This window comes from Streptomyces venetus, from assembly GCF_039540295.1.
GTDB classification, from domain to species: Bacteria; Actinomycetota; Actinomycetes; order Streptomycetales; family Streptomycetaceae; genus Streptomyces; species Streptomyces venetus.
The window spans coordinates 971,341-1,026,457 of sequence record NZ_BAABET010000001.1; the positions used below are offsets into that span (position 1 = coordinate 971,341).

55 protein-coding genes, 2 tRNA genes, 1 pseudogene and 1 riboswitch (2 of these 59 running past the window's edge) are annotated in these 55,117 nt (G+C 70.3%); of the genes and pseudogenes, 19 read left to right on the plus strand and 39 right to left on the minus strand.

Features of this window, described 5'->3' with window-relative positions:
* Both ABEA82_RS04200 and ABEA82_RS04205 read right to left on the minus strand, forming a co-directional pair.
* Positions 1 to 1,011, minus strand: partial view of an MFS transporter gene (locus tag ABEA82_RS04200; RefSeq protein ID WP_345659967.1) — the 5' portion only. The gene continues 519 nt to the left of window position 1, outside the view; the window shows 1,011 of its 1,530 coding nt (coding positions 1-1,011); it begins with the start codon at positions 1,009 to 1,011; its stop codon lies off the left edge, out of view.
* A 75-nt stretch (positions 1,012 to 1,086) separates the two neighbouring features.
* Positions 1,087 to 2,457, minus strand: coding sequence for a DUF445 domain-containing protein (locus tag ABEA82_RS04205; protein ID WP_345659969.1), 1,371 nt, complete (start codon positions 2,455 to 2,457; stop codon positions 1,087 to 1,089).
* 164 nt (positions 2,458 to 2,621) lie between these two features.
* Here ABEA82_RS04205 and ABEA82_RS04210 point away from each other — a divergent pair, with 164 nt between their 5' ends.
* Positions 2,622 to 3,986 (plus strand): SGNH/GDSL hydrolase family protein, encoded by a 1,365-nt coding sequence (locus tag ABEA82_RS04210; protein ID WP_345659970.1) that lies wholly within the window; start codon positions 2,622 to 2,624, stop codon positions 3,984 to 3,986.
* A gap of 152 nt (positions 3,987 to 4,138) precedes the next feature.
* On the opposite strand, the pseudogene ABEA82_RS04215 reads toward ABEA82_RS04210, so the two are convergent.
* From ABEA82_RS04215 to ABEA82_RS04235, 5 genes and pseudogenes are all read right to left on the minus strand, one after another.
* Positions 4,139 to 4,837 (minus strand): annotated as a pseudogene (locus ABEA82_RS04215) (DUF1707 SHOCT-like domain-containing protein); the annotation flags it as partial.
* A gap of 33 nt (positions 4,838 to 4,870) precedes the next feature.
* The gene (locus ABEA82_RS04220; RefSeq protein ID WP_345659971.1) at positions 4,871 to 5,839 is read right to left on the minus strand and encodes an ABC transporter ATP-binding protein; all 969 of its coding nucleotides are present in this window, start codon (positions 5,837 to 5,839) and stop codon (positions 4,871 to 4,873) included.
* A 5-nt stretch (positions 5,840 to 5,844) separates the two neighbouring features.
* Complete coding sequence (locus ABEA82_RS04225; RefSeq protein WP_345659972.1) at positions 5,845 to 6,666, minus strand: ABC transporter permease; 822 nt, start codon at positions 6,664 to 6,666, stop codon at positions 5,845 to 5,847.
* Positions 6,659 to 7,459 (minus strand): ABC transporter permease, encoded by an 801-nt coding sequence (locus tag ABEA82_RS04230; protein ID WP_345659973.1) that lies wholly within the window; start codon positions 7,457 to 7,459, stop codon positions 6,659 to 6,661. Before ABEA82_RS04230 ends, ABEA82_RS04225 begins: the two co-directional genes overlap by 8 nt.
* Positions 7,460 to 7,626: 167 nt before the next feature.
* Complete coding sequence (locus tag ABEA82_RS04235) at positions 7,627 to 8,049, minus strand: hypothetical protein (RefSeq protein ID WP_345659974.1); 423 nt, start codon at positions 8,047 to 8,049, stop codon at positions 7,627 to 7,629.
* A gap of 246 nt (positions 8,050 to 8,295) precedes the next feature.
* Here ABEA82_RS04235 and ABEA82_RS04240 point away from each other — a divergent pair, with 246 nt between their 5' ends.
* A complete protein-coding gene (locus tag ABEA82_RS04240; protein WP_425588473.1) occupies positions 8,296 to 11,208 on the plus strand; it encodes a transglycosylase domain-containing protein in 2,913 nt (970 codons plus the stop codon).
* Positions 11,209 to 11,257: 49 nt separating this feature from the next.
* Here ABEA82_RS04240 and ABEA82_RS04245 read toward each other — a convergent pair whose 3' ends face one another.
* The 3 genes from ABEA82_RS04245 to ABEA82_RS04255 all read right to left on the minus strand — a co-directional run bounded on the left by ABEA82_RS04245 (position 11,258) and on the right by ABEA82_RS04255 (position 12,464).
* A complete protein-coding gene (locus tag ABEA82_RS04245; RefSeq protein ID WP_345659975.1) occupies positions 11,258 to 11,578 on the minus strand; it encodes a DMT family transporter in 321 nt (106 codons plus the stop codon).
* A 34-nt stretch (positions 11,579 to 11,612) separates the two neighbouring features.
* A riboswitch (guanidine-III (ykkC-III) riboswitch) is annotated at positions 11,613 to 11,684 on the minus strand.
* 49 nt (positions 11,685 to 11,733) lie between these two features.
* Positions 11,734 to 12,090, minus strand: a complete 357-nt coding sequence (locus ABEA82_RS04250; protein ID WP_003990537.1) for a GroES family chaperonin — start codon at positions 12,088 to 12,090, stop codon at positions 11,734 to 11,736.
* Positions 12,091 to 12,134: 44 nt separating this feature from the next.
* Positions 12,135 to 12,464 (minus strand): DUF3618 domain-containing protein, encoded by a 330-nt coding sequence (locus ABEA82_RS04255; RefSeq protein ID WP_345659976.1) that lies wholly within the window; start codon positions 12,462 to 12,464, stop codon positions 12,135 to 12,137.
* Between the two features lie 95 nt (positions 12,465 to 12,559).
* Here ABEA82_RS04255 and bcp point away from each other — a divergent pair, with 95 nt between their 5' ends.
* On the plus strand, positions 12,560 to 13,027 hold the full coding sequence (gene bcp / locus ABEA82_RS04260; protein ID WP_345659977.1) for a thioredoxin-dependent thiol peroxidase: 468 nt from the start codon (positions 12,560 to 12,562) through the stop codon (positions 13,025 to 13,027).
* A gap of 72 nt (positions 13,028 to 13,099) precedes the next feature.
* Here bcp and ABEA82_RS04265 read toward each other — a convergent pair whose 3' ends face one another.
* The 4 genes from ABEA82_RS04265 to ABEA82_RS04280 form a co-directional block, all read right to left on the minus strand.
* On the minus strand, positions 13,100 to 13,831 hold the full coding sequence (locus tag ABEA82_RS04265) for an ATP-binding cassette domain-containing protein (protein WP_345659978.1): 732 nt from the start codon (positions 13,829 to 13,831) through the stop codon (positions 13,100 to 13,102).
* Positions 13,828 to 14,451: a hypothetical protein gene (locus ABEA82_RS04270; protein WP_345659979.1), complete on the minus strand. Its 624-nt coding sequence runs from the start codon at positions 14,449 to 14,451 to the stop codon at positions 13,828 to 13,830. The genes ABEA82_RS04265 and ABEA82_RS04270 overlap by 4 nt, the downstream gene beginning before the upstream one ends.
* On the minus strand, positions 14,424 to 15,707 hold the full coding sequence (locus ABEA82_RS04275) for a hypothetical protein (protein ID WP_345659980.1): 1,284 nt from the start codon (positions 15,705 to 15,707) through the stop codon (positions 14,424 to 14,426). Before ABEA82_RS04275 ends, ABEA82_RS04270 begins: the two co-directional genes overlap by 28 nt.
* A gap of 78 nt (positions 15,708 to 15,785) precedes the next feature.
* Positions 15,786 to 16,235, minus strand: coding sequence for a hypothetical protein (locus ABEA82_RS04280; RefSeq protein WP_345659981.1), 450 nt, complete (start codon positions 16,233 to 16,235; stop codon positions 15,786 to 15,788).
* Between the two features lie 505 nt (positions 16,236 to 16,740).
* Between ABEA82_RS04280 and ABEA82_RS04285 the strand changes: the two genes are divergently transcribed.
* Positions 16,741 to 16,824: transfer RNA gene (locus tag ABEA82_RS04285), tRNA-Leu, on the plus strand.
* A 42-nt stretch (positions 16,825 to 16,866) separates the two neighbouring features.
* Here ABEA82_RS04285 and rdgB read toward each other — a convergent pair.
* The 4 genes from rdgB to ABEA82_RS04305 form a co-directional block, all read right to left on the minus strand.
* Positions 16,867 to 17,469: an RdgB/HAM1 family non-canonical purine NTP pyrophosphatase gene (gene rdgB, locus ABEA82_RS04290; RefSeq protein ID WP_345659982.1), complete on the minus strand. Its 603-nt coding sequence runs from the start codon at positions 17,467 to 17,469 to the stop codon at positions 16,867 to 16,869.
* Between the two features lie 127 nt (positions 17,470 to 17,596).
* Entirely contained in the window at positions 17,597 to 17,995 is a 399-nt protein-coding gene (locus tag ABEA82_RS04295; RefSeq protein ID WP_345659983.1) for a hypothetical protein, read from the minus strand.
* Positions 17,996 to 18,140: 145 nt separating this feature from the next.
* Positions 18,141 to 18,878 carry a ribonuclease PH gene (rph, locus tag ABEA82_RS04300; protein WP_345659984.1) on the minus strand — a complete coding sequence of 246 codons (738 nt, stop codon included), beginning with the start codon at positions 18,876 to 18,878 and terminating at the stop codon, positions 18,141 to 18,143.
* 92 nt (positions 18,879 to 18,970) lie between these two features.
* A complete protein-coding gene (locus ABEA82_RS04305; RefSeq protein WP_215121112.1) occupies positions 18,971 to 19,204 on the minus strand; it encodes a PTS sugar transporter subunit IIB in 234 nt (77 codons plus the stop codon).
* A 283-nt stretch (positions 19,205 to 19,487) separates the two neighbouring features.
* Between ABEA82_RS04305 and ABEA82_RS04310 the strand changes: the two genes are divergently transcribed.
* Positions 19,488 to 20,750, plus strand: a complete 1,263-nt coding sequence (locus tag ABEA82_RS04310) for a PTS transporter subunit EIIC (RefSeq protein WP_345659985.1) — start codon at positions 19,488 to 19,490, stop codon at positions 20,748 to 20,750.
* A gap of 91 nt (positions 20,751 to 20,841) precedes the next feature.
* On the opposite strand, the gene ABEA82_RS04315 is transcribed toward ABEA82_RS04310, so the two are convergent.
* Complete coding sequence (locus tag ABEA82_RS04315) at positions 20,842 to 21,594, minus strand: MBL fold metallo-hydrolase (protein ID WP_345659986.1); 753 nt, start codon at positions 21,592 to 21,594, stop codon at positions 20,842 to 20,844.
* A gap of 213 nt (positions 21,595 to 21,807) precedes the next feature.
* Between ABEA82_RS04315 and ABEA82_RS04320 the strand changes: the two genes are divergently transcribed.
* Positions 21,808 to 22,251, plus strand: coding sequence for a type II toxin-antitoxin system PemK/MazF family toxin (locus tag ABEA82_RS04320; RefSeq protein ID WP_345659987.1), 444 nt, complete (start codon positions 21,808 to 21,810; stop codon positions 22,249 to 22,251).
* Positions 22,252 to 22,357: 106 nt separating this feature from the next.
* On the opposite strand, the gene ABEA82_RS04325 is transcribed toward ABEA82_RS04320, so the two are convergent.
* The 7 genes from ABEA82_RS04325 to clpS all read right to left on the minus strand — a co-directional run bounded on the left by ABEA82_RS04325 (position 22,358) and on the right by clpS (position 27,230).
* A complete protein-coding gene (locus ABEA82_RS04325; protein ID WP_345659988.1) occupies positions 22,358 to 23,308 on the minus strand; it encodes a PLP-dependent cysteine synthase family protein in 951 nt (316 codons plus the stop codon).
* Positions 23,309 to 23,314: 6 nt separating this feature from the next.
* Positions 23,315 to 23,593 carry a MoaD/ThiS family protein gene (locus ABEA82_RS04330; protein WP_345659989.1) on the minus strand — a complete coding sequence of 93 codons (279 nt, stop codon included), beginning with the start codon at positions 23,591 to 23,593 and terminating at the stop codon, positions 23,315 to 23,317.
* A gap of 116 nt (positions 23,594 to 23,709) precedes the next feature.
* Positions 23,710 to 23,805, minus strand: a complete 96-nt coding sequence (locus ABEA82_RS04335; RefSeq protein ID WP_345659990.1) for a putative leader peptide — start codon at positions 23,803 to 23,805, stop codon at positions 23,710 to 23,712.
* A 110-nt stretch (positions 23,806 to 23,915) separates the two neighbouring features.
* Positions 23,916 to 24,338, minus strand: coding sequence for a M67 family metallopeptidase (locus tag ABEA82_RS04340; protein WP_345659991.1), 423 nt, complete (start codon positions 24,336 to 24,338; stop codon positions 23,916 to 23,918).
* A 143-nt stretch (positions 24,339 to 24,481) separates the two neighbouring features.
* Positions 24,482 to 25,906 (minus strand): amino acid permease, encoded by a 1,425-nt coding sequence (locus tag ABEA82_RS04345; protein WP_345659992.1) that lies wholly within the window; start codon positions 25,904 to 25,906, stop codon positions 24,482 to 24,484.
* Between the two features lie 365 nt (positions 25,907 to 26,271).
* The gene (locus ABEA82_RS04350) at positions 26,272 to 26,880 is read right to left on the minus strand and encodes a DUF2017 domain-containing protein (RefSeq protein WP_345659993.1); all 609 of its coding nucleotides are present in this window, start codon (positions 26,878 to 26,880) and stop codon (positions 26,272 to 26,274) included.
* Between the two features lie 32 nt (positions 26,881 to 26,912).
* A complete protein-coding gene (clpS, locus tag ABEA82_RS04355) occupies positions 26,913 to 27,230 on the minus strand; it encodes an ATP-dependent Clp protease adapter ClpS (protein ID WP_003990557.1) in 318 nt (105 codons plus the stop codon).
* 108 nt (positions 27,231 to 27,338) lie between these two features.
* Here clpS and ABEA82_RS04360 point away from each other — a divergent pair, with 108 nt between their 5' ends.
* Both ABEA82_RS04360 and ABEA82_RS04365 read left to right on the plus strand, forming a co-directional pair.
* A complete protein-coding gene (locus ABEA82_RS04360) occupies positions 27,339 to 28,685 on the plus strand; it encodes a nicotinate phosphoribosyltransferase (protein WP_345659994.1) in 1,347 nt (448 codons plus the stop codon).
* 115 nt (positions 28,686 to 28,800) lie between these two features.
* Positions 28,801 to 29,391, plus strand: coding sequence for a nicotinamidase (locus ABEA82_RS04365; RefSeq protein WP_345659995.1), 591 nt, complete (start codon positions 28,801 to 28,803; stop codon positions 29,389 to 29,391).
* 23 nt (positions 29,392 to 29,414) lie between these two features.
* Here ABEA82_RS04365 and ABEA82_RS04370 read toward each other — a convergent pair whose 3' ends face one another.
* Both ABEA82_RS04370 and ABEA82_RS04375 read right to left on the minus strand, forming a co-directional pair.
* Complete coding sequence (locus tag ABEA82_RS04370) at positions 29,415 to 29,756, minus strand: hypothetical protein (protein WP_345659996.1); 342 nt, start codon at positions 29,754 to 29,756, stop codon at positions 29,415 to 29,417.
* Positions 29,757 to 29,890: 134 nt separating this feature from the next.
* Positions 29,891 to 32,248, minus strand: coding sequence for an immune inhibitor A domain-containing protein (locus ABEA82_RS04375; protein ID WP_345659997.1), 2,358 nt, complete (start codon positions 32,246 to 32,248; stop codon positions 29,891 to 29,893).
* 446 nt (positions 32,249 to 32,694) lie between these two features.
* Here ABEA82_RS04375 and ABEA82_RS04380 point away from each other — a divergent pair, with 446 nt between their 5' ends.
* Complete coding sequence (locus ABEA82_RS04380; protein ID WP_345660122.1) at positions 32,695 to 32,973, plus strand: hypothetical protein; 279 nt, start codon at positions 32,695 to 32,697, stop codon at positions 32,971 to 32,973.
* A 23-nt stretch (positions 32,974 to 32,996) separates the two neighbouring features.
* Here the strand turns inward: ABEA82_RS04380 and ABEA82_RS04385 are convergent, their stop codons facing one another.
* Together ABEA82_RS04385 and ABEA82_RS04390 are read right to left on the minus strand one after the other, a co-directional pair.
* Positions 32,997 to 33,686, minus strand: a complete 690-nt coding sequence (locus ABEA82_RS04385) for an RDD family protein (RefSeq protein ID WP_345659998.1) — start codon at positions 33,684 to 33,686, stop codon at positions 32,997 to 32,999.
* A gap of 76 nt (positions 33,687 to 33,762) precedes the next feature.
* On the minus strand, positions 33,763 to 35,436 hold the full coding sequence (locus ABEA82_RS04390) for an RDD family protein (protein WP_345659999.1): 1,674 nt from the start codon (positions 35,434 to 35,436) through the stop codon (positions 33,763 to 33,765).
* A gap of 247 nt (positions 35,437 to 35,683) precedes the next feature.
* On the opposite strand from ABEA82_RS04390, the gene ABEA82_RS04395 reads away from it, so the two are divergent.
* Positions 35,684 to 36,094, plus strand: coding sequence for an SsgA family sporulation/cell division regulator (locus ABEA82_RS04395; protein ID WP_345660000.1), 411 nt, complete (start codon positions 35,684 to 35,686; stop codon positions 36,092 to 36,094).
* A gap of 11 nt (positions 36,095 to 36,105) precedes the next feature.
* On the opposite strand, the gene ABEA82_RS04400 is transcribed toward ABEA82_RS04395, so the two are convergent.
* Complete coding sequence (locus ABEA82_RS04400; protein WP_345660001.1) at positions 36,106 to 37,521, minus strand: FAD-binding oxidoreductase; 1,416 nt, start codon at positions 37,519 to 37,521, stop codon at positions 36,106 to 36,108.
* A gap of 92 nt (positions 37,522 to 37,613) precedes the next feature.
* Between ABEA82_RS04400 and ABEA82_RS04405 the strand changes: the two genes are divergently transcribed.
* Positions 37,614 to 39,053, plus strand: a complete 1,440-nt coding sequence (locus ABEA82_RS04405) for a tetratricopeptide repeat protein (RefSeq protein ID WP_345660002.1) — start codon at positions 37,614 to 37,616, stop codon at positions 39,051 to 39,053.
* A 579-nt stretch (positions 39,054 to 39,632) separates the two neighbouring features.
* Here ABEA82_RS04405 and hppD read toward each other — a convergent pair.
* A complete protein-coding gene (hppD, locus tag ABEA82_RS04410) occupies positions 39,633 to 40,778 on the minus strand; it encodes a 4-hydroxyphenylpyruvate dioxygenase (protein WP_345660003.1) in 1,146 nt (381 codons plus the stop codon).
* Between the two features lie 123 nt (positions 40,779 to 40,901).
* Between hppD and ABEA82_RS04415 the strand changes: the two genes are divergently transcribed.
* From ABEA82_RS04415 to ABEA82_RS04445, 7 genes are read left to right on the plus strand one after another with little or no spacing between them, the layout of a single operon-like run.
* Positions 40,902 to 41,372, plus strand: coding sequence for an Lrp/AsnC family transcriptional regulator (locus ABEA82_RS04415; protein ID WP_003990570.1), 471 nt, complete (start codon positions 40,902 to 40,904; stop codon positions 41,370 to 41,372).
* A gap of 19 nt (positions 41,373 to 41,391) precedes the next feature.
* Positions 41,392 to 42,039, plus strand: a complete 648-nt coding sequence (locus ABEA82_RS04420) for an ABC transporter permease (protein ID WP_345660004.1) — start codon at positions 41,392 to 41,394, stop codon at positions 42,037 to 42,039.
* Complete coding sequence (locus ABEA82_RS04425; RefSeq protein ID WP_345660005.1) at positions 42,032 to 43,282, plus strand: betaine/proline/choline family ABC transporter ATP-binding protein; 1,251 nt, start codon at positions 42,032 to 42,034, stop codon at positions 43,280 to 43,282. The genes ABEA82_RS04420 and ABEA82_RS04425 overlap by 8 nt, the downstream gene beginning before the upstream one ends.
* A complete protein-coding gene (locus tag ABEA82_RS04430) occupies positions 43,279 to 44,094 on the plus strand; it encodes an ABC transporter permease (RefSeq protein ID WP_345660006.1) in 816 nt (271 codons plus the stop codon). Before ABEA82_RS04425 ends, ABEA82_RS04430 begins: the two co-directional genes overlap by 4 nt.
* Entirely contained in the window at positions 44,091 to 45,056 is a 966-nt protein-coding gene (locus ABEA82_RS04435) for a glycine betaine ABC transporter substrate-binding protein (RefSeq protein WP_345660007.1), read from the plus strand. The genes ABEA82_RS04430 and ABEA82_RS04435 overlap by 4 nt, the downstream gene beginning before the upstream one ends.
* Positions 45,057 to 45,107: 51 nt before the next feature.
* A complete protein-coding gene (locus ABEA82_RS04440) occupies positions 45,108 to 45,683 on the plus strand; it encodes an ArsR/SmtB family transcription factor (protein WP_345660008.1) in 576 nt (191 codons plus the stop codon).
* 14 nt (positions 45,684 to 45,697) lie between these two features.
* Positions 45,698 to 45,874, plus strand: coding sequence for a hypothetical protein (locus ABEA82_RS04445; protein ID WP_345660009.1), 177 nt, complete (start codon positions 45,698 to 45,700; stop codon positions 45,872 to 45,874).
* Here the strand turns inward: ABEA82_RS04445 and ABEA82_RS04450 are convergent.
* The 4 genes from ABEA82_RS04450 to ABEA82_RS04465 all read right to left on the minus strand — a co-directional run bounded on the left by ABEA82_RS04450 (position 45,871) and on the right by ABEA82_RS04465 (position 51,324).
* Positions 45,871 to 46,662, minus strand: a complete 792-nt coding sequence (locus tag ABEA82_RS04450) for a S16 family serine protease (RefSeq protein ID WP_345660010.1) — start codon at positions 46,660 to 46,662, stop codon at positions 45,871 to 45,873. The genes ABEA82_RS04445 and ABEA82_RS04450 overlap by 4 nt on opposite strands.
* Before the next feature lie 98 nt (positions 46,663 to 46,760).
* Positions 46,761 to 47,402 carry an IclR family transcriptional regulator gene (locus tag ABEA82_RS04455; protein WP_003990578.1) on the minus strand — a complete coding sequence of 214 codons (642 nt, stop codon included), beginning with the start codon at positions 47,400 to 47,402 and terminating at the stop codon, positions 46,761 to 46,763.
* Positions 47,403 to 47,764: 362 nt separating this feature from the next.
* Entirely contained in the window at positions 47,765 to 49,564 is a 1,800-nt protein-coding gene (locus ABEA82_RS04460) for a DEAD/DEAH box helicase (protein WP_345660011.1), read from the minus strand.
* A 173-nt stretch (positions 49,565 to 49,737) separates the two neighbouring features.
* On the minus strand, positions 49,738 to 51,324 hold the full coding sequence (locus ABEA82_RS04465) for an MFS transporter (protein ID WP_345660012.1): 1,587 nt from the start codon (positions 51,322 to 51,324) through the stop codon (positions 49,738 to 49,740).
* 226 nt (positions 51,325 to 51,550) lie between these two features.
* On the opposite strand from ABEA82_RS04465, the gene ABEA82_RS04470 reads away from it, so the two are divergent.
* Positions 51,551 to 51,625, plus strand: a tRNA-Cys gene (locus ABEA82_RS04470).
* 17 nt (positions 51,626 to 51,642) lie between these two features.
* On the opposite strand, the gene ABEA82_RS04475 is transcribed toward ABEA82_RS04470, so the two are convergent.
* The 3 genes from ABEA82_RS04475 to ABEA82_RS04485 all read right to left on the minus strand — a co-directional run.
* Positions 51,643 to 52,350 carry a peptidoglycan-binding domain-containing protein gene (locus tag ABEA82_RS04475; protein WP_345660013.1) on the minus strand — a complete coding sequence of 236 codons (708 nt, stop codon included), beginning with the start codon at positions 52,348 to 52,350 and terminating at the stop codon, positions 51,643 to 51,645.
* Between the two features lie 239 nt (positions 52,351 to 52,589).
* Entirely contained in the window at positions 52,590 to 53,759 is a 1,170-nt protein-coding gene (locus ABEA82_RS04480; RefSeq protein WP_345660014.1) for an SUKH-4 family immunity protein, read from the minus strand.
* Between the two features lie 269 nt (positions 53,760 to 54,028).
* On the minus strand, positions 54,029 to 55,117 hold the 3' portion of the coding sequence (locus ABEA82_RS04485; RefSeq protein ID WP_345660015.1) for a xanthine dehydrogenase family protein molybdopterin-binding subunit. It continues 1,221 nt past the right edge of the window; 1,089 of the gene's 2,310 nt are visible here — the last part of the coding sequence; the start codon falls outside the window, past its right edge; the stop codon is at positions 54,029 to 54,031.

Sequence of the window (55,117 nt, forward strand, 5' to 3'; positions counted from 1 at the left end):
GCCCAGCAGGAGCGGGCCGAAGAAGTTGCCGATGGCGATGACGGCGAAGTAGTAGCCGGTGTTGCCGCTCGGGACGTCGAAGAACGTCGTCAGGATCGCGCCGAAGCCGAAGGTGATGGCGTTGTAGAGGAAGGCCTGGCCGATGAAGAGGGCGAAGCCGAGGATCGCGCGGCGGCGGTAGTCGGAGAAGACGGTGCGGCCGATCTCCAGGAAGGAGACGCTGCGGCGCTGGTGGATGGTGATCTCGCCCTCAGGGCGCGGCAGCGGTTCGGACCGCTCCTCGTCGATCTTCTGCTCGATGGAGGAGACGATGCGTTCCGCCTCGTCGTCACGGCCGTGGATCAGGAGCCAGCGGGGGCTCTCCGGGACGTGCCGGCGGACCAGGAGGATCACCAGGGCCAGGACCGCGCCGAGGGCGAAGGTCAGGCGCCAGCCCACGTTCGCCGCGAAGATGTCGGTGTCCAGGGCGACGATCGAGAGGAGGGAGCCGAAGACCGCGCCCAGCCAGAAACTGCCGTTGATCATCAGGTCGACGCGGCCCCGGTACTCCTTGGGGATCAGTTCGTCGATCGCGGAGTTGATGGCCGCGTACTCGCCGCCGATGCCGAAGCCGGTGAGGAAGCGGAAGAGGAAGAACCACCAGGTGTCGAAGGAGATGGCGGTGAGGGCGGTGGCCGCGAGGTAGACCGCCAGGGTGATCATGAAGAGCTTCTTGCGGCCCCATCTGTCGGTGAGGCGGCCCCAGAACAGGGCGCCCGAGCAGGCTCCGGCCACGTACAGGGCGGCCGCCATGCCGGTGACCTCGCCGGAGGTGATGGGCAGGCCGCTGCCGGGCTCCGAGAGGCGGCTGGCGATGTTGCCCACGACGGTGACCTCGAGGCCGTCGAGGATCCACACGGTGCCGAGGCCGATGACGATCGTCCAGTGCCAGCGCGACCACGGGAGGCGGTCGAGGCGGGCGGGGATGTCGGTGGTGATGGTGCGGCCGGTCCCGGCCTGTGCGGTGGTCATGGGCTCCCTCCTCGTCGAGCGGAAACCCGGGCCGAGTGCCCTGAGCGCTTTCCCTTACGCCTTGGGGCAGCTCGCTCACGCCCCGAGGGCGTGCGACACCGTGTAGATCAGCAGGCCGGCCAGGGAGCCCACCACTGTGCCGTTGATCCGGATGAACTGAAGGTCACGGCCGATGTTCGCCTCGATCTTCCGGGTGGTGTGCTCGGCGTCCCAGCTCGCGACCGTGTCCGTGATCAGGGAGGTGATCTCCTTGCGGTAGGTGGTGACGACGTACACCGCCGCGCCCTCCACCCACCCGTCGACCTTGTCCTGCACCTTGCGCTCGCCCGCCATCCGGGAGCCCAGGGACAGCAGCGACGCCCGGACCCGCAGCCGCAGCTCGCTGCGCTCGTCCTCCGCCGCCGCGACGATCATGGATCGTACGGCCGTCCAGGCGCTGGCGATGAGGTCCTGGACCTCGCCGCGGCCGAGCACCTCGCCCTTCAGCCGCTCGACGCGGGCCCGGGTGTCGGTGTCGGACTGGAGGTCGGAGGCGAAGTCGGTGAGGAAGCGGTCGAGGGCGCCGCGCGCGGGGTGGGCGGGCATGTCGCGCATCTCGGTGGCGAAGCGCAGCAGCTCCTTGTAGACCCGCTCGCCGACCTTCTTGTCGACGAACTTCGGCGTCCAGCCGGGGGCGCCGCCCTCCACGGCATCCATCACCTCGTCGCGGTGCAGCACCAGCCAGTCGTGCGCACGGTTGACGACGAGGTCCACGACCCGTTTGTGGCCGCCGTCCGCGACGACCTTCTCCAGCATCTTGCCGATGCCGGGACCGATCTCCTGGGCATTGGCGCGGCGGGTGATCGCCTCGCCGACCACGGCTTGGACGTCGGAGTCGCGCAGGACCGTCAGGGCGCCGCGCAGGGCGGTGGACAGCTCCGCGGTGACCCGGTCGGCGTGTTCGGGGACCGCGAGCCAGGAGCCGAGGCGGCTGCCGATGCCGACGGCGCGCAGCCGCTGCCGTACGACGTCCTCGGAGAGGAAGTTCTCGCCGACGAACTCGCCGAGGGAGACGCCGAGCTGGTCCTTCTTGGTGGGGATGATCGCGGTGTGCGGGATGGGGATGCCGAGGGGGTGGCGGAAAAGGGCGGTGACGGCGAACCAGTCGGCGAGGGCACCGACCATGCCCGCCTCGGCGGCGGCGGCGACATAGCCCGCCCAGGGGCCGGCGCCGGAGTTCTGGGCCCACTTGGCCAGTATGTAGACCACGGCCACGAAGATCAGCAGTGCGGTGGCGGTGAGCTTCATACGGCGTACGCCGCGCTGTTTCTCCTCGTCCGCCGGGCTGAAGGTCGTCATCGCACGGTTCACGGTCGCGCCGGTTCGGGCATGCTGCCCTGCGACGCCACCCTTTTCTTCCACTTTCATCCGTTCCATCCGCTCCACCCGCTCGGTGATCCCGCACACATTGTCCCTTCCTGACCGACTCCTGGAACGGAACAGGAGTTCCCGGCGTCTGTCGGGAGGGGGTTTGCCACGGGGTCCCTGTGAGCCTCCCCCGGCCCATGCCGCATCATGGGCACATCAGATCGGAGCCTTGGGCTCCCATCGCCTGAGGAGAACTGAAGAGCATGACCCGAGGACGTGCCGGGGGTGTCGGGGAAGCCCCGGCCAAGTACCGCGCCCTCTTGGCCCTGGTCGTCGCAGCGATCGTGGCCCTTTCCACCGCCATATACGTCGGAGTGGCGTCCGACGACGGCACGCAGGGCCGGGGCGCCCTCACCGACGGCCGTCTCCCGCACAACTCCGCCGCTCCCGCCTCCACCGGCAACTGGGTCGGCACCTGGTCCACCTCCCCGGCAGCGGCCGAGCCGGGCACCGAGACCACCGGCATGGCGGACCGTTCGGTGCGCAACGTCGTCCACACCAGCGTCGGCGGTACGAGTGCCCGCGTCACGCTGTCCAATCTCTACGGCCAGTCGCCGCTGAGCATCACGCGCGCCTCGATCGCCGTGGCCGCCGCGAGCAATACGGCCGCGGCACTCCCGGACACCCTGCGGCAGCTGACCTTCAACGGCGGCCCCGCGGTCGTCATCCCGCCCGGCCGGCAGGTGATGAGCGACGCGGTGCGCGTCGTCATCCCGCACGACGCGGACGTCCTCATCACGACGTACACGCCGACCAGCTCCGGGCCGGTGACGTACCACCCGCACGCCCGGCAGATCTCCTACGTCGCCCAGGGCGACCACACGGACGACGCCACGGGCACGCCGTACACCGAGCAGACCAAGTACTGGCGCTACCTGACCGCGCTGGACGTGCTGAGCAACGAGTCCGAGGGGACGGTCGTCGTCCTCGGGGACTCGATCACCGACGGGATCACCTCCACCGCGGGCGCCAACAGGCGGTGGACCGACGTCCTGTACGACAAGCTACGCGCGGAGATCGCGGCCGGGCGGGACCTGCCCCGCTACAGCGTGGTCAACCAGGGCATCAGCGGGAACCGGGTCCTCACCGACGGGCTGGGCCGGCCGGCGGACAACCCCAGCGGGCTGAACCGCTTCGGGCGGGACGTGCTGGAGCGGACGAACGCCAAGGTCGTCGTCATCGACCTCGGGGTCAACGACATCCTGCGCAACCCCCGGCTGGCCGATCCGAACGCGGTGCTCGCGGGGCTGCGGACGATGGTCGGGCAGGCCCATGCGCGGGGGCTGAAGGTCGTGGGGGCGACGCTGATGCCGTTCTACGGGCACCGGGGGTACACCGAGGCCCGGGAGGGCGTGCGGCAGGCCATCAACGCGGAGATTCGCTCCGGGCGGGTGTTCGACGCGGTGGCGGACTTCGACAAGGCGTTGCGGGATCCGTACGACCCTCGGCGGCTGACGGCGGAGTACGACTCCGGGGATCATCTGCATCCCAGTGATGCGGGGTACGCGCGGATGGCGGACTCCTTCGACCTGGAGAGCCTGAAGGGGTCGGCTCCGGCGGAGCTGTAGGAGTCGAACCGCGGGGTGGGTGCACGGCCCGGCGCTGCGGGGTGCCGCCTGCGCCCACCCGCCCCCAAGCTCTCGACTTCGCTCGAGCAGGGGGGACCCCCATCGCCCCAGCGGCACGACTGCCCGCCGCTCGGGTGAAGCCGGGCTTAGTCCAGCTCGCGCCTGCCCGCTCTCCGGTCCAGCTTCTCCTGGCGGCGCTCCTCCTTGAGCCGGAGCTTCTCCGCCCGGGTCAGCTTGCGCTGGACTCCGACTCCGCCCCAGAAGGCGAAGCCGGTGATGACGACGCGCGGGGCGCCCGGCTCGCCGGGTACCCCCTCCTCCTGGTGGTCGAAGCCGCCCATGACGCCGATGCCGCGCACGACGACCTCGACACCGGGCGGGACGATGACGTCCACGCCCCCCATGATCGCGATCGCGTTGATCTCGACCTCGCGGTCCGCGAAGTTCGCCTCGCGCAGATCGATCTCCCCGCCGCCCCAGAAGGCGAAGCAGGTGAACTTCCGGGGCATAGTCCAGCGCCCCTTGCGCTGGAAACCGGACATCACGGCGACGGCCCAGGTGGAGGAGCCCTCCCCGCCGACGATCCGCCCGGGCCAGCCCGCTCCCCCGGCTGTCGTCGTGGCCGGCTCCTTGGTCAGTGACACGGAGGCCGCCGTGACGCCCGCGGCCGGCAGGTCCCGGGTGATCGGTGCCAGTTCCCCGTACGTCCGAGCCCGGTACGTCGCGTCCAGCCGCTCCTCGAACTCCGCCATGTCGAGACGGCCCTCCGCGAGGGCGTCCCGCAGGATCTCGGCGACTCGTTCACGGTCGGCGTCGGAGGCGCGGAGGTCCGGGACTGCGTCGTCGGTCATGTACAGCAGCCTACGAGTTACCGGTGCCGGGCACTATGCGGTCGCACGCTCCGCGTACATTTTGGCGATCACCGCCTCGATGTCCGGCTCCCGCACCGACAGGTCCACCAGCGGGTACTCGGCCGCGATCCGCGCCACCAGCGGTGCCGCCGACTCCGTCGCCGGGAACGCCAGCCACTGCCGGGGCCCGTCCACCCGGACGACCCGCGCGGGCGCCGGTGCCTCGATGGGCGGCAGTTCCCGCTCCAGGTCGACCACCAGGGTCCGCTCGCTGTCGCCCGCCTCGTGCAGCCCGGTGAGCGGGCCGTCGTACATCAGGCGGCCGTGGTCGATGACCATCACCCGCTTGCACAACTGCTCGATGTCCTGGAGGTCGTGCGTGGTCAGCAGCACCGTCGTACCGCGCTCGGCGTTCAGCTCCCGCAGGAACTCCCGCACCCTCGACTTGGAGACGACGTCGAGGCCGATGGTCGGCTCGTCGAGGTACAGCACCTCCGGGTCGTGCAGCAGCGCCGCCACGATGTCGCCGCGCATCCGCTGGCCGAGGCTGAGTTGCCGCACCGGGACGTCCAGCAGGTCGCCCAGGTCGAGGAGTTCGACCAGGCGGTCCAGGTTCTCGCGGTAACGGGCGTCCGGGATGCGGTACATGCGGTGCATCAGCCGGTAGGAGTCGACCAGGGGCAGGTCCCACCACAGGGTCGTGCGCTGTCCGAACACCACGCCGATGCGGTGCGCGAGCCGGGTCCGTTCACGCGAGGGATCGATGCCGGCGACCCGCAGCCGGCCGGCGCTGGGTGTGAGGATGCCGGTGAGCATCTTGATGGTGGTCGACTTGCCGGCGCCGTTCGGGCCGATGTAGCCGACCATCTCGCCGCGTTCCACACGGAAGGAGATCGAGTCGACGGCCCGCACCTGCCGCCGCTCCCGTTTCATGAAGCCGGTCTTCTTGCGGACGTCGAAGACCTTCTCGACGCCGTCCAGTTCGATGAATCCGCTGTCCACCCCGGTCAACTCCCTGTACTCCGGTACGAACGAAGCCCCACCCGCCACGCCGCCCCGGCCAGGACGCAGCAGGCCACCGCCACCAGCGGCGACGCGAAGGCAGCCCAGGGCGGCAGACCGATCGGGTACGGCCGCCCCAGCACGTGGGCGGCGGGCACCCAGTTGACGAAGGCGAGCGGCACCATGAAGGTCACACCGCGCACCAGGTCCTTCCCGAACACGGCCGGCGGATACTGCAGCAGCGTGGTCCCGCCGTACGTGAACGCGTTCTGCACCTCGGCCGCGTCCTGCGCGAAGATCTGGAAGGCCGCGCCCGCCACGAACACCGCCGAGAAGATCGCCGCGCCGCTGACCACCATCACCGGCACCAGCAGCACCTTCGGCACGGTCCAGTCGACGTCCACCGAGACCAGCGCCCAGCCCAGCACCACCGTGCCCTGGGTGATCCGGCCCAGGCGGCGCAGGGCGAAACGGTCGGCGCCGACCTGGGCGAGCACCGGCACGGGACGCACCAGCAGCGTGTCGAACGAGCCGTCTCGCATCCGCGCGCCCAGCACGTCCATCGAGCCGAGCACCAGGTCGGCGATCCCGAACGACGTCACCGACAGCCCGTACAGGAAGGCGACTTCGGGCAGCGACCAGCCGCCCAGCGAGTCGACCTGCGAGAACATCAGCAAGATTCCGACGAAGTCCAGACCGGTCACGGTCAGGTTGCCGAGCACCGTGACCGCGAAGGAGGCGCGGTAGGTCATGCTGGACCGCACCCACATCCCGGCGATCAGCCGGTAGGCCCGCAGCCCCTCGACCAGGACACCGCGCTCAGCCACCCTGCACCACCACCCGACGTGTCGCGGCCGACTGAAGCAGCCGTCCCGCCGCCAGCAGGGCCACCGCCCACGCCGCCTGGAAGGCGAACGCCCGCAGCGGGTCGGTCTCCCCCATCAGCACGTCCGCGGGCATCTGGATCTGTGCTGCCCACGGCAGCACCCGTACGACCTCTCCGAAGATCCCCGGGAAGGCGTTCAGCGGCAGGACCATGCCCGAGAAGAAGATCCCCGTGACCATCAGGACCTGGTTGACGCCCATGGCGTCCATGAGCCAGAACACACTCAGGGCCGCCAGATAGCGGAGGGCGAAACTGACGACCGTCGCCAGCAGGAGCGTGACCACGAAGGCCACCCAGGGGGTGACCGAGGTCGGCAACGCCATGGGGAAGAAGACCGCGCCGAACGCGAACGGGACGACGCCCCGCCCCAGCATCTGGAACAGCGCCCGCCCCACGTCGCCCGCCAGCCACCACAGTTGGAGATCGGCCGGCCGGTACAGGTCGACGGCGATCTCACCGGTGCGGATGCGCCCCATCAGGTCCTTCTCGGCGCCGCCGCCCTGGATGGCCAGGGTCGCGTAGAGGCACTGCCCCAGCCATACATAGGTCACGGCCTGCGCCTGGTCGTACCCCCCGAGATGCGGCTTCTCGTCCCACAGCGCCAGATACGTGTAGACGAGGATGACGCCGAAGACCGTGTTGGTGAACACCCCGGCCACCGTGGCCGCCCGATACGTCGCGTACCGCCTGAAGCCGCCCGCCGCGACGGCCGCGTACAACCGTCCCGAGCCCACATCCACAGCCCTCCTCGCCGCCCGGCACCGAAGCGCAGGAGCCTAGTGCGAGGGGAATCACGCACGCCACGGATTTTCCGTTCCGGACACGCACGCCGTGGGCGCAGACGCCGTGGGGCGCCCCGGCTCGTGTCCGGGGCGCCCCACGAGAAGTTCGACGAATTCGATCACGCGTCGGTCTGCGCCCAGCTGCTGCACTTGTCCCACATGATCCCGGCGGTGGGAGAACCGCTCCAGTCACCGATGCACGCCTTGATGTTGACCGGCGTGCCCTCCTTGATGTCCAGGTTGAGCGTGCGAGTGGTGTCCACGCCGTCACGGTTCCAGTAGTAGTAGGTGTTGCCCTCGCCGCCGATCGAGATGATCCCGATGGTCGAGTGCCCGTCCTTGGCGAGGTCGGTGATCGTGAAGATCTCGCCGTAGGTCTGGATGTGAGCCTTGCCGCCCCACTCCTCCTTGGGCGTGACGTTCCAGTCGGCACTGGCCCAGACGGTACGATCCGTTCCGTCCGCGTGGGCCGAGGCGCCCGTGGTAAGGGCGAGCAGAGTGGCGGCGGTGCCGGCCAGGGCGGAGCGTACGAGCAGTCGCATCTTCGGCGTGTCCCCCTTCGGGCGAATCTCGCGCTTGCAAGATCGCTATTCGAACAGACGTGCAGGATAACGCAGTTCACCCTGCCCCTCGCCCGTCGGTCCGCCCGCCCCCGCCCGCCTCGTCACACGGCTCAGGACACGGCCCTCGGTCAGGGAACTGATCGCCGGATGGGACAGTCTTCATCACAGGGGCGCAAGAGCGAGCAGAGACGTACGGGAACGACGTACGACGCGAAACAGGAGTCCGTGCACGACATGAGTGACGAGCCTCAGCCGCAGCAGCCGAAACCGGGCCGCGCACCGAGAGAGCCGCAGCCGGACGGCGACCCGGGGACGCCACCGGCCAAGGCGAGCGACGACCCGGGCACGCCACCGGACCAGGGCGGCCAGGGCGACACCGACCCGGGCACGGTACAGATGCGCGCGGTCAGCGACCCGGGCACGGCCAGGAACAAGAAGCAGGCTGAGGGAGGCCCGGACAAGACACCGGCGCAGGCGCAGCCGCCGAAGCAGCCGAAGCAGACGGAGTCGGAGTCGGACACTGACCCGGGCACCGTACAGATGCGGGCGGTCAAGGGCACGGCACGGACGCCGGGCGCCGGCACCCCGGACCGGGAACAGCCGCGGACCCAGCCGGACAGCGACCCGGGCACCATGCAGATGCGGGCGGTCAAGGGCACGGCAGGGACGCCGGGCGCGGCACGGACGCCGGGCGCCGGCACCCCGGGCCCGACGCATGCGCCGGCATCGGCATCGGCATCGGCATCGGCATCAGCACAAGCTGACAACGATCCGGGCACGGCGCAGCTGCCGACCGTCAGCGACCAGGGCGGGACGCAGGCGGCCGCTCCGGCCGGGAAACGGAAGCGGACCGGCTGGCGCCGGGCGATCCCGACCTGGCGCATGACGCTCGGCGCCGCCATCGTCGTCGTCCTGCTGCTCGCCGGCGGCTTCTTCCTCGGCTACTCACTGGTGCAGATCCCCCCGGCCAACGCGCTCGCCACCAAGCAGGCCAACGTCTACCTGTACGCCGACGGCTCCGTGATCGCCCGCGACGGCGAGGTCAACCGGGAGAACGTCACCCTCGCGCAGATCTCCAAGGACGCCCAGCACGCGATCCTGGCCGCCGAGGACCGCGACTTCTACACCGAGTCCGCCGTCGACCCCAAGGCCATGCTCCGCGCGGCCTGGAACACCGCCCTCGGCAAGGGCAAGCAGTCCGGCTCCACCATCACGCAGCAGTACGTGAAGAACTACTACCTGCGCCAGGAGCAGACCGTCACCCGCAAGGCCAAGGAGTTCTTCATCGCGATCAAGCTGGACCGCGAGGTGAGCAAGGACCACATCCTGGAGGGCTACCTCAACACCAGCTACTTCGGCCGCAACGCCTACGGCATCCAGGCCGCCGCCCAGGCCTACTACGGCATGGACGCCAAGGACCTCGACCCGGCCCGCGCCGCCTACCTCTCCGCGCTCGTCAACGCACCCAGCCAGTACGACGTCGTCGCCCACCCCGAGAACCGCAAGGCCGCCGAGTCCCGCTGGAACTACGTCCTCGACGGCATGGTCAAGAAGGGCTGGCTCAGCGCGTCCGAGCGGGCCGGCATGAAGTTCCCCGTGCCGAAGGAGTCCACCCGCTCCACCGGCCTGTCCGGCCAGCGCGGCTACATCACACGGATCGTCAGGGAATACCTCACCCAGAACAAGATCATCGACGAGAACCAGCTCGACGCCGGCGGCTACCGCATCACCACCACCCTGCAGAAGCCCCGGCAGGACGCCTTCGTGAAGGCCGTCGAGGACAAGCTGATGTCCAAGCTGGACAAGAAGAACAACAAGGTCGACACCTACGTCCGCGCCGGTGGCGCCTCCGTCGACCCCAAGACCGGCAAGGTCGTCGCGATGTACAACGGCGTCGACTACGTCAAGCAGTACACCCCGAACGCCACCCGCCGGGACTTCCAGGTCGGCTCCACCTTCAAGCCCTTCGTGTTCACCTCGGCCGTCGAGAACGGCTCACAGACCCAGGACGGCCGGGTGATCACGCCGAACACGATCTACGACGGCACCAACAAGCGCCCCGTCCAGGGCTGGGACGGCGACCCCTACGCCCCCGAGAACGAGGACCAGCACTCCTACGGCGACATCACCGTCACCGAGGCCACCGACAGCTCCGTCAACTCGGTGTACGCGCAGATGGCCGCCGACGTCGGCCCCCAGAAGGTCAAGCAGACCGCCATCGACCTCGGCGTCCCGGAGGCCACCCCCGACCTCGCCGACGGCCCCGCCATCGCACTCGGCACCGCCACCGCCAGCGTCCTCGACATGGCGCAGGCGTACGCCACGCTCGCCAACCACGGCCGCCACGGCACGTACACGATGGTCGAGAAGGTCACCAAGGCGGGCACGCCGATCGAACTGCCCGAGCGGCGCACCCGGCAGGCCGTGAGCCGCGAGGCCGCCGACACCACCACCTCCATGCTGCAGAGCGTCGTCCAGAACGGCACGGCCTCCGCCGCCCAGGTCGCCGGACGCCCCGTCGCCGGCAAGACCGGCACCGCCGAGGAGGACACCGCGGCCTGGTTCGCGGGCTACACCCCCGAGCTCGCCACCGTCGTCTCCGTCATGGGTCAGGACCCGGTCACCGCCGCCCACAAGTCGCTGTACGGGGCGATGGGCCTGGAGCGCATCAACGGTGGTGGGGCGCCCACGGAGATCTGGACGCAGTTCACCCAGGACGCCCTCAAGGGCAAGCCGGTCACCGACTTCGACCTCGAACTCCAGCCGGGCTCCGACGTCTCCGAGGCCCCGGCCGAACCGACCACCACCGACCCGACCGCGGGGGACACCCCCGACGAGAGCGGCACGCCCACCGGCCAGGAGACCGGCACCGAGACCCCGGGCCAGACCCCCAGCACACCCGCCGGGCAGACCCAGGGCCAGACCGACGGCGGCACCACCGACGGCAGCACCGGAGGCGAGTCCCCGACCGGCGGCGGCACCGCGGACGGCGGCACGACCGACGGCGGCACCACCACCGAGGGCGGCACGGCCGACGGCGGCACGACGGAGGGCGGCGACGCGTCCGACGGCGGCGCGACGGGCGGCCCGACCGGCCCCGGCTGGGGCTTCGCACCGCAGGGCGCCCGCCGCGAATGACTCGGTGACCGCTGGGCTCAGTGACCGCTGGGCTCAGTGACTGCTTGACTCAGTGCCCGCTGGTCGCCTTCAGCCCCACCACGGCGACCAGCAGCAGGCACACGAAGAAGATCCGGGCGGCGGTGGCCGGCTCCCCCAGCACCGCCATGCCGACCACCGCCGCCCCGGCCGCACCGATCCCCACCCACACGCCGTAGGCGGTACCGATGGGCAGGGTCTTGGCGGCCTGGGACAGCAGCAGCATGCTGGCGACGATGCCGACGCCGGTGAGAACACTGGGGAGCGGGCGCGTGAAGCCGTCGGTGTACTTCATGCCGATCGACCACCCGACCTCGAGCAGACCGGCGACGACGAGCAGAACCCAGGCCATGACGGGCACCTCCGGGAGACAGGCTGACGGTCCAGGTGCGTCGTCTTTGCCTTCGTCCCGGTACGGCGCGTCTCGTCGGGTCCCTCCAAGCTAGCAAAGGGAACGCCGAAGGGGCCGGTGACGATCGTCACCGGCCCCTCCAGCAACACGGGTACCTACAGGTACAGGCCCGTCGAGTCCTCCGAGCCCTCGAACCGGTCCGCCGCCACGGCGTGCAGATCGCGCTCGCGCATCAGCACGTACGCCACCCCGCGCACCTCGACCTCGGCCCGGTCCTCCGGGTCGAACAGAACCCGGTCGCCCGGCTCCACGGTCCGGACGTTCTGCCCCACCGCGACGACCTCGGCCCAGGCCAGCCGCCGGCCGACCGCGGCCGTGGCGGGGATCAGGATGCCGCCGCCGGAACGCCGCTCGCCCTCGCTGGTGTCCTGCCGCACGAGTACGCGGTCGTGCAGCATCCGGATGGGCAGCTTGTCCGGGTGGGTGCTGTGCTCGTTTCTCTTGGCGCTCACGCCCTGAAACCTACCTGTCTTCCCGGCGAACGTGCGCAGTCGGGTCAGCCCTTGCGCCGCCGCGTGCTGAAGGCGAGCAGCCCGACCACTCCGACGACCACGAGGGCGACGGGCACGACCCGCTCCAGCCGGGGCGCCCCGTCCTCGTCGACGAACCGGGCCCGCACGTCGGTGACGGCCCGGTTGACCTCCACGTAGGCCCGCCCGAGGGTGTGATCGATATTGGACGCCACCCTGGCCTTGGCGTCCCCGACGATCGTCTTCGGGTGCACCCGCACCCCGATCTCGTCGAGGGTCTCGGCCAGGGTCTCGCGGCGGCGCCTGATGTCCGCCTCGATCTGCGCCGGGGTCCTGGTGTCCGCCGATTCCGCCACCGTGTCGCCTCCGAAGTCGGTGTGAAGCCTGTGCTGGACAGTCTGTCAGCTCCACGGCTCATAGCACTGTCCCGACCCCCGGTTAGGCTGGTCCGATGAGCGAGCGACTCCAGCCGGGGGACGTGGCCCCCGCCTTCACCCTGCCCGACGCCGACGGCACCGAGGTGTCCCTGTCGGACCACAAGGGCCGCAAGGTCATCGTGTACTTCTACCCGGCCGCCCTCACCCCCGGCTGCACCAAGCAGGCCTGCGACTTCACGGACAACCTGGAGCTGCTGGCGGGCGCGGGCTACGACGTCATCGGCATCTCCCCCGACAAGCCGGAGAAGCTGGCCAAGTTCCGCGACAAGGAGTCCCTCCAGGTCACCCTCCTGGCCGACCCGGACAAGCAGGTCCTGGAGTCCTACGGCGCCTTCGGCGAGAAGAAGCTCTACGGCAAGACGGTCGTCGGCGTCATCCGCTCCACGATCGTCGTGGACGAGCAGGGCAAGGTCGAGCGCGCCCTCTACAACGTCAAGGCGACGGGCCACGTAGCCAAGATCATCAAGGATCTGGGGATCTGATCCGGTCGAGCGGGGCGCGGAACGACCGACGCGGGCCGAGACGATCTCGGCCCGCGTCGGAGACCGAGCGGGTCAGGCCGACTCGAGCAAGGTCGTATAAGCCCCTTCGGCAGCCCGGCCCTGCGCCGTACCCGGCGGAGTGTGGGCGAGGAACTCACTGGTCGAACCGCTCTGCACGAGACGTCCGCCCACCAGGACGGACACGTGATCGGCCTCTTCGGCGAGGTCGGTCACGTCGTGCGTGGACAGCAGGACGCGAACCTCGCCCTTGACCGACGCGAGGAGATCGCGGAAGACCCGTCGCTGACGTGGGTCCATGCCGGCCGTGGGTTCGTCCAGGAGGAGCACCCGTGCGTCGTGGACCAGGGCACAGGCGACACCCACGCGCCTCAGCTGGCCGCCCGAGAGCCGACCGGTGCGGGTGTCGGCGTGCTCCGTCATCTCGACGCGGGCCAGCGCTCGCGGAGCGTTGGCCCAGGCATCGCCCTTGCTCATCCCCTTCAGCCAGCCGACATAAGCGACGTACTCGCGTGCCGTGAGCGAGGGCAGGGGTGTGATGTTCTGCGGCATCCAGGCCACCGTCCGCCGGTAGTCCTTGCTCTTCGCGTCGCGTCCGTCCCACGTCACGGTTCCCCGCTGGGGCGTGGTGACGGCAGCGGCCAGCTGTAGCATCGTGGACTTTCCGGCCCCGTTCGGTCCGAGCAGGATGGTCAGTCCGTCCGGAAGGCGGTAGGTGAAGTCCTTCAGCACGGCAGCCCGCCGTCGGCCGTAGGCGAAGGTGCAGGAATCGAGAACAAGCGTCATGCGGCTCTCCGTGCGAAGCGGTTCGGTGGAAGGAGGTGGGCACCGACGCCGACGGTGAGCATCAAGAGGGCTCCCGTGGAGGCGTACCAGGTGTCAGGCGGTTCGAGGAGTACGGTCCACGGGTAGGCGTCGCCGGGCGCTCTCATGCCGAAGAGCACGCCGAGTAGCGGCCACAGTGCGGGAACGAGGATCGCGGATCTCCCGAAGAGAGCCCCGCACAGCAGGGTGAGGCCGACGAGGAAGGCCGTGTTGCGGCCCAGTGTCTCGGCCGATGCGGCCCCGGTGATCATGGCGATCAGTTCACCCGCGGCACTTGCGAGTGCCACCACGCCGAGCGCGAGCAGGACGTCGAAGAACCTGACGGGTCGGATTCCGGTGGTCTCGGCGGCGTCCAGCCGGGTGTGCAGACAGTCGAAGAGGACCGAGGTCAGCACGAGCGGGACGAGCGTGGCGGCCTGCACGAGCTCGGAGCCGCCGGACCAGATGGAGGGCAGGAAGAGGGGGGTGTCCTGAACAGTCGCCGCGAGAAGCGCGAACATCAGGAAACCCAGGGGCAGCCGGGTGTGGGCGCGGCGGGCACGCAGCCACCACATCACGTCGTCGACCCGTCTTCCTGGCACGCCTCCGCCACGGTCGTCTCGTACCAGTCCATTTGCTGGGCCTCGCTCAACCGCAGGACCTTCGCCACCCCGTCCTGGATACGGCTGCGTTCCTGAGGGGTGAAATCGGGTTCGGAGCTGAGCCGTCTCAAGTAGGTGTCCGTCTGCCCGACTTTGGAGGACACCCAGTAGTACACGAGGCGGGCGGGGCCGGTGGCCGGAGGGGCGCATTCGAAACGCACCACTTCGCGGGCGACCTGGTAGCGGACGGTGCCCGTCGCCTCGCCGACCCCGAGTGGGACGGTCCAGTCGTCCTTCGTGGACGGCTCGGGGTACCGGAGGTTGAGAGAGGTGTCCTTGATGGAGGTCGGCTCGGCGGGCAGACCGGCTCGACGCAGGGATTCCAGCGTCGCCTCCGCTTCCTCGGTGAGAGCGGAGATGTGCTCGGCGCGCGCCTCGGGCAGACAGATGCGGGGGGACTGTCCGGCACAGGCGATCGCTCCGTGCCCGGTGCTCCGTGGGCCTATGTAGCTCCAGTCGCTGACCAGGGAGAACGATCCGAACGCGCAGGAGACGACGAGTGCTCCCGCGACGGCTCCGCGCAGCCGGCGGGAAACAGGTGCCCAGAGCAGAGCCATGGCGACGGCGGAGCCGACGGCGAGCAGGAGGGGAGCCGCGAGGGCGGCGGCGGTGGGCAGTTCACCGAACATCATCTTTCCGGCGAAGAGGCCGGTGAGGTGCCGGGGCCACGGTGTCTCCAGTCCCGTGGACCAGCCGACGGCCAGGAAGTCGGTGACCGCGATGATCGGCACTACGGCGATGTGCCGAACGGTGGCTCCGACGGCGAATCCGACGATGCCGTGGGCGACGCAGAGCACCAGTGCGAAGGCCAGCAGCGTGAGGCCGGGCAGGTCGGGCGCGACCTGCTCTTGGACGAGGGCGCACAGCGTGGGGAGGATGAGGAGCGACCAGGCCAGTGCGACCACGGGCGACAGGTGCTGGGCGGCGATGGTGTAGCGGGATCGCACCGCCCCCAGCCTCCAGATTCCTGAGGCACCCAGCTTCCGCGCCTCCCAGGCGGCGAGGCCCGAGGCAACCGCGAAGGCCACGGGCAGCAGGTTGCGCAGCACCGCGTCGACCACGGTGGCGGAGTAGCCCAGCGGATCGATACGGAGGTCGTCACCGAGATCGGTGGCGTAGTAGGCGAACACGAGAAGCAGGGCGACAGGCGCGACCCGCAGCGCACTGCTGGACCTGATGAGTGTGAGGGGTTTCACTTCTTGGCTTCCTGGAGCGGTCCGAAAAGGGGGCGTGGTGCCTCGCCGTCGGCGAGGCACCACGCTGCAGAACACTGATCAGGAATCGGCGAGAGTGGTGTCGACTCCCGCGTAGGTCGCCCACAGCAGGCAGCAGGCGTTGCTTCCGCCGCCGACGTTGTCGAGCTGGAAGAAGTAGTCCGACTCCTGCGGCAGGCCGTTGTACTCGCCCCGGCTCGCGTAGGTCGAGCCGTTGAAGCAGTTGGTGAAGGTCTTCTCACCGTAGAAGTCGTTGGACGACAGCGCGTCGTAGTCCCACAGCTCGACCCCGGTGGTCTTGCTGCCGCCCTGCACGCTGCAACCCTTGAAGATGATCTCCGAGTAGCTCTCGTCCGCCCAGTAGCGGGACTGCCCGTTGCTCCCGCCGCCGTCCGTCCACCCGCTGATGCTGCTCGACCAGTTGGCCCAGGCACCAGAGGACAACGCGAGGGTGAAAGCTGACGCCATCGCGACCACGGCGGATACGCGCTTGGAGGATCTGCCCGACATGCGGGAACTCCGAATCTCCCACCCGATGCGGCCCCCCCATGAGGCCTGTCCACATCAGGCGAGGCGTGGAAGCTATCGAACAGATGATCTTTAAGTCAATGTAACGTGAACATTGCGTGCCGCTGATCGCCGATCTGAGCTGACCAGGTGCAGGGTGTGAACGGCCTTCACAAGGGCGGTGATCGGGCTGGTCGGGCACTGCGGTCGCGAAGGAAACTCCAGGCCACGCGGGTGGTGACGGCCTGCTCGACGAGCGGGCGAATCTTCGCGGAGGAGCGACCGTGGCAGGCGGCCCAGATCTCCTGCCGCACCGCCTCCGGCGACAGCGACCGAAGCATTTCGGCCGACCCGCCTTGCAAGAGCTTTCAACTGCTGGTACAAGCCCGACTCTGACCCAACTGCCCGTCGGAGATGGGCAGTTACCGCAGGGCGGGCACGGCGGTCGATCACATCAATGGGGACGCCGAAGCCGGCGAGCGGCTCCCGGTACGATGACAGGCGGCTGGCGGCGGTGGCGCAACGGCGACGCAGCAGGTTTAGGTCCTGTGGCCCCTGACCGGGCTTGAGGGTTCGAATCCCTTCCGCCGCACACAGAGGGGCCGCCCTGCTCGGGCGGCCCCTCCCTCGGTCCTCAGCCCAGCAGCTCCCGCACCGCCGGCACCAACGCCCGAAACGCCTTCCCCCGATGGCTGATCGCGTTCTTCTCGTCGGGGGTCAGTTCCGCACAGGTCCGGGTCTCGCCCTCCGGCTGGAGGATCGGGTCGTAGCCGAAGCCGCCGGTGCCGGCCGGCTCGTGGCGCAGCACTCCCCGAAGCTGACCCTCGACCACGCGCTCCGTGCCGTCGGGCAGGGCGAGGGCCGCCGCGCAGGCGAAGTGGGCGCCGCGGTGGTCGTCGGCGATGTCGGAGAGCTGGGCGAGGAGCAGGTCCAGGTTGGCCTTGTCGTCACCATGCCGGCCCGACCAGCGGGCGGAGAAGATGCCGGGGGCGCCGTTCAGGACGTCCACGCAGAGGCCCGAGTCGTCGGCGACGGCGGGCAGGCCCGTCGCCCGGGCCAGGGCGTGGGCCTTCAGCAAGGCGTTCTCCGCGAAGGTGACGCCCGTTTCCTTGACGTCGGGGATCTCCGGGTAGGCGTCGGCACCGACCAGGTCATGGGGCAGCCCGGCTTCGGCCAGGATCGCCCTGAGTTCAGTGATCTTTCCGGTATTGCGAGTGGCGAGGATCAGGCGGGTCATGGCCCCCAGTATCGCCGTAGCGTGCCCCGTCAGGGGCGCGGGGAACTGCGCGATCAACCACGACGAACCCGCGGTCGACCACCGGCAGCACCCCTCAGACGAGAAGCCCTGCCCAGCCAGCGCAGCGCTACGGCGTGCAGACCTTCGTCAGTTCGCCCGCCGCGTCCGTGACCGGGCTGATGTCGGGCGTCTCGTCGCCGTTCTTGATCGACGTACGGATGTTGTCCACGGCCTTGTCGAGGTCGTCCACGGCCTTGTTGACGTCCGTGTTGTCGGTCTTGTCGCCGATCTCGCCGAGGTTCTTGTCGATGGAGTCGAGGGACTCGTCGAGCTGCGTCGGGTCGTCGGCGGCGCTGTCCACGGCCTGCTGGAGTTCCGTGACGCTGTCGGCGATGGCGTCGGCGGTCTGGACGCAGTCCAGCGCCTTGTCGACGGCGGCGCAGCCGGTGGTCAGTCCGGCGGTGAGCGCGACGGCCGCCAGGGTGGCGGCGACGGCTGCGGTGCGGCGTCGGCGGCTCGCGGCCATGGAGCGGTCCCTCTCGTTCGGCGGGCCGGTCGGGCCCGTGCGGCTGGCCGGACGCACAGGGATGAGCCCGTGCGCCCGTACTCCTTCAGACGCGGGCGTGCTCGGCGCGGTTGCCCGTGCCGAGCACCTGTTTTTGGTGCGCCCTTTACTTTTCGAGGACGGTGTCAAGCGCGGTGCGCTGGTGGGCGGCGAGTTCGGAGCAGCCGGCGACGGCGAGGTCGAGGAGGGCGTTCAGTTCGTCGCGGGCGAAGGGTTCGGCCTCGGCGGTGCCCTGGACCTCGACGAAGCGGCCGTCGCCGGTGCAGACGACGTTCATGTCGGTGTCGGCCTTGACGTCTTCCTCGTAGCAGAGGTCGAGGAGGGGGACGCCGCCGACGATGCCGACGGAGACGGCCGAGACCGTGCCGGTGAGGGGCTGGCGGCCGGCCTTGATGAGCTTCTTGCGCTGGGCCCAGGCGACGGCGTCCGCGAGTGCCACGTAGGCGCCGGTGATGGCGGCGGTGCGGGTGCCGCCGTCGGCCTGGAGGACGTCGCAGTCGAGGACGATGGTGTTCTCACCGAGTGCCTTGTAGTCGATGACGGCGCGCAGCGAACGGCCGATGAGGCGGCTGATCTCGTGGGTGCGGCCACCGATGCGGCCCTTGACGGATTCGCGGTCGCCGCGGGTGTTGGTGGAGCGGGGCAGCATGGAGTACTCGGCGGTGACCCAGCCTTCGCCGCTGCCCTTGCGCCAGCGCGGGACGCCTTCGGTGACGGAGGCGGTGCAGAAGACCTTGGTGTCGCCGAAGGAGACGAGGACGGAGCCTTCGGCGTGCTTGCTCCAGCCGCGTTCGATGGTGATCGGGCGGAGTTGCTGGGGGGTGCGGCCGTCGATTCGAGACATGGCGCTGAGCCTATCCGTACTCGCGGAAGGGGCCCCTCCCGTGGTGCGGAGGGGCCCGTTCAGGGTGTGAAGCCGGGGACGATGCCGGCTCTTCACATGAGGTCTTCGATCTCCGCGGCGATGGGGTCGGCGTCGGTGCCGATGACGACCTGGATCGCGGTGCCCATCTTGACGACGCCGTGGGCGCCGGCGGCCTTCAGGGCGGCCTCGTCGACCTTGCCGGGGTCGACGACCTCGGTGCGCAGGCGGGTGATGCAGCCTTCGACCTCTTCGATGTTGTCGATGCCGCCGAGCCCGGCAACGATCTTCTCAGCCTTGCTGGCCATGTTCGTTCTCCCTGATCCAAAGCGCTGTGTCGTTCGCGCCAGCGGGACCGTCCCGTTCGCGACTGGTCTACACCAGGACTCCACCCTTCGACAAAGCGCCGTGGCTTGATCGTCGAAGCGGGCGGAATTGGCGGGTTCCACTCGTTCGGCCTACCGTGCTACAACTGGTCTACACCACTCACCGGTGGAGGTCGCGCGGCGGAGTCCGCGGTCCTTTTCTGAGACGCCGCCGTCCCCCTGTCGAACCCTTCCTGGGCGGCGCCGTGCCCCATGGAGGAAGTTCATGTCCACAGCCACTGCCGCGCCCGCGGGCCCGAAGAAGGGCACCGCGGTGATGGCGGTCCTGCAGCGTATCGGCCGCAGCCTCATGCTGCCCGTCGCCGTCCTGCCGGCCGCCGCCCTGCTGGTCCGTCTCGGCAACACCGACATGCTCGGGCGCGAGTCGTTCCCCGCCTTCATCACCAAGATCGCGGGCTTCATGGCGGCCGGCGGCAACGCGATCCTCGACAACATGGCGCTGCTGTTCGCCGTGGGCATCGCGATCGGCTTCGCCAAGAAGTCGGACGGGTCCACCGCCCTGGCGGCCGTGGTCGGCTACCTGGTCTTCAAGAACGTGCTCGCCACGTTCACCGACAAGAACCTGCCTCAGGTGGCGAAGGTCGTGGACGGCAAGATCGTCATGACGGACGCGCCGGTGGACGCGAAGGTGCTCGGCGGTGTGGTGATGGGCCTCGTGGTGGCCCTGCTGTACCAGCGCTTCTACCGCACCAAGCTGCCCGACTGGGCCGGCTTCTTCGGCGGTCGCCGTCTCGTGCCGATCCTGTCCGCCTTCGCCGGGCTGGTCATCGGTATCGTCTTCGGCTACATCTGGCCGGTCCTCGGCACGGCTCTGCACAACTTCGGTGAGTGGCTGGTCGGCTCCGGGGCCGTGGGCGCGGGCATCTTCGGCGTCGCCAACCGGGCGCTGATCCCCATCGGCATGCACCACCTGCTGAACTCCTTCCCCTGGTTCCAGGCAGGCACCTACGAGGGCAAGAGCGGCGACATCGCCCGGTTCCTGGCGGGCGACCCGAGCGCCGGGCAGTTCATGACCGGCTTCTTCCCGATCATGATGTTCGCCCTTCCCGCCGCGTGCCTGGCGATCGTGCACTGCGCCCGTCCCGAGCGCCGCAAGGTCGTCGGCGGCATGATGTTCTCGCTCGCGCTGACCTCGTTCGTCACCGGTGTCACCGAGCCGATCGAGTTCACCTTCATGTTCATCGCCCCGGTGCTGTACGCGATCCACGCCGTGCTCACCGGCGTCTCGATGGCACTGACCTGGGCCCTGGGGATGAAGGACGGCTTCGGCTTCTCGGCCGGCGCGGTGGACTACTTCCTGAACCTGGGCATCGCGACCAACCCGTGGGGTCTGGCCCTGGTCGGCTTGTGCTTCGCGGCGGTCTACTACGTGGTGTTCCGCTTCGCGATCACGAGGTTCAACCTGCCGACGCCGGGCCGTGAGTCCGACGAGGAACTCGCCGAGCTGCAGAAGGCGGAGGCGAAGTAGCCCGCCCGCGAAAACATGCCCGCACACGGTGAAGGCCCCGGAACCGCGCTCGGTTCCGGGGCCCTTCGCGTGCGCGGACCGCACCCGGTCCTCAGATCTCGTACACCTGCCCCGGCGCGGCCAGGTGCACCGCCCCGTCGTACACCTCGCGGGCGTCGGCCAGGTTGACCTGGGGGTCCGTCCACGGCGGGACGTGGGTGAGGACCAGGCCGCGGGCACCTGCCCGGGCGGCCGTCTCACCCGCCTCACGGCCGTTGAGGTGCAGGTCGGGGATGTTCTCCTTGCCGTGCGTGAACGCCGCCTCACACAGGAACAGGTCGGCGCCGCGCGCGAGTTCGTCCAGGGCGGGGCTCACGCCGGTGTCGCCGGAGTACGTCAGGACCTTGCCGCCGTGTTCGACGCGGATGCCGTACGCCTCCACGGGGTGGGCGACTCGCTCGGTGTGCACCGTGAAGGGGCCGATGTCGAAGGTGGACGGCTTGACCGTGTGGAAGTCGAAGACCTCGCTCATGGAGGAGGCGGAGGGGGTGTCCGCGTAGGCGGTGGTCAGCCGGTGTTCCGTGCCTTCGGGTCCGTAGACGGGGAGCGGATCGCAGCGGCCGCCGTCGTGGCGGTAGTAGCGCGCGACGAAGTAGGCGCACATGTCGATGCAGTGGTCGGCGTGCAGATGGCTGAGGAAGATCGCGTCGAGGTCGTAGAGACCGCAGTGGCGCTGCAACTCGCCTAGGGCACCGTTGCCCATGTCGAGAAGCAGCCGGAAGCCGTCGGCCTCGACGAGGTAGCTCGAGCAGGCCGATTCCGCGGACGGGAACGACCCCGAGCAGCCGACGACGGTGAGCTTCATGAAGCAGAAACCTCCGCTGGCGGGAAATGTCTGAGAGGGGCGTCGGGGGTCGTGCGGTCCGTCGAGCGTAAGGCGCAAAACCTCCGTTAGCTCCTCCGCCAAGGCCTGTTGTGGGCGAACTCACCTGTGGTGTCACCGGTTCGGCTGGCAGGGCCGGGGGGTGATCCGCGTGAGGGGGGCGCGTGGCAGGGGTGGCGCCGGTAACGTCTCAGTATGGACACGTCCTGGTGGCTGGCGCTCGCCGCGGTGGTACTGCTCGCGCTCATCGCCACGCTCGTCGACGGTTGGGGGCGGCGGTCGAGCGGGCGGCGGGGCCGGGCCGCGGCACCGGCCGTCGCGCTGGTGGGCCGGCCGCAGCCGGCGGAGATCTGGTGGGCCGACGTGCCGTTCGAGGACGAGGCCCGCACGAAGGACCGGCCGTGTCTGGTGCTGGCGGTGCGCGGGGAGCGGGCGACGGTCGCCAAGATCACCACCCGGTTCCGGCACGAGCGCACCGGTGTGATTCCCCTTCCCCCGGGGTCGGTCGGTGACGCCCGGGGCCGCGCGAGCTTCCTGGAGACGGACGAGCTGCGGGAGGTTCCGGTGTGGGGTTTCCGGCGGCGGGTCGGGGTGGTGGATCCGGCGTTGTGGGACCAGGTGCGGTATCTGGCGGGCTGATGATCTGGCGGGAGAGCCGGGGAGAAGAAGGAGCCGGGAGAGCCGGGGGGAAGAAAGAAGGGCTGGAGTCGCGACTCCAGCCCTTGGGTGTGCTCTTGGTGTGCGGCTATGCCCAGAGCTGGCCCTGGAGCGTCTCGATGGCCTCTTCGGTCGTGGCGGCCGTGTAGACGCCCGTCGACAGGTACTTCCAGCCGCCGTCGGCGACGACGAAGGCGATGTCGGCCGGCTCACCGGCCTTGACGGCCTTCTTGCCCACGCCGATCGCGGCGTGCAGCGCGGCACCGGTCGAGACACCGGCGAAGATGCCCTCCTGCTGGAGCAGCTCGCGGGTGCGGGTGACCGCGTCAGCGGAGCCGACCGAGAAGCGGCTGGTGAGGACGGACTCGTCGTAGAGCTCGGGGACGAAGCCCTCGTCGAGGTTGCGCAGGCCGTAGACCAGGTCGTCGTAGCGCGGCTCGGCCGCGACGATCTGCACGTCCGGCTTGTGCTCGCGCAGGTAGCGGCCCACGCCCATGAGGGTGCCGGTGGTGCCGAGGCCCGCCACGAAGTGGGTGACGGAGGGCAGGTCGGCGAGGATCTCGGGGCCGGTGGTCGCGTAGTGGGCGCCCGCGTTGTCCGGATTGCCGTACTGGTAGAGCATCACCCAGTCCGGGTGTTCGGCCGAGAGCTCCTTGGCCACGCGCACGGCGGTGTTGGAGCCGCCCGCGGCCGGTGAGGAGATGATCTCCGCGCCCCACATGCCCAGCAGGTCCCGGCGCTCCTGCGAGGTGTTCTCCGGCATCACGCACACGATGCGGTAGCCCTTGAGCTTCGCCGCCATGGCGAGGGAGATGCCGGTGTTGCCCGACGTGGGCTCCAGGATGGTGCAGCCCGGGGTCAGGCGGCCGTCCTTCTCCGCCTGCTCGATCATGTGCAGGGCGGGCCGGTCCTTGACCGACCCCGTCGGGTTGCGGTCCTCCAGCTTCGCCCAGAGGCGGACGTCGGGGGACGGCGAGAGCCGCGGCAGGCGCACCAGGGGGGTGTTGCCGACCGCGGCCAGGGGGGAGTCGTAGCGCATCGTTGATCAGACCATGCCGCCGGCCACGGCCGGCAGGATCGTGACGTTGTCGCCGTCGGACAGCTTGGTGTTGATGCCGTCGAGGAAGCGGACGTCCTCGTCGTTCAGGTACACGTTGACGAAGCGGCGCAGCTGGTCGCCGTCGACGATGCGGGCCTGGATGCCCGCGTGCCGGCTCTCGAGGTCGGTGAACAGCTCGGCGAGGGTGTCACCGCTGCCCTCCACCGCCTTCTGACCGTCGGTGTACGTGCGGAGGATGGTCGGGATGCGGACCTCGATGGCCATGGCTTCAGGGCTCCTGTCGGGAGTAGTCAGTCGGGGCGCGCGGCAGCGCAGGAACAGCGGGGTGGTGCGTGTGTGCAGCGCCGCGGCTCACGGCCGTACGGCGGCAGGTTTCGGCGTCAACAGATGGCGCTGGCGAGCCTGCACAGGTCGACGTGCAGCCGCGCAACGAGCATCTCGCCCGGCGTCTTGTCGCTCACGTCGTGGACAACCATGGGGTCATCGTATCGATTCCCGGTCCGGGTTCTGGAATGTGATCCCACATCGCGGACGATTCCGGGCCGGGGAGTGAGACCGTGCTGTTCAGACCGGATCGGCGGGCGTCTCAGTAGGCCTCGACGACCTCGACTTCTTCCTCTGTGACCTCGCCCTCGACGATCCGGAACGAGCGGAACTGGAACTCGCCGGCCCCGTCGGTGTCGGCGGTGGAGACGAGGACGTAGTGGGCGCCCGGCTCGTTCGCGTAGGAGATGTCGGTGCGGGAGGGGTAGGCCTCGGTCGCGGTGTGGGAGTGGTAGATGACCACCGGCTCCTCGTCGCGGTCGTCCATCTCGCGGTAGAGCTTGAGCAGGTCGCCGGAGTCGAACTCGTAGAACGTGGGCGACATGGCGGCGTTCAGCATCGGGATGAAGCGCTCGGGACGGTCCGAGCCCGCCGGGCCCGCCACGACGCCGCACGCCTCGTCGGGGTGGTCCTTGCGCGCGTGGGCGACGATCTGGTCGACGAGGGCCTGGGTGATGGTCAGCATGCCTGCCAGGATAAGCAGAAGGGCCGTTCCGTACCGATGGCTGGTACGGAACGGCCCACATGCCGGACGCCCTGAGCGGCAGCCTCAGGGGGTGCCACGAGTCCCCCCTGCGACTGGGCGTCCTGGGAGAGGCCGCGAAGCGGTCAGCCGACCTTCTGGAACTCCGCGTCGCGGCGCTCGGCGATCTGCGGGTTGCGGCTCTTGAGGATCGCCCAGCCGACGCCCAGGGCGACGGCCCAGCCGGCCGCGACGTACAGGCAGACCCGCGCATCCTTGTCGTACGCGATCATGCCGGTCACGCCGATGAGGAAGAGCAGTGCGACCCAGCTGAAGAGCGCGCCGCCGGGAGCGGGGAAGGACGAGGCGCGCAGCCGGCCCGCGTCGACCGCGGAGCGGTAGCGGATGTGGCTGACGAGGATCATCATCCAGGTCCAGATGCCGGCCGCGGTGGCGACGGAGGTGACGTAGAGGAACGCCTTCTCCGGGACGACGTAGTTCAGGACGACGCCGATGCCCATGAGCGCCACGGAGACCGTGATGCCGACGGCGGGCGTCTTGCGGGCGTTGAGCTTGCCGAAGACCTGCGGGGCCTCGCTGTTGGCGGCGAGGTCGCGCAGCATCCGGCCGGTCGAGTACATGCCCGAGTTGCAGGACGACAGGGCCGCGGTGAGCACCACGAAGTTGACGATGCCCGCGGCGAGCGGGATGCCGATCTCGCCGAACGCGTGGACGAAGGGGCTCTCGCCGGCGGAGAAGTCGGTCCACTTGACGACGGAGAGGATCACCAGCAGCGCGCCGACGTAGAAGACGATGATGCGCCAGGGCAGGGTGTTGATGGCCTTGGGCAGGGTCTTCTCGGGGTTCTCGGACTCGCCCGCGGTGACGCCGACGAGTTCGACGGCGAGGTAGGCGAACATGACGCCCTGGAGCGTCATCAGGCTGGAGCCGATGCCGTTCGGGAAGAAGCCGTCGTGCGCCCAGAGGTTGGAGACGGAGGCGGTGTCACCGGCGTCGGAGAAGCCGAGGGTGAGCACGCCGAGACCGATGACGATCATGCCGAGGATGGCCGTGACCTTGATCATCGAGAACCAGAACTCGACCTCGCCGAAGATCTTGACGGAGATCAGGTTGACGCCGAAGAGCACCACCAGGAACACCAGGGCGCTGACCCACTGCGGGATCTCTGGGAACCAGAAGTTGATGTAGATCGCGGCGGCCGTGAGCTCGGCCATGCCGGTGACCACCCACATGAGCCAGTACGTCCAGCCCGTGACGAACCCGAAGAACGGGCCGAGGAACTCGCGGGCGTACTCGGCGAAGGAGCCGGAGACCGGACGGTAGAGCAGCAGCTCTCCCAGGGCCCGCATGATGAAGAAGATGATGACGCCGGCGAGGGCGTACATGAGGATGATGCTGGGGCCGGCCTTCGCGATGTTCGCCCCGGCGCCCATGAACAGGCCGACGCCGATGGCGCCGCCGATCGCGATCATCTGGACCTGGCGGCTGCCGAGTCCGCGCTCGTACCCCTCTTCGGAGACGTTTTCCGTGTCGACCTGCGCAGAGGTCATGTGTGGTGCGCCTTTCTCCATGCCGACCCGGACCTGTCGTCGGCCTCGGATCGGGTCTCGATCCCCCCGGATGATGGAGTCGAGCGGGCCCTGGGGGCCCACTCATGCCTGGCCGACGATCCGCCGGCCACATGGCGCACCCGGCCGAACATACGGGTGGTGTTCGCCGGGCGGTCGTGAAGATTTATCACGGCCGCAATAGTGATCACACGGGTGATATGTGACACACACCACAGGGAGAATTGGACAAAGCGCACTCGAAGAGCCCATAGAGGGCGGGTGCGGTGACGCGATCGTTATCCGGATTTGAGTGTCCTCTGAGCGAACACCGATCGGTCACCCGGCACTCACAGGACCTGCACGCGTCAGGGCATGAGGGTCCCGACCAGCGTCTCCTGGAGTCCGCCCAGCCACAGGTAGGCCATCACCATGGGCTTGCGCGGGTCGTCGTCCGGGAGGCGGTACAGGAGGTCGGTGTCGTCCTCGTCGGTGATCTCCAGCCGGGAGCCGATCGCGAGCCGCAGGTCGTTGAGGGCGCTCAGCCACTGCTGGGACTCCGCCACCGACAGCTTGAGCACCGCGCCGCCCTCACCGGCCGCGTCCGAGGAGAGCGCGTCCAGGGTGCGGACCACCGTGAGGGCGTTGTCCCGCTTGCCGGCCCGCAGGTCGTTCTCGGTGTAGCGGCGGAACTCGGCGGAGTACGCCCGCTGCTCCTCGGCGTCCCGGGCCGCGGCGGGTTGCTCCGGGTCGCTGTACGCGTCCGGGAAGAGCCGCTTGAGCACCGGATCGGCCGGCGGCTCGCTCGGGCCCTCCGCGAACAGCTCGGCGAGCGGGTCGTCCGGGGCGTCCTCGGCGGGGCCGGGGCCGATGAGTTCCAGAAGCTGGACGGCCAGCGACCGGATGATGGAAATCTCGACATCGTCGAGTGCGACGGCCGCGCCGCCGCCGGGAAGCGGTTCGAAGGTTCCGGGCATGAACGCCTTTTCGCTGCTGGGCGGGGTGCTGGCTACTTGCGGTCCTGCTGGAGGGTGGCCCACAGGCCGTAGCCGTGCATGGCCTGCACGTCGCGTTCCATCTCCTCGCGGCTGCCGCTGGAGACGACCGCCCGGCCCTTGTGGTGGACGTCGAGCATGAGCTTGGTGGCCTTGTCCTTGGAGTAGCCGAAGTACGTCTGGAAGACGTACGTCACATAGCTCATGAGGTTGACCGGGTCGTTGTGGACGATGGTGACCCAGGGAACGTCCGGCTCGGGCACGGCGAAGACCTCCTCCGCCGACTCGGTCCGTTCGATCTCCAGGGGTGCGGGTGACGTCACACAGCCCATGCTGCCACCCGAGGGGGGTAGACGCACAAATGGGCCTGGCCGTACGGCGGTCACGTCACCCGGGCCCGCAATCGTCAGATTGACGAAATGGGGGTACGATCGGTCGTCATGAACACAGCGGACCTTGGGCTGCCGGTGGACGTTCCCTCGACGGCGCTCTTCACGGACCAGTACGAGCTGACGATGCTGCGGGCCGCCCTGGAGGCGGGCACGGCCGAGCGGCGGAGCGTGTTCGAGGTCTTCACCCGGCGGCTGCCGAACGGGCGCCGCTACGGCGTCGTGGCGGGCACCGGCCGGGTGCTGGACGCGGTGGAGAACTTCCGCTTCGACGCGGACGTGCTCGCTTTCCTGCGCGAGCGGCAGATCGTGGACGAGCAGACCCTCCAATGGCTCGCCGGCTACCGCTTCAGCGGGGACATCTGGGGCTATCCCGAGGGCGAGGTGTACTTCCCGGGCTCGCCGATCATGCGGGTGGAGGGCACCTTCGCCGAGTGCGTGCTGCTGGAGACCGTGATCCTTTCGATCCTCAACCACGACTCGGCGATCGCCGCGGCGGCCTCGCGCATGTCCGCGGCGGCGGGTGACCGGCCCCTGATCGAGATGGGTGCCCGGCGCACCCACGAGCTGGCGGCGGTGGCGGCGTCCCGGGCCGCGTACGTGGGCGGCTTCGCCACCACCTCCGACCTGGCCGCCGGGTTCCGGTACGGCATCCCCACCGTGGGCACCTCCGCGCACGCCTTCACGCTGCTGCACGACAGCGAGCGGGACGCCTTCCAGGCCCAGGTGAACACGCTGGGGCGGGGCACGACCCTGCTGGTGGACACGTACGACGTCGCCGAGGCGGTCCGCACGGCCGTCGAGGTCGCCGGCCCCGGGCTGGGCGCGGTACGGATCGACTCCGGTGACCTGCTGCTGGTGGCGCACCGGGTGCGGCAGCAGCTGGACGCGCTGGGCGCGACCGACACGAAGATCATCGTGACCTCGGACCTGGACGAGTACGCGATCGCCTCGCTGGCGGCGGCACCGGTCGACGCCTACGGCGTCGGCACGCAGCTGGTGACCGGGTCCGGGCACCCGACGTCCTCGATGGTCTACAAGCTGGTCGCGCGGGCGGAGTCGGCCGGGCCGAACGCGCCGCTGGTGCCGGTGGCGAAGCGGTCCACCGGCGGCAAGACGTCCGTGGGCGGGCGCAAGTGGGCCGCGCGGCGGCTGGACGCGTGCGGGGTCGCCGAGGCCGAGGTGGTGGGCACCGGGCCGGTACCGGGCGAGCTGGCGGACCGGCAGCTGCTGGTGGAACTGGTCAAGGGGGGTGAGGTGGTCGCGCGTGAGCCGTTGGACGCGGCGCGCGAGCGGCACACGGCGGCGCGCGAGGGGCTCCCGATGTCGGCCACGCAGCTCTCGCGCGGGGAGCCCGTCCTTCCGACGGAGTACCTGCACGGAGCCTCGGGTAGCTAATTGCGGTGTGCCGTGATGCGCCGACCCGTGACCCCTCCCGACCTCTCAACCATGGCCATAGGCTCGGAAGTTCACCGCCCGGGCCTGCCGACCTCATAACCGAAGGACACCGACCATGCGCCGCGCCTTGATCGTCGTTGACGTGCAGAACGACTTCTGCGAGGGGGGCAGCCTCGCGGTGTCCGGCGGTGCCGATGTGGCCGCCGCCATCACGGAGCTGATAGGGCAGGCGGCCGGGTCCGGCTACCAGCACGTCGTGGCTTCGCGCGACCACCACATCGCCCCCGGTGGCCACTTCTCCACGAACCCCGACTACGTCCGCTCCTGGCCGGCGCACTGCGTGGCCGGCACGGAGGGCGTCGGCTTCCATCCGAACTTCGCCCCCGCCGTCGCGTCCGGCGCGATCGACGCCGTGTTCGACAAGGGGGCGTACGACGCGGCGTACAGCGGCTTCGAGGGCACCGACGAGAACGGCACGTCACTGGCCGACTGGCTCCGGTCCCGCGAGGTCACCGAGGTGGACGTGGTGGGCATCGCCACGGACCACTGTGTCCGCGCCACGGCCCTGGACGCCGTGCGGGAGGGATTCCGCACCCAGGTCCTCCTCGACCTCACGGCGGGCGTCTCCCAGGAGACCACCGAGCGCGCGATCGAGGAGCTGCGGGAGGCGGGCGTGGAGCTCTCCGGGAAGCCCGTCGTCCAGTAGGGCACGGCGGTCCCCGGCGGTGCTCAGGTCTGGGCCGTCGGGCGTCGCAGGAGGGACCTGATCGGACGCCACAGCTCTGTCGTGAGGTCCGGGGCCAGGACACCGTTGTCAGGAGCCGTGCGCCATATCAGGCCGTCCGGGTGATGGAGGACGGCCGTGATCTCGTCGGGGGTCGGCCCGGCGGCGTTGCCGCGCAGGTACACCGAGCGCAGGCCCAGGTTGCGGAGCCTGGTCAGGGCTCGGGCGCGGTTCGCCGCGTGGACGAGTACGCGGACGGAACCCGGGCCGTCGGCGGCGGGGCTGGGCAGGTTCAGCGCCACCACCACGGTGCCGTTCGGCAGCTTGCAGAAGCCTCCTGCGGCCATGCGGTCATACCCCCGTGTCGGTCGGTGTGTCGGTCGGTGTCAATAAGAGAACCACAGGACGCACCTAAACACGGATCGGCGGCGACCCGCCAGGGGGTCACCGCCGATCATGCTCTGACCTGCTACAACGCGTTCTACTTCACCGCGGGGCCGACCTCGAGCTCGATCGTCGAGCCGTCCTTGGCCTCCTTGATGATCTTGATCTTGGTGTTGGTGTCAGTGATCTTGACGCCACCGGTCTTGTTCGACGGGTCGTAGTAGGTGCTGGTGCGGTCGTTGAAGACCGAGACGCCCTTCGACGACTTGATCTTGGTCGCGACGTCCGCGTTGTGCAGCGTGATGCCGTCGGTGCGGTACAGGCTGAACGGCGAGTCGTAGGCCTGGATGCGGTTGCGCATCAGCGTGCCGTCGGACCACTTCATCGCCTTCGGGTGCGAGTCGATCGGCAGGACCAGACCGGTGCCCGGGTGGACGCTGGTGTTGTTGTCCGCCTGGGAGGTGTCCCACTTCCAGATCAACAGGCCGTTCTGGTACGCGTAGTGCTCCACCCAGTCCGGACGGGTCTTGGAGAAGCCGAAGTTGTACGGGCCGACCTTGAGGGTCTTGTCGTACGAGACGTACTGGCGATTCTCCGCGATGTAGTACTGGGCGTAGTCCTTGGTGAAGGACGCGCCCATGCGGGAGAAGCCGTTCGCCTTCCAGGCCGGGTCCGCGGACTCGGCGTCGTCGGAGAACACGGCGGCGCCGTCGGCGGTCACGGTGATCTGATCGGCCGCGAAGCCCTTCATCGCCAGACCGCCGTCGGTCTGGTAGCGGAAGCGCAGGTCGATCTTCTTGCCCGCGTAGGCGTCCAGCGGGAACGCCAGCTTCTTGTACGCGTCGACCGTGCCGGTCAGGGCCGGCTTGTCGCTGCCGTCACGCGGGATCGGCTGACCGTCCACCGTGCCGTCCAGAGCGGTCCAGTTGGCGCCGCCGTCGGTCGAGACCTCGGCGTAGAGGTAGTCGTAGTTGGCCTCGATCTCGTACCAGCCGTCGAGGGTCAGCGACGCCGACGTCTTGCCGGTGAGGTCGACGGAACGGGTCAGCGTGTTCTTCAGGTCGTTGCCGCTGCCGCTCCACCACTGGGTGGCGCCCTGGGCCGGCTTGACGAGCTCGGTGGTGACGGCCCGCTTCGGCAGGTCGACCACGAGCGCCTGCTTGTGCTTGGTGTTGAACTCGGCGAGACCCAGCTTGTGCCAGGAGCTCGTCGCGGCCTTCGCCGTGTCGTACTTGAGCCAGCCCAGCTGGAGCTTGTCCCAGGCGGTCATGTCGCCGGGCAGGTCACCGATCTCGTTCTTGCCGGTGCCGAGCCAGGAGCCGGAGGACATCAGGGTCCAGAAGCCGGTCGAGTTGTCGCCGCCGCCGGTGGTGTCGTAGTGGTCCGGCAGGCCGAGGTCGTGGCCGTACTCGTGGGCGTAGACGCCGAGTCCGCCGTTCTCCGGCTGGACGGTGTAGTCGCCGACCCAGATGCCGGTGTCACCGATCTTCGCGCCGCCCAGCTTGTTGTCCGCGGGGCCGGTGGCGCCGGCGTCGGTGCCGAAGGCGTACCAGCGGTGGGCCCAGATCGCGTCCTCGCCCTGGACGCCGCCGCCGGCGGACTCGTCCTCACCGGCGTGCACGACCTGGAAGTGGTCGATGTAGCCGTCGGGCTCGTTGAAGTCGCCGTCGCCGTCGAAGTCGTAGCGGTCCCACTGGTCGTACTGCTTGACGTCCGCCTTGATCTGGGCGTCGGTCCGGCCGGCCGCCTTCTGCTGGGCGACCCAGGCGTTCAGACCGTCCTTGACGACGTTCCACACGCTCGGGCAGTTGGTGTCACCGCAGGCGTTGTTGCCGTAACGCGCCTCGTTGTAGGGGACCTTGACCCAGTCCGAGACCTCGCCCTCGACCGAGTAACGGCCGGAGGACTGCTTCTCGTAGTACTTCTTGACCGACTCGGTGTTCTTGCCGGTGCCGAAGTAGAGGTTCTCGAAGTACTTCTGGTCGTAGTCCGCGCGCCAGGCCGTGGAGTTGTCCTTCTTGCGGTCCGGCTTGGCTATCGTGTTGTGCAGCGGGCCGGGGGTGCCGCCGAACTCGCTGATCTGGTCGCCGAACTCGACCAGGATCGTGAAGATCTTGTCGGTCTTCTCGCGGCCGAGCTCGACGTACTTGCTGTCGCCCTTCTTGCTCTTGAGCTGGACGACCTTCGAGCCCTCACGGTTCTTCACCGTGGTCTTGCCGGATATGACCTGCTTCAGGGCCTCTTCGCGCTGCGCCTCCTGGGTCTTGCTCAGCGGGCCCTCGAGGTCGTGCTCGGAGCCGTGGCTGTCCGCCGGGTCGTGCCGGTCCACGGTGGTGGACCTCGGGGCGGAGGTGTCGTCGGCCTGCGCCACACCGAAAGCCGAGCCGGTGGCGGTGGCCGCCGCGAGCGCCACGCCGATGGCAGCCGCTCTGAACGTCCAGGGTCTTCTGGTCACTTGAGTTCCTCCCCCGCGTCCGGGCGCGCGGAGGGAAGGGTCCTGGGTCAGGTAGGGTCCGCGCGCGCGTGATCAACGCGTGTAGTCAAGTGACGACATTTGACTAGAGGTTAAGCAGAAAAGACAGACCTTGACTTGGACAAGTCAAGTGCACTATGCGGAGCCGACGTTCGTTTTACGGACAACCAACGGACAGCCGACGAACGATCAACGGACAACCGCCGGGCGGCCGACGGGATGCCCGTCCGGCAGTGGGCGCGTGCATATGTCCACTCCGTGGACGCCATGACTCCGTGCGCCCCCTGTGCTCCGGCCCTGTTGATTAGGTCACGCTTACCGCGCGTTCCACTCGGGCACCCTGCCGGTTAGAGTCGCTTGGCGGAACGCCCGGAAGCTGGCGGAATGCCAGGCCGACACCCCCGTGGATCCCCGCTTTCGAGGACATGATGGCCATGCCCCGTCCGACCGCCGCACAGCTCGCCTACGGTTCCTGCACCGTGTTCCTGTCGACCCTCGCCATGCTGCTGCTGTCCCAGACGAGTTCGGGCGTGGGGATCGCGATCATCGCTGTCGCGGCGCTCGCCCTCGGGTTGCTGGTCGCCATGACGGTACCGCTGCCCAAACGGCGCCCGGCCGCGGTGGAACAGCCCGCCCCCGAGGAGCCGGTACGGGCCTCGGTCCCCGCTCCGGCCCCGGAGCCGGTGCGCGAGCGGGCGGTCTCCTGACCGCCGACTGATCCGCCTGTGCCTCAATCGGTGCTGACCACGACCGTTCTTGCCGCCTTGTCGTGCAGGCCCTGCTTGTAGGGCCGGTCGAAGTAGCTCCAGCCACCGCAGACCGCGGTCCAGACGCAGGCGCAGCAGAAGGCGAACGGGATCCACAGCACCGCGGCGCGCGACAGCGAGCCCTGCACGGAGGGCGTGCTGCCGTCGTCGAGGTTGCCCACGCGCATGTGCAGCAGTTTCTTGCCGAGGGTCTGGCCGGTTCTCGCGGTCAGGACGGTGTCGTAGGCGATGTAGAGGACGGCGGCGACGGCCGACTGCCACAACGACTTGCTGACCTGGATGCGATCGCTGTCCACGTCGAACTCGCTGACGCCGATGCCCCAGGTGAGCAGCCAGACGACGACACCCACGAGGATCATGTCGATGATGCGGGCGAGGGTGCGCTTGCCGCTGTCGGCGAGCGGGGGCATGCCGGCGAGGGGGTCGGCGGGGTAGGAGCCGCCGCCGTACGGGGAACCGCCGGAGGGGCCACCGCCTGGACCGCCCTGGCCACCGCCTTGGTCTCCGCCCTGGCCGCCTCCCGGATACGGCGGGGGTTCGCTGCCGTAGGGAGAGCCCGCGTCCTCGCCGGGCGGCTCGTTCGGGGGCCGCTTCCTGAACGGGTCGTCATCCGGGGGCTGCTGACCGGAGCCGGGGGGCGGTTCACTGCTCATGGCCCGAGTCGACCGCGAACACCCCGGCTCCGCATCCGGCAGACGGCCGTCCGAGGTACGGGCTCGCCGGGGCCGCTCAGCCCGCCACGAACGTGTGTGCCGCCTTGTCGTGCCAGCACTGGCGCCACGGCTTGTCGAAGACGCACCAGACGACGCCGACGATCCCCACGACGAGGAGTCCGGGCACGCTGTAGACCAGCCAGCGGCGCAGGGCCGCCCCGAACTCCGGGGCGTCGTGGCCCTCGATGTCCCGCACCTCGAGACCCATCAGCTTCTTGCCGAGGGTACGGCCCCATTTGACGGTGGGCAGCACCTCGGCGACGACGCCGACGAGCAGCAGGACGGCCAGGACGATGCCGAGGTACACCGACGTGGTGCCGTCGAGCAGCCAGACCGTGACGGTCTCGCCGGAGAGCTTGGCCGCGTCGATCTTCTCGTTGACGTGGTCGACGGCCTTGATGCCGAGCGGTACGGCGGCCCCGGCGGTGAGTCCGGCGAGGACGACGGTGTCCAGCAGCCGGGCGGCCAGCCGCTTCCCGAGCCCCGCGGGGCGGGCCGCCGCCTGCCGCCGGGCCGCCGCCTGGAACAGGTCCTCGACCGGCGGCTTCCAGGGCGCGACGGGCTGCTCGTCACCGCCGCCCGCTCCGGCGAGGCGGTGCACCTGCTGCGCCCAGGAGGACTGACCGCCACCGGGGCCGGCGCTGAGGGGGGTGGCGGCGGAGGCGGGGGCGCCGGACTGCGGAGGTACGACGGGGGCGGGGGCCGACTGGGGGCCCGACAGGGCCGCCGGGGCGGCGGCCTGGGCTCCCGCGCCCCCGGCGGCGCTCTGCGCGGTGGCGGCACGGGCGGCGGCGGCCTTGCCGGCACCGAAGCCGGGACGGTTCGAGGGGTCGGCCGGGGCCGCAGCGCCGAAACCGGGGCCCTCGGGGCCGGCACCAGAGCCTGCCGCTCCCGCCGGCGGGCCGAAGGCGGCTGCCGCCGAGTCGGTGCCGGAGCCCGCCGCACCGGCCCGCGGGCCGAAACCGGGTGCCGCCGGGTCGCCCGCGGAACCACCGGTCCGCGCACCGAAGCCGGACCCCGGCGACCCGCCCGGCCCCGTCGGGCCTCCACCGGGCGCCGCGTTCCCCGAGCCCGGGCGCGGCGACACCGCGCGGAACGTCATCGTGCCCTCGTCGGGCGCCTCCGCGGAGGCCCCTTGCTCACTGCCGGGCCGGCCCGTCGGTCGGCGGAACACGAACGTGTTGCCCGCGGCCGCCGCCCCGGACTCCGGGTCGGCTGCGGGCGTGACGTTCGCCGTGCCGTCGGTGCGGGCGGACTCGCCGGAGGGCGGGCTGTCGGGGTGCGCCACCCTCGGGTCGGCGCCCTGCCCGCCCGTCCCCTGCGCCACCGGCGGCGACCCCCAGGAGACGCGGCGGTCCTGGCCGCCGAAGCCGGACTGGTGGGAGCGGTCGGCGCCCCAGGCGGACGCGGGCTCGGGGCGGCTGCCGTGCTGGGAGTCGGCGGCGGAGGGCTCCTCGACCGGGTCCTCGTCGAAGAAGTGCGGGCCGGTCTCCTCGACCGAGGCGGAGGCGCCGGACTCCCCCGCACCGGGCGGCGGCGCGAGCGTCTCGCCGTCCTGGGGTGCCGGACGGCTGGTGCCCGGCACCCAGGAGGCACCGTTCCAGTAACGGACGTATACAGGAATGGACGGGTCCGGGTAATACCCTTCGCGGGGCCTGTCGTCACCGGGGGCCGGGGTTGGGGCGCTCATCTCCGTCGTCCCGCTATCTGCTCGAGGGCCAAATGGGGGCCTCCACATCTATCAGACGAGGGCAACCCCCACCGCCGCTCCCACGGGACCCACCCCTTTCGAGCACCGATGTGCTACGCACCCGGCCGCTTCGAACGGATCCCCCTGCGAAAAAACTTCCGGGAAGGCGCGTAATGCCGGCGCCCCCGCCCGCTCTCTCCCCCTGACCGGCCCGCACGGGCAGCCGTCAGGAGAAGGGATCACCGCCATGCACACCGTGGTGGAGCGGGAACTGGAGCTGAAACTCGTCCTGTCGCCGGAGCGCCGGGTCCCGGTGCCCGCCCGGCTCGGGTACGCCACCGACGATCCGTACGCCGTGCACGTCACCTTCCACATCGACTCCGAGCACCCGGTGCACTGGATGTTCGCCCGGGAGCTGCTGGTGGAGGGGGTGTTCCGGCCCTGCGGGCAGGGGGACGTGCGGGTCTGGCCGACGCGGACCGAGGGCCGCGGCGTGGTGCTGATGTCGCTGAGTTCACCCGACGGGGACGCCCTGCTGGAGGCCCCGGCGGGTGCGGTGTCGGCCTGGCTGGAGCGCACGCTGCGGGTGGTCCCGCCGGGGTCGGAGGGTGAGCGGCTCGGTCTCGACGACGAGCTGGACCAGTTGCTCGCGCAGTGAGCGCGCCGGTGTCAGAACAGCTTGCCCGGGTTCAGGATGTTCAGCGGGTCGAAGGCCTGCTTCACGGCCCGCTGCATCTCCAGCCCCACGGGGCCGAGCTCGCGCGCCAGCCACTCCTTCTTCAGGACGCCGACGCCGTGCTCGCCGGTGATGGTGCCGCCGAGCTCCAGGCCGAGGGCCATGATCTCGTCGAAGGAATCGCGGGCGCGCCGGGACTCGTCGGGGTCCGCCGGGTCGAAGCACACCGTCGGATGGGTGTTGCCGTCCCCCGCGTGGGCGACGACCCCGATGGTGAGCCGGTACTTCTCGGCGATCCGGTCGACCCCTTCGAGCATCTCCGCGAGCCGGGAGCGGGGCACGCACACGTCGTCGATCATCGTCACGCCCTTGACCTTCTCCAGCGCGGTGAGCGACAGCCGCCGGGCCTCAAGGAGCAGTTCGGACTCGGCGGCGTCGTCGGCCGGTACCACCTGGGTGGCGCCGGCGGCCTCGCACAGCGCGCCGACGGCGGCGAGGTCGGCGGCCGGGTCGGTGCTGTCGAACGCGGCGAGCAGCAGCGCCTCGGTGCTCTCCGGGAGGCCCATCTGCGCCAGGTCGTTGACGGCCTTGACCGTCGTACGGTCCATGAGTTCGAGGAGTGACGGGACGTGGCCGCCCTCCATGATCCGGCACACGGCGTCGCAGGCGGCGGCCCCGGAGGCGAACTCGGCGGCCAGCACCAGTTGCCGGGGCGGCTTGGGACGCAGACCGAGCACGGCCCGTACGACGATGCCGAGCGAGCCCTCGGAGCCGACGAACAGGCGGGTCAGGTCGTACCCGGCGACGCCCTTGGCGGTGCGGCGGCCGGTGGACATGAGACGGCCGTCGGCCAGCACCACGTCCAGTCCGAGGACGTATTCGGCGGTCACCCCGTACTTCACGCAGCACAGTCCGCCCGAGGCGGTGCCGATGTTGCCGCCGATGGTGCACATCTCCCAGCTGGAGGGGTCCGGCGGGTAGTACAGGCCGTGTTCGCCGACGGCCCGGGAGAGGGCGGCGTTGACCACGCCGGGCTCGACGACGGCGATGCGGTCGACCGGGCTGATCTCCAGGATCCGGTCCATCTTGGTCAGGGAGAGCACGACGCAGCCCTCGGAGGCGTTCGCCGCGCCGGACAGGCCGGTGCGGGCGCCCTGCGGGACGACCGGGACGCGCAGGGCGGTGGCGGTGCGCATCACGTGCTGGACCTGTTCGACCGTGCGGGGCAGCACGACGACGGCCGGGGTGCCGGCCGGGCAGAAGCTCGCCATGTCGTTGGCGTAGGAGGCGGTGACGTCCGGGTCGGTGAGGACCGCCTCGGCGGGAAGGCCGCTGAGCAGGAGGTCGATCAGACCGCCGGTCGTTTCGGTGTCCTCGGAGCTGCGCGCTTCGATACGGCTCATGATCACAGGTTCGCACCCGGGGCCATCGGTGTGAACCCCGTCGGCGGCACCCTTCGGCTGCCCGGGTGTGGTCGTCGTACTGACGCACAGTGAGCGTCATGGAGAACCAGCAGGAGCGCCTGGACCGGCCGGTGCGCCGTCGTTCCCGGCTGCGCTTTCGCGGGTCGCGGGTGGTGCTCGCCTGCGTCGCGGGGTGTGCCGTGCTCGGCGGGGTGCTGGTGCTGGTGCTGCCGGGGGAACGACGGCCCGAGCCGCCGGCTCCGCCGTCGCCGGGTTCGGTGGCCATGGCGGCGGTCACCAGCGGGGTGCCGGCCGCGCTGCCCGACCTGGCGGAGCTGATCGGCGAGCGGGAGAAGCGGGTGCGCAAGCACCCGGACGACGCCCGGTCCTGGGCGGTGCTCGGGACGGCCTATGTGGAGCGGGGGCGGCGGCTGGCGGACCCGGCGTACTACCCGCGCGCGGAGAAGGCGCTGCGTACGTCGCTCAGGGCGCGGCCGAAGCGGAACACGGAGGCCGTGGCAGGGCTGGCCGCGCTGGCCAACGCGCGCCGGGACTTCCCCGCCGCGCGCCGGTGGGGCGAGGCGGCGCTGGAGCTGGAGCCACGCAGGTGGACGACGTATCCCCTGCTCATCGACGCCTACGCCGGGCTCGGTGAGCACGAGTCGGCCGAACGGATGCTGGACCGGCTGACGGAGCTGCGCTCGGGTCCGGCCGTGCTGGCGCGGGCGGCCGGCGTCTACCGGGACCGCGGGCGGCGCGAGGATGCCGCGGCCTCGCTGGCGGACGCGGCGGCGGGCGCGCGGGCCCCGGCCGAACGGGCCGCCTACCTGGAGCGGGCCGGGCAGCTGGCCTGGGAACGCGGTGACCTCCAGGACGCGCTGCGGCACTTCCAGGAGGCGGTACGCCTCGATCCCGACCAGCGTGCGGCGCAGGCCGGGCAGGGCCGGGCGCTGGCGGCCCTGGGCCGGACCACGGAGGCGCTGAACGCCTACCGGGTGGCCCTCGCCAAGCAGCCGTGCCCCCGGTACGCCCTGGAGCTGGGCGAGTTGTACGAGTCTCTGGGGATGCCGGAGGCCGCCCGGGTGCAGTACGACCTGCTGCGCGAGCGGGTACGGGGCGCTGTCGCGGGCGGGGCCGACGAGGAGCTGGTGCTGGGGCAGTTCGAGGCGGACCACGGGGATCCGCGGGCCGCGGTACGGCGGCTGCGCGCGGAGTGGCGCCGGCAGCCCGGGACCGAGGTGGCCGACGCGCTGGGCTGGGCGCTGCACCGCGCCGGGAAGCACGAGGAGGCGCTGCGGTTCGCGGTACGGGCGACGGACGAGGAGCACAGCGGCGGGGTGCGCAGCGCGCTGTACGCGTATCACCGGGGCATGATCGAGCGCGAGCTGGAACGGTACGGCTCGGCCCGGCGGCACCTCGCGGAGGCGCTGCGGATCAACCCGCACTTCTCGCCCCTGTACGGGCGGGCGGCTCGGGCGGCGACGGATGCGCTGGGGGAGCCGCCGGACGTGGGGGTGCCGGAGATGGACGGCGACTGAACGACGGGGCCGGGCGGGCCGGGGGCGGAGGGACGTGGGGCTGGCCGGGCGGGGCCGCCTGGCCGGGGCGCATGGCCGCGCGAGGCCGCCTGGCCGGGCGAGGCCGCCTGGCCGGGGCGCATGGCCGGGGCGCATGGCCGGGGCGCATGGCCGGGCGAGGCCGCCTGGCCGGGCGGAGGCGGACCGGGCGCGGCATGGCCGGGCGGGGCACAGCCAGGCAGAAGCTGGCTAGACGGAAGCCGGCCGGGCGGGCGCGGCCTGCCAGGCGGAGGCTCGCCGGGCGGAGCCTGGCCGGGAGGGGCACGACCAGGCGGGGCACAGCCAGGCTGAGGCTGGCCGGGCACGGCATGGCCGGGCGGGGCACAGCCAGGGGGAAGCTGGCCGGCGGCGGCCGGGGTCATACGAGGACCAAAGTCCTGTGGGGATCAAAGTCCTGTGCGGACCCGGTCCTGTGCGGACCCGGTCCTGCGGCGGCCGGGGCCTGCGGGGACCGGGGTCCCGCGGCGGCCGGAGCCCCGGGGGGAACCGGGGTCGTGCGGGTGCCCCGTGACACCCGCACGACCCGGGTCGGCGGTCGGGCTACAGGTTGCCGCGGCGGGCCTGTTCGCGCTCGATCGCCTCGAAGAGGGCCTTGAAGTTGCCCTTGCCGAAGCCCATCGAGCCGTGCCGCTCGATGATCTCGAAGAAGACGGTCGGACGGTCCTGGACCGGCTTGGTGAAGATCTGCAGCAGGTAGCCGTCCTCGTCGCGGTCGGCGAGGATCTTCAGCTCGCGCAGGGTGTCGATCGGGACGCGGGTCTCGCCGACCCACTCCCCCAGGGTGTCGTAGTACGAGTCGGGCGTGTTCAGGAACTCGACGCCGGCCGCCCGCATCGTACGGACCGTCTGCACGATGTCGTTCGTGTTGAGGGCGATGTGCTGGACGCCCGCGCCGCCGTAGAACTCCAGGTACTCGTCGATCTGGGACTTCTTCTTGGCGATGGCCGGCTCGTTGATCGGGAACTTGACCTTGAGCGTGCCGTCGGCGACGACCTTCGACATCAGCGCGCTGTACTCGGTGGCGATGTCGTCGCCCACGAACTCCTTCATGTTCGTGAAGCCCATCACCTTGTTGTAGAAGCCGACCCATTCGTTCATGCGGCCGAGTTCGACGTTGCCGACGCAGTGGTCGATCGCCTGGAAGGTGCGCTGCGCCGGCGGCTCGACCATCGGCTTGGCCGCCACGTAGCCGGGCAGGTAGGGGCCGTCGTAGCCGGAGCGCTCCACGAGGGTGTGGCGGGTCTCGCCGTAGGTGGCGATGGCGGCCAGGACGACCGTGCCGTGCTCGTCCTTCAGCTCGTAGGGCTCGGTGACCGAGCGGGCGCCGTGTTCCAGGGCGTAGGCGTAGGCGGCGCGCGCGTCCGGCACCTCGATGGCGAGGTCGACGACGCCGTCGCCGTGCTCGGCCACGTGCCGCGCGAGGAAGTGGCCCCAGTCGGTGGAGGGCTTGATGACCGAGGTGAGGACGAAGCGGGCGGAGCCGTTCTCCAGGACGTACGCGGCGGTCTCGCGGCTGCCGTTCTCCGGTCCGGAGTACGCGACCAGCTTCATGCCGAAGGCGGTGGAGTAGTAGTGCGCCGCCTGCTTGGCGTTGCCCACGGCGAAGACGACCGCGTCCATTCCCTTGACCGGGAAGGGGTCGGCCTGCCGGGCGGTGTCGGGAGTGTGGTGTGTGGTCTGCGTCATAGCCGCAGGGTCTCCTCGCTCGGCAAGGTGCGCAATAGTTTGCGTTTCCGCTGGGCAATCTGTTCAGCAGTACGGCCGTATCACCGGCCCTTCTGTACAGGATGACCACCCCCGGAGGCTGCTGTGGCGATCGATCATCTGGACGGCCGGATCATCCTGCTGCTGGCCCGGGAGCCGCGGATCGGGGTGCTGGAGATGTCGCGACGGCTGGGAGTGGCGCGCGGCACGGCGCAGGCGCGGCTCGACCGGCTTCAGTCGAACGGAGTCATCCGCGGCTTCGGCCCCGAAGTGGACCCGGCGGCGCTCGGCTACCCGGTCACGGCGTTCGCGACGCTCCAGATCCGGCAGGGCCAAGGCGCCGACGTACGGGCCCACTTGGCGACCGTGCCGGAGGTGCTGGAGCTGCACACCACCACGGGCAGCGGGGACATGCTGTGCCGTCTCGTGGCCCGCTCGAACGCCGATCTCCAGCGTGTGATCGACCGGGTCGTCGGTTTTGATGGCATCGTCCGGGCCTCCACGGCGATCGTCATGGAGAACCCCGTTCCGCTGCGGATCATCCCGCTCGTGGAGCAGGCCGCGGAGGAGACCTGACGTCTTGGGGTGAGCGCGTGTGAACTTCTGGGAGTACCTGGAGAACCGGCACCAGCAGCTGCTCACGGACGCCTACCAGCACGCGAGCGTGGTCTTCCAGTGCATGGTCGTCGCGACCCTGCTCGGGGTGCTGATCGGCGTGGTCACCTACCGCAGCGAGTGGGCCGGGAACCTAGCCACCACGACCACCGCCACCATCCTGACCGTCCCGGCGCTCGCCCTGATCGGTCTGCTCATCCCGGTCGTGGGGCTGGGCGTGCCGCCCACGGTCGTCGCGCTGACGCTGTACGGGCTGCTGCCGGTGGTGCGCAACGCGATCGTCGGGCTGCGCGGGGTGGACCCGTCGCTGGTGGACGCGGCCGACGGCATCGGCATGTCCCGCCCGGTCCGGCTGCTGCGGGTCGAGCTGCCGCTGGCCTGGCCGCCGATCCTGACCGGGATCCGGGTCGCCACCCAGATGCTGATGGGCATCGCCGCCATCGCGGCGTACGCCTCAGGGCCCGGCCTCGGCAACGTCATCTTCCGGGGCCTCGCCTCGCTGGGCAGCGCCAACGCGCTCAACCAGGTCCTCGCGGGCACGCTCGGCATCATCGTCCTGGCGCTGCTGTTCGACGCCGCGTACGTCCTGGTCGGACGGCTGACCATCTCCAGGGGGATCCGTGCCTGAGACCGGCGATCACGGTGCCTCCATCGAGCTGGAGAGCCTGACCAAGCGGTTCCCCGGCAGTGCGCAGCCGGCCGTGGACAACGTCAGCATGGAGATCAAGGCGGGCGAGGTCGTCGTCTTCGTCGGCCCGTCCGGCTGCGGCAAGTCGACCACCCTCAAGATGATCAACAGGTTGATCGAGCCGACCGGCGGGCGGATCGGGATCGGTGGTGAGGACGTCACCGACATGGACCCGGTCAAGCTGCGCCGCAGGGTCGGCTACGCGATCCAGTCCGCCGGGCTCTTCCCGCACATGACGGTCGCCCAGAACATCGCGCTCGTACCGAAGATGATCGGCTGGCCGAAGGCCCGGATCAGGGAGCGGACCGAGGAGCTGCTCGACCTCGTCGGTCTCGACCCCGGCGAGTTCCACGGCCGCTACCCGCGTCAGCTCTCCGGCGGTCAGCAGCAGCGCGTGGGCGTGGCACGGGCCCTCGCCGCCGATCCCCCGGTGCTGCTGATGGACGAGCCGTTCGGGGCGGTGGACCCGATCACCCGTGACCACCTCCAGGACGAACTGATCCGCCTCCAGCACGAACTGCACAAGACGATCGTCTTCGTCACGCACGACTTCGACGAGGCGATCAAGATCGGCGACCGGATCGCGGTGCTGCGCGAGCGGTCCCACATCGCGCAGTTCGACACCCCGGAGGCCATTCTCACCAACCCGGCCGACGACTTCGTCTCCGGGTTCGTGGGCGCGGGGGCGGCGCTGAAGCGGCTGAACCTGACCCGCGTCCGGGACGTGGGGATCACCGACTACCCGACCGTCATGATCGACGACCCGTTGCAGCAGATCTTCAACCGGCTGCGGGCCGGCGGCACCAACGAGGTCCTGCTGCTCGACCGGCGCCGCCGCCCCTACAAGTGGCTGCGGCGGGGCGACCTGATGCGGGCCAGGGGCTCGCTGGCCCGGGCCGGGACGCTGGTGCACGACACGGTGACCCGGGACGCGACCCTGCGGGACGCGCTGGAGGCGGTGCTCACCGACAACGCGGGGCGGGTGGCGGTGACCGGGCGGCACGGCGAGTACACGGGCGTCGTCGACATGGAGACCCTCATGAACTCCGTGCACGACCTGCTGGAGGCCGACCGCCTCGACGCGCTGGAGCACCAGCACGAGCTGGAGGAGCTGCGGGCGGCGCAGACGCACGCGGAGCAAGAGGGTGACCAGGGCGTCACCGGCGTCGGAGGGGCGCGGTGACCGCTCCCGAGGTGGAGCAGGCCGTCCCCGAGCCGGCCGCCCCCGAGCCCGCCGCGCAGGCGCCCCGGACCGCACCCGTGCCTCGCATCAGCTGGCAGAAGCTGACCGTCCTGCCCGCCGCCCTGGTGGCCGTGCTGCTCGCCACCTGGCTCTGGTTCCAGCAGGCCGACCTGGACGCGCTCACCCGGAACGCCCTGTCCGGCGGCCAGGTCTCGAAGGCGCTGTGGCAGCACATCCAACTGACCGCGATCTCCACGTTCTTCGTGCTGATCATCGCGATCCCGCTGGGCATCCTGCTGACGCGCGGGACGTTCCGCAGAGCCACCCCGGTGGCGATGGCGTTCGCCAACACGGGCCAGGCGACCCCGGCGATCGGCTTGCTGGCGCTCCTCGTCATCTGGCTGGGCATCGGACGCAGAGCCGCCCTGATCGGCATGATCATCTACGCCATCCTGCCGGTGCTGTCGAACACGATCACCGGCCTGAAGGCGAACGACCCGACCCTCCTGGAGGCGGGGCGGGGCATCGGCATGTCCCCGATAGGGGTACTGACCCGGGTCGAACTCCCGCTCGCCGTCCCCCTGATCCTCGCGGGTGTGCGCACGGCCCTCGTCCTGAACGTCGGCACGGCGACCCTGGCGGTCTTCGGCGGAGGCGGCGGCCTCGGCGTGCTGATCACGACCGGGATCACCAACCAGCGGATGCCGGTGCTGGTGCTGGGCTCGGTCCTCACCGTCGCCCTCGCGCTGCTGGTCGACTGGCTGGCCTCGCTCGCGGAGCTGCTGCTGCGCCCACGGGGGCTACAGCCATGAGGGGGCGTACGGGGCTGGTAGCCCTGTCGTTGCTGGTGGCGGCCTCCGGCTGCGGCCTGACCAGCGGCTCCCCCATGAGCGACGACGTGCAGCCGGGCTCGATCGGCCGGGGCGAGCCGCTGAAGGGCGCGCATCTGACGGTGACGTCGAAGTCGTTCACCGAGCAGCTGATCCTCGGCTCGATCATGGGCATCGCGTTCGAGGCGGCCGGCGCGGAGGTGATCGACCGCACCGGCATCCAGGGCTCCATCGGCAGCCGGGAGGCCGTCCGGAAGGGCGACGCCGACGCCGGGTACGAGTACACGGGCACGGCCTGGATCACGTACCTGGGGCACAGCAAGCCCGTCGTCGATCCGCGCGAGCAGTGGGAGGCGGTACAGAAGGAGGACGCGGCGAACGGACTGACCTGGCTGCCGCCGTCGTCCCTCGACAACACCTACGCCCTGGCGATGAACCAGCGGAACGCGAAGAAATACGGCACGCGGACGATGACGGAGGTGGCGAAGCTGGCGAAGTCCGACCCGGGGGCCGTGAGGCTGTGCGTGGAGGTCGAGTTCGCGAACCGGGCGGACGGGTTGCCGGGCATGCAGAAGGCGTACGGGATGGATCTGCCGGCGCGGAACATCACGCAGATGGACACGGGGATCATCTACACCCAGACCGCGAAGGGCAACTGCACGTACGGGGAGGTGTTCACCACGGACGGGCGCATCAAGTCGATGCACCTGGTGGTGATGGACGACGACAGGAAGTTCTTCCCCAACTACAACGCGGCGCCGATGATCCACACGAAGACGCTGAAGGAGTGGCCGGCCATCGCGGATGTCCTGAACCCGGTGACGGCGAGGCTGAACAACACGGTGGCGCAGGATCTGAACGCGAAGGTGGATGTGGAGGGGGAGGATCCGCATCAGGTGGCGTTGGACTGGATGGCGAGGGAGGGGTTTGTCAGGGAGGCATGAGTTACAAAGAAGCCGTTGCAAAGCTCTCTTTGCAAGGCTATCTTTGTACGCATGCCCGACGAACCGGCTCCCCGACTGCTCGATGCCCGCTCACTGCGGGGTCTGGCTCATCCCCTGCGGATGCAGCTGCTGGTCGCACTGCGACACGACGGTCCCGCCACGGCCTCCCAACTAGCCCAGAAGCTGGGCGAGTCCAGCGGTGCCACGAGCTACCACCTACGGCAACTCTCCGCGCACGGTTTCGTCGCTGACGCCCCGGGGCGCGGAAAAGGACGGGAGCGCTGGTGGAAAGCGGCGGACCACGGCATCCGGATCGACGAGACCCTGATCAGCGACCCGGATCCGACCGTACGGGGAGCCGTGGCCCTGCTCCGGTACGAGATGGCCAACGTGCACACCCGGGAGATCGCGACCTGGCTCGGCAATACGAGCGAGTGGGGCGAGGAATGGGACGGCGCCACGGACCTCAGCGACTTCTCACTGCGGCTCACTCCCGAACTCGCCCGTGAGCTGATCAGCAAGATGCACGAGCTCGTCCAGAGCTACCGCCCCCTGCCCGACGGCACCCCGGACGCGGAAACGGTGCGCGTCCACACGCACGTCTTTCCCAGTCAGACGAGACAGTGAGAGGACCTCACCCGATGCATCCGGACATCCACCTCGCCCTGCACCACGCCCGCGCCACGGAACTCCGGGCCGAGACCGGCGCCCGCCCGGCTCCCCGGAACCACGACCTCCGTACGCGCCTCGGCTGGACCCTCGTAGCGGTCGGCCTGAAGCTCGCCACCCCGCCCGGTCCGGCTGCCACCGCCCACTAACAGCTGGGCACGGACCCCTTCCCCGTCTGCAGGGCCACCAGCGAACTCACCGCGCTCTTCAGGTCGGTCACCGGAACCAGCCGCAGCCCCTTCGGCAGCTCGGCGCGCGCGTCGGAGCACTCCGCCTTCGGGACCAGGAACACCGTCGCACCGTCCCGCTTGGCGGCCTGGGTCTTGAGGGCGACGCCGCCCACCGCGCCGACCTTGCCGTCGGCTTCGATCGTGCCGGTGCCGGCGATGACCCGGCCCCCCGTGAGATCACCACCCGTGCCGTCGCCGTCGAGCTTGTCGACGATGCCGAGGGAGAAGAGCAGCCCGGCACTGGGCCCGCCCACGTCGGCGAGCTTCAGGCTGACCTTCACGTCCTTGCCGTCGAGACCGAGATAGCCGAGCGCGGCCGCCGTCGCCGCGTTCTGCGACTCCTTCATCTGCGCCTCGTTGTGCCGCTCGACCTCTTTGATGCTGTCCCCGCTGGGGTAGAGGGCGTCGCGCGGCATGACGGCCTCGTCGCTGCGGAACCAGCTGTCGACGACATCGGGGAAGGAGACGTGGGTGTCCGGTGAGGTCGCCACGATGGTCGTCATCCGCAGCTGCCCACGGGTGGCCTGGGTCGGCGCCCCCGAAATGGTGATCACCGGGGAGCCCTTGTGCTCGCCGAGCACGTTCGCCGTCTCCCCCGGCTGCGCCACCGAGAACGGCAACGGCGCGAACACCGCCGTGGCGATCAGGGCCACGACGGGCAGGGCGCAGACGGCGAGGGCCTGGGGACGCGTGAGGCGAGAGAACACGGGATCAATCTAACGCGGGGGCCGGATCTGTTCCGGTCCAGGTCTCCGGGGGCCCCGGAGCCAGGTCTCCGGGGCCCCGGCCGGGAGCTCTGAGGACGTCAGCTCAACGCCTCCGCGACCTCCCGTGCCGCCTCGACGACCCGCTCCCCCACCCGCTCCGGCACCACGTCCGCCAGCATCACCACGCCCACGCTGCCCTCGACGCCGGTCACCCCCAGCAACGGGGCCGCCGCCCCGCAGGCCCCGGCCTCCAGCTCCCCGTGCGTCAGGGTGTAGCCGGGGTCCGCCATCGGGTGCTGCCGGGCCGCGAGGATCGCCTTGCCCGCGGCGCCCCGGTCCAAGGGGTGCCGGAACCCGGCCCGGTAGGCGACGTGGTAGTCCGTCCAGGTCGGTTCCACCACGGCCACGGCCAGGGCGTCGGCCCCGTCGACCAGCGTCAGGTGCGCCGTCGCGCCGATGTCCTCGGCGAGCGAGCGCAGCGCCGGCATCGCGGCCTCCCGCACCAGGGGATGGACCTGCCGGCCCAGACGCAGCACCCCGAGCCCGACCCGGGCACGTCCGCCCAGGTCACGGCGTATGAGCGCGTGTTGTTCCAGCGTGGCGAGCAACCGGTACACGACGGTCCGGTTCACGCCCAGCCGGAGGGAGAGCTCGGTCACGGTCAGCCCGTGGTCCGTGTCGGCGAGCAGCTTGAGGACACGTAGTCCCCGGTCGAGCGTCTGAGAGGTCTCCGCGGTCACGACGCCCACTCCTTAGTGGTGAGGTCGGCGGCCCTCTGGCGGCGGATGCGTCACCGAGTCCCGTCGGCAACGCGCTTCAGAGGCCGCCGATCGGCCGGCGGCCCGGCCTGTCCGGACCGCGTCGCTTCACGGCTGCGCTCCGCGGCGGCGCTGCCACGGGGCGTGTGCGTAGCCGGACAGTAGCGAAGGGGGTTCGCTGAGCGGAAGGCTCCGTCCAGAATCCGGGCAGTGAAGGCGGGGCACTGCTCGAATTTGCGGCGGTATGAGCGCCTCCCCATAGGGGCGCGGGGCTCTGCCGATGTGCGGCTCCGCCACGTGGGCGCGATCAACCACCGACAACCCGCAGACGACACAACAACGCGTCACTTCATCCGGGTCGCCCACTCCTGCACCTTGGCGATCCGCTGCCGCAACTGCCCCGCCGTCGCCTCCGCCGCCGCAGGCCCCCCGCACACGCGCCGCAGCTCCGTGTGGATCACACCGTGCGGCTTGCCGCTCTGGTGGACGTACGCGCCGACCATCGTGTTGAGCTGCCGGCGCAGCTCCATCATCTCCTTGTGGGAGACCACCGGGCGCCGCTCGGCGGGCACTTCGAGCAGGTCGGCCTCAGCGTCCGGCTTCTTGCGGCTGTGCGAGATCTGCTTGGCCTGCCGCTTCTGGAGCAGCAGCTGGACCTGATCGGGCTCCAGCAGCCCGGGGATGCCGAGGTAGTCCTGCTCCTCCTCACTCCCCGGGTGGGCCTGCATGCCGAACTCGGCACCGTTGTACATGACCCGGTCGAAGACGGCCTCGGACTCCAGCGCCTCGAAGGAGAACTGCTCCTGCTCGCCGGTGTCCTCGTCCTGCTCCCGGTTCGCCTCGTCCATCTCCTTCTCGGACTCGGCGTACGGGTCCTCCTCGCCGTCCTTCTTGGGCTTGTCTAGGACGTGGTCGCGCTCGCGCTCCATCTCGTTGGCGAAGGACAGCAGGTCGGGCACGGTCGGCAGGAACACGGAGGCGGTCTCGCCGCGCCGCCGGGACCGCACGAAACGCCCGACGGCCTGCGCGAAGAAGAGGGGGGTGGAGATGGTGGTGGCGTAGACGCCGACGGCCAGGCGCGGCACGTCGACGCCCTCGGACACCATCCGCACCGCGACCATCCACCGGTCGTTGTTCGCGCTGAACTCGTCGATCCGCTCGGAGGCGCCGGAGTCGTCCGACAGCACGAGGGTCGCCTTGTCGCCGGTGATCTCCCGGATGAGCTTGGCGTACGCGCGCGCCGAGTCCTGGTCGGAGGCGATGACGAGGGCACCGGCATCCGGGATGGCCTTCCGGACCTCGGTCAGCCGCTGGTCGGCGGCGCGCAGCACGGACGGCATCCACTCACCGCGCGGGTCGAGGGCGGTCCGCCAGGCCTGGCTGATCGCGTCCTTGGTCATGGGCTCGCCGAGCCGCGCCGCGATCTCGTCACCGGCCTTGGTGCGCCAGCGCATGTTGCCGCTGTAGGAGAGGAAGATGACGGGCCGCACGACGTTGTCGGCGAGGGCGTTGCCGTACCCGTAGGTGTAGTCGGCGGCGGACCGCCGGATGCCGTCGTTGCCCTCCTCGTACGTGACGAAGGGGATGGGGTTGGTGTCGGACCGGAAGGGCGTACCGGTCAGGGCCAGCCGCCGGGTGGCCGGTTCGAACGCCTCCAGGCAGGCCTCGCCCCAGGACTTGCTGTCACCGGCGTGGTGGATCTCGTCGAGGATGACGAGCGTCTTGCGCTGCTCGACGCGGTTCCGGTGCAGCATGGGCCGGACGCCGACACCCGCGTACGTCACGGCGACCCCGTGGTACTCCCGGCCGAGCGGCCCGGCGCTGTACTCCGGGTCCAGCTTGATGCCGATCCGGGCCGCGGCCTCGGCCCACTGCTTCTTCAGGTGCTCGGTCGGGGCCACCACCGTCACCTGCTGGACGACGTGGTGGTGCAGCATCCAGGACGCGAGTGTCAGCGCGAAGGTCGTCTTGCCGGCGCCGGGGGTGGCGACCGCCAGGAAGTCCCGCGGCTGCTCCTGGATGTACTTCTCCATCGCGCCCTGCTGCCAGGCGCGCAGCTTGCTGGCGGTACCCCACGGGGCGCGGCCGGGGAACGCCGGGGACAGGTGGTGCGAGGCAGAGCTTGTGCCGGCGGTGGTAGTCACGGTCTCCGTTGGGGGTCGGGCGGCTCGTTCGAGGGAGCCTGACGGCTCGGCTACGTATGACAACCGGGCCACCCTACCGGCGCCCGCCGACCGTCAAGCCCCGGACCGGGCCGCGTCACCTCCGGGTGGGACCGACGTCACAGCTCCCGCGCCGCCGTCCCCGGCCGGCCGGATCACTGCCGCCGCTCCCGCAACCGCGTCGACACCCATGCCCCCACCAGCGCCACCGCCGCCATCGGCAGGAACACCGCGGTGAAGGCGGTCGGGTGGGAGCCGGTGGTGTTCGTGGCCGTGTGGGTCACGGTGCCGCCGCCGAGGGCGGCGAAGGCGGCGCCGCCTGCGGACAGCAGGACGACGTTGGAGAGGCCGTCGGAGATCTGGAGGGCCGCGGAGTTGGTGCCGGCCTCCTCGGGGGCGGAGAGCTTGAGCAGGAGCACGCTCGTGGAGGAGATGACGAGCCCCATGCCGAAGCAGCCGAAGGCCCAGGCGACGGCCAGGGTCCAGACGGGCACGGAGTCGATCAGCACGCTCGGTGCCGTGACGATCGCCGCGGTCACCAGCAGCATGCCGACGGTCGTCAACCGCTCCCGGTACGACTCGAGGCGCGACCGCGACTGGAGCCACGAGCCCAGCGCCCACGTCCCGCCGCCCGCCGCGAGCGAGAACCCGGCCAGCGTCGGACTGAGCCCGCGCTGGGTCACCAGCATCAGCGGCACGAACGACTCGGCGGCGACGAAGGACCCCGCGGCGACGCCGCGCAGCAGCACGACGGAGGGCAGCCCGCGGGCGGCCCGGTAGGTGCCGCGCGGCAGGAGCCCGAGCACGGCCGGCACCAGCAGGGCGAGTCCGGCGGCGCCGGGGAGGAGCGAGAGCGGGCGCAGGTCCTGGGCGGCGTACTGGAGCAGTCCGGCGCCGAGGGAGATGGCGAGGGCGAGGCGGATACGGCGGCGGTCGAGGGAGGCGGGTGGGTCGTTCGCCGGGACGGGCCGATCAGCCGCCCGCGAGAGGTCCGCCGTGACCGGCCGGTCGGCGAGGGCGGTCCGTTCCGCGGGGACGGGCACGTCCGCCGGGTCAGGACTCTGGTTGGTGTCGGACTTCGCGGCGGTGTGCTCCGCCGGTCCGGACGCCCGACGCCGTATCTGCGGCAGCGCGAGCGCCAGCGGGAAGACGACGAGCACGGGTATCCCCACGAACACCCAACGCCACCCCAACTGTTCGGTCACCGTGCCGGCGGCGAGGGGGCCGACGATCGACGGCAGCACCCAGCTCGCGGCGAACGCGGCCATGATGGACGGCCGCAGCCGCTCCGGATAGGCCCGCCCGACGACGACGTACAGCGCGACGATCACCAGCCCGCCGCCGAGCCCCTGCACGGCCCGTCCCAGGATGAACACCCACATCGACCCGGCGGTCCCGGACAACAGCAGCCCGGCCCCGAAGGATGCGATGCCCGTCGTCAACGGCCCGAGGGGCCCACGCCGGTCCGACCACTGCCCGGAGAGCACCATCCCGAACAGGCTCGTCGTGAAGTACCCGGAGAACGCGAACGCGTACAGGGACACCCCGTCCAGCTCCCGGGCCGCGACAGGCATCGCCGTCCCGACGGCGGTCGCCTCGAAGGCGATGAGCAGCACGACGGAGACGATCCCGACACTCAACGCCCGGTACGCCGCCCCCAGCACCCCCGTCTCCCGCTCGGCGACCGAGGGCAGATCAGCGGCCTCCACGACATCGGCATCACGCGGCTTCGGGACGGTCATGCCCGCCAGCGTAAGGTCCACGCACCACTTTGACCCCTGTCCCGAGACGGTCCCCACCTCAGACCTTGGTCGTACGCCCCCTCCTCTCGGCCGCCCCCTTTCATGAACTGCGTATGGCAGTCACATTGCAGCCCACCTGATTCCCTTGAGCCCCATCCCATCCCGGCCTACGGTCACTACACCGAGTTCAAACACGGCCGTGTGCCAAGTGGTTCGTACTCGGCCCGGCCGTGTGCCCGAGTGGTTCAGGGGCTCGCCTGCAAAGCGAGTTACGTGGGTTCGAATCCCGCCACGGCCTCCACATCTGCCGGACCACGCTCAGTTCGTGCAGTCATGTCCGTTCTCGACAGTGAGGTCGGGCATTATCGCCGGATACATCTGGATGAACACCGGGCGCGTGGAGAGCTTGAGGCAGGCTTTCTCCTTGACAGCCCTGTCGACGATTTGCGCGATGCCGTTCTCCAGAATGGTCGCGTCCAGTTCGCACAGAGCGGCAACCGCAGGATTGAGTACGGTGGTCGCTCCACACGCGGCCTTCAGCGTGTAGTCCTTCAAGCCACCTTTGAAACCCTTGTCCCACTCGGCAAGCACATCCGCGAAAGCGACTGTGCCCGAACGGCTGGCCACTTGATGACAGGCTCCCAGCCAGTCACAGCCACCTCGCACCCGCTGCGGGTCAGGAACGCTTCGGGGCTCCGGGTCAGCATGGGGCGCGTTGGCCCACCGGTCGAGCGCGGTCATGGTTTCCCGGCCGGCCACCCCATCCACAGCGAGCCCGTGACGGCGCTGAAAATCCATCACCGTCAGACGGGTCTCGTGTCCGTACCGTCCGTCAGTCTCCAGTTCATAGCCATACGCTTCCAGGTTCTTCTGAAGCGACGTGACACACGCGCCCCTCGCACCAGTACCGAGAACCCGGTTCGCGCACTCCATCAGCGTCGGACCGTTCCAGTCAGCCCTTGCCGTTGCCGGCGATCCGACCAGACCCAAGGGCACCGCGATACCGAGCAACGCCGCAGCCGCCATGCTGCCGAACCTTGTGTTCACGGACTCCACCCCCCTCATCGAGAGGGCGATCCTAAGACTCCGCCCATCGCGTCACAGGCGCCGTTGGGACTCCTTGTTCGGTTGGGCATGCCGATGCTCGCGAGGTGAAGCACGGGCGCACATCAAAACAAAAAGTGCGCTGTCGCGCGCCCTGTCGAGTTGCTGAAATAGCGAGGCTTGGACGGTTGGGTAACCGTGCTCCAGCGTGCACCCGGTTCCTACAGCACCCCGCCCGCCTCGTCCTGGAACGCGTCCGTCCAGTAGTGGCGGACCGATCTGCCCGCGGTCACGCCCGTGGGGTCCACCGTCGACAGGACCTGGAGCATCGTCATGGCCAGTTGGTCGTAGGTGTCGGTCGTCAGCTCGTGGGACGACTGGGCGTCTATGGCGCGCTCGCGGTGCAGGAGCCAGAGCGTGAAGGCGAGCGTCGACACGTCCGTGTTCAGGGGGTACAGCGTTCCCTCGGGCTCGCTCCAGTTCAGGACCGCGCCCGTCTCGCCGTCGACGACCAGGCTGTTGTCCTCGACCAGGTGACCGAGGCGGATCAGGCGGTGGGCCCCGGCGGGCGGTTCCGCCGGGCTGTCGGTGTCGGCGTAGTACTCGGTCAGCGTCGCCAGGGGGACGTCCGTGTCCAGGGAGAAGACGTGGGCGTCCTCCGGCAGGCCGATCTCGCGCAGGAAGCGGCGGGTCGGCTCGTGGGTGAGGGTCGAGGGGAAGTCGACGTCCTCGAAGCGGGCCACCTTGCCGGGGCCGAACTCCTGGTCCAGGAGGCGGTGCGGGAGGTCCAGGGAGAGGCCGGAGGTGCCGCCCCTGCCCGCCACCAGGGACAACGGGCGGATCAACGCCGCCATCTTCCAGAACGGGGCCGGTTCGCCGTCCGTCCCGTCGCGGAAGACCGAGAGCAGGTGCTGGGAGGCCTCCGCCACCGCCTTCGGGCCGTAGCGGCCCGCGTAGGAGGCGAACTGGCCGCGCAGGCCCGCCAGTTCGTCCGTCGCCTCGGCGAAACGGACCAGCGTGCGCAGCGAGGGGGCCAGCGGGCGGCGGTCCATCAGGTCGGGGCGGTCGTGCAGGAAGTACGTCGTCGAGATCTCGCCCGTCGCGCCGTCCAGCAGGACCGACTCCGTCTCCAGGCCGCCGGGGCCGAGCAGTCCGCCTATCACCAGCTGCTCGCGCAGCTCCGCCGACAGCCGGTCCGCCCGGACGTCGCCCGTCGAGTCCGAAACCCTCCGCAGTCCGTCGCGGCGCAGCTCGCTGAAGCTCACCACGCCGTTCCCGGAGGGCAGTCCGGGGCCGGTCAGCCAGTGCCGCGTCGACGCGTGCGTCACCCACGGGTCCAGCTCGGCCTCGGTCAGGGTGATCACCGCGGCACCGGCGTCGGTCGTACTCATGGGCTCCCCCGCATGTGCTTGCTCACCGTCCCCTGGCGGAGCACGGCAGACCGCCCGGCAAGGCCCGGCAGCCGTCCCCCAACTGCCCAGAACACTACGCCCCACCACTGACAACGCCCCGGAACAGCGACGCGCGCCCTGCGGCCGCAACCGCTTGCACGCGCTCACATCACAAGACGCTCAGACCACCCTCGTGCGTTCCCTTTCCGCGAGAATCCACTGACGCGGACGCGGACGCGGACGAAGGCCCAGACGCACGGGCAGGGGGTTCAGGACCGTTCCGTGACCACCGCGGCCTGGGGCCGGATCGGCAGGCGGTTCACGGGGCGGCCCGTGGCGGCGCGTACGGCGGACGCGATGGCCGCCGGGGACGTCACCACCGGTACCGCGCTGACCGCCTTCGCCCCGAAGGGGGCGACCACGTCCCGTTCCTCGACCAGCCGGACGATGCGGATGTCGGGCGCGTCGAGGGCCGTCGGGAGGGCGTAGCCGGTGAGGTCGGGGTGGCGGATCAGGCCGCGCGGCGTGCGGAGGTTCTCGGTGAGGGCGATGCCGACGCCCTGGGTCACGCCCGCCTCGATCCGGGCGGCCAGCTGCGTCGGGTTCAGGACCCGGCCCACGTCCTGCGCGACGGCCAGTTCCACGACCCGCACGGAGCCGAGCTCGATGTCGACGTCCACCACCGCGCGGATCGCGCAGAACGCCATGCCGACGAAGGCGTCGCCCTGGCCGGCCTCGTTCAGCGGTTCGGTCGGGTGCGGGCGGCACTGGGCGGTGGCCCACAGTTCCTTGCCGTCCAGCGCCTCGGTGACGGTCGTCGAGAGGACCCCGTCGTACGACGTGATCTTGCCGTCGGTGATCTGGAGCAGCTCCGTGGACATGCCGAACTTGTGGGCGAGCGGCTGAAGGAGCTGGGTGCGGACCATCTTGGCCGCGCGCTCCACCGCACCGCCCGACACCCAGGTGTGCCGGCCGTGGCAGGCCGCGCCCGCCGGGGGCTGGTCGGTGTCGACCGGCGCCACGTGCACCTCGTCTATGCCGAGGGTCTCCTGCACGATCTGCCGGGCCAGGGTGGTGAAGCCCTGGCCGGTCTCGACGGCCGCGCACAGCACCGTCGCCACGCCGTCGTGGACCTTCACGGTCGCCGTGGAGACCTCGTCCGCGCCCTCGGCGCCCAGCATGTGCACCATGCCGAGGCCGTAGCCCACGCCCCGGCGCACCGCGCCCGGTTCGCCCGCGCCCTCGGGGCCGCCGGGCAGCAGCCAGTCCTCCTCGGGGGTGTCCTTGGGCAGCGGGGGCAGGGGGAAGTCCCGCACCGCCTGGAGGAGTTCGGCGACCGGGGCCGGGCAGGTCACCGT

What these genes read in the sequence shown, in the direction of transcription:
- ABEA82_RS04210 (WP_345659970.1), top strand. Translation starts at nt 2,622, where the DNA reads ATGACCCGAGGACGTGCCGGGGGTGTCGGGGAAGCCCCGGCCAAGTAC.
- ABEA82_RS04235 (WP_345659974.1), bottom strand. Translation starts at nt 8,049, where the DNA reads ATGCGACTGCTCGTACGCTCCGCCCTGGCCGGCACCGCCGCCACTCTG.
- ABEA82_RS04245 (WP_345659975.1), bottom strand. Translation starts at nt 11,578, where the DNA reads ATGGCCTGGGTTCTGCTCGTCGTCGCCGGTCTGCTCGAGGTCGGGTGG.
- bcp (WP_345659977.1), top strand. Translation starts at nt 12,560, where the DNA reads ATGAGCGAGCGACTCCAGCCGGGGGACGTGGCCCCCGCCTTCACCCTG.
- ABEA82_RS04265 (WP_345659978.1), bottom strand. Translation starts at nt 13,831, where the DNA reads ATGACGCTTGTTCTCGATTCCTGCACCTTCGCCTACGGCCGACGGCGG.
- ABEA82_RS04280 (WP_345659981.1), bottom strand. Translation starts at nt 16,235, where the DNA reads ATGTCGGGCAGATCCTCCAAGCGCGTATCCGCCGTGGTCGCGATGGCG.
- rdgB (WP_345659982.1), bottom strand. Translation starts at nt 17,469, where the DNA reads ATGACCCGCCTGATCCTCGCCACTCGCAATACCGGAAAGATCACTGAA.
- ABEA82_RS04295 (WP_345659983.1), bottom strand. Translation starts at nt 17,995, where the DNA reads ATGGCCGCGAGCCGCCGACGCCGCACCGCAGCCGTCGCCGCCACCCTG.
- rph (WP_345659984.1), bottom strand. Translation starts at nt 18,878, where the DNA reads ATGTCTCGAATCGACGGCCGCACCCCCCAGCAACTCCGCCCGATCACC.
- ABEA82_RS04305 (WP_215121112.1), bottom strand. Translation starts at nt 19,204, where the DNA reads ATGGCCAGCAAGGCTGAGAAGATCGTTGCCGGGCTCGGCGGCATCGAC.
- ABEA82_RS04310 (WP_345659985.1), top strand. Translation starts at nt 19,488, where the DNA reads ATGTCCACAGCCACTGCCGCGCCCGCGGGCCCGAAGAAGGGCACCGCG.
- ABEA82_RS04315 (WP_345659986.1), bottom strand. Translation starts at nt 21,594, where the DNA reads ATGAAGCTCACCGTCGTCGGCTGCTCGGGGTCGTTCCCGTCCGCGGAA.
- ABEA82_RS04320 (WP_345659987.1), top strand. Translation starts at nt 21,808, where the DNA reads ATGGACACGTCCTGGTGGCTGGCGCTCGCCGCGGTGGTACTGCTCGCG.
- ABEA82_RS04325 (WP_345659988.1), bottom strand. Translation starts at nt 23,308, where the DNA reads ATGCGCTACGACTCCCCCCTGGCCGCGGTCGGCAACACCCCCCTGGTG.
- ABEA82_RS04330 (WP_345659989.1), bottom strand. Translation starts at nt 23,593, where the DNA reads ATGGCCATCGAGGTCCGCATCCCGACCATCCTCCGCACGTACACCGAC.
- ABEA82_RS04335 (WP_345659990.1), bottom strand. Translation starts at nt 23,805, where the DNA reads ATGGTTGTCCACGACGTGAGCGACAAGACGCCGGGCGAGATGCTCGTT.
- ABEA82_RS04340 (WP_345659991.1), bottom strand. Translation starts at nt 24,338, where the DNA reads ATGCTGACCATCACCCAGGCCCTCGTCGACCAGATCGTCGCCCACGCG.
- ABEA82_RS04345 (WP_345659992.1), bottom strand. Translation starts at nt 25,906, where the DNA reads ATGACCTCTGCGCAGGTCGACACGGAAAACGTCTCCGAAGAGGGGTAC.
- ABEA82_RS04350 (WP_345659993.1), bottom strand. Translation starts at nt 26,880, where the DNA reads ATGCCCGGAACCTTCGAACCGCTTCCCGGCGGCGGCGCGGCCGTCGCA.
- clpS (WP_003990557.1), bottom strand. Translation starts at nt 27,230, where the DNA reads ATGGGCTGTGTGACGTCACCCGCACCCCTGGAGATCGAACGGACCGAG.
- ABEA82_RS04360 (WP_345659994.1), top strand. Translation starts at nt 27,339, where the DNA reads ATGAACACAGCGGACCTTGGGCTGCCGGTGGACGTTCCCTCGACGGCG.
- ABEA82_RS04365 (WP_345659995.1), top strand. Translation starts at nt 28,801, where the DNA reads ATGCGCCGCGCCTTGATCGTCGTTGACGTGCAGAACGACTTCTGCGAG.
- ABEA82_RS04370 (WP_345659996.1), bottom strand. Translation starts at nt 29,756, where the DNA reads ATGGCCGCAGGAGGCTTCTGCAAGCTGCCGAACGGCACCGTGGTGGTG.
- ABEA82_RS04380 (WP_345660122.1), top strand. Translation starts at nt 32,695, where the DNA reads ATGGCCATGCCCCGTCCGACCGCCGCACAGCTCGCCTACGGTTCCTGC.
- ABEA82_RS04385 (WP_345659998.1), bottom strand. Translation starts at nt 33,686, where the DNA reads ATGAGCAGTGAACCGCCCCCCGGCTCCGGTCAGCAGCCCCCGGATGAC.
- ABEA82_RS04390 (WP_345659999.1), bottom strand. Translation starts at nt 35,436, where the DNA reads ATGAGCGCCCCAACCCCGGCCCCCGGTGACGACAGGCCCCGCGAAGGG.
- ABEA82_RS04395 (WP_345660000.1), top strand. Translation starts at nt 35,684, where the DNA reads ATGCACACCGTGGTGGAGCGGGAACTGGAGCTGAAACTCGTCCTGTCG.
- ABEA82_RS04405 (WP_345660002.1), top strand. Translation starts at nt 37,614, where the DNA reads ATGGAGAACCAGCAGGAGCGCCTGGACCGGCCGGTGCGCCGTCGTTCC.
- hppD (WP_345660003.1), bottom strand. Translation starts at nt 40,778, where the DNA reads ATGACGCAGACCACACACCACACTCCCGACACCGCCCGGCAGGCCGAC.
- ABEA82_RS04435 (WP_345660007.1), top strand. Translation starts at nt 44,091, where the DNA reads ATGAGGGGGCGTACGGGGCTGGTAGCCCTGTCGTTGCTGGTGGCGGCC.
- ABEA82_RS04440 (WP_345660008.1), top strand. Translation starts at nt 45,108, where the DNA reads ATGCCCGACGAACCGGCTCCCCGACTGCTCGATGCCCGCTCACTGCGG.
- ABEA82_RS04445 (WP_345660009.1), top strand. Translation starts at nt 45,698, where the DNA reads ATGCATCCGGACATCCACCTCGCCCTGCACCACGCCCGCGCCACGGAA.
- ABEA82_RS04465 (WP_345660012.1), bottom strand. Translation starts at nt 51,324, where the DNA reads ATGACCGTCCCGAAGCCGCGTGATGCCGATGTCGTGGAGGCCGCTGAT.
- ABEA82_RS04475 (WP_345660013.1), bottom strand. Translation starts at nt 52,350, where the DNA reads ATGGCGGCTGCGGCGTTGCTCGGTATCGCGGTGCCCTTGGGTCTGGTC.
- ABEA82_RS04480 (WP_345660014.1), bottom strand. Translation starts at nt 53,759, where the DNA reads ATGAGTACGACCGACGCCGGTGCCGCGGTGATCACCCTGACCGAGGCC.